Source organism: Bacillus sp. ISL-34, from assembly GCF_018613325.1.
GTDB lineage: Bacteria > Bacillota > Bacilli > Bacillales > DSM-1321 > Peribacillus.
On record NZ_JAGGQJ010000039.1, the window covers coordinates 1 to 48,514 of the forward strand.

General features: G+C 37.8%; 45 protein-coding genes and 5 pseudogenes. 12 read left to right on the plus strand and 38 right to left on the minus strand.

What is annotated here, in order from left to right:
• Window positions 1-108: 108 nt before the first annotated feature.
• From chbG to J7E52_RS24535, 5 genes are read right to left on the minus strand one after another with little or no spacing between them, the layout of a single operon-like run.
• Window positions 109-840, minus strand: a complete 732-nt coding sequence (gene chbG, locus J7E52_RS24515) for a chitin disaccharide deacetylase (RefSeq protein ID WP_214750948.1) — start codon at window positions 838-840, stop codon at window positions 109-111.
• Window positions 837-2,180 carry a 6-phospho-beta-glucosidase gene (locus J7E52_RS24520; protein WP_214750950.1) on the minus strand — a complete coding sequence of 448 codons (1,344 nt, stop codon included), beginning with the start codon at window positions 2,178-2,180 and terminating at the stop codon, window positions 837-839. The genes chbG and J7E52_RS24520 overlap by 4 nt, the downstream gene beginning before the upstream one ends.
• Window positions 2,177-2,524 (minus strand): PTS sugar transporter subunit IIA, encoded by a 348-nt coding sequence (locus tag J7E52_RS24525; protein ID WP_214750952.1) that lies wholly within the window; start codon window positions 2,522-2,524, stop codon window positions 2,177-2,179. Before J7E52_RS24525 ends, J7E52_RS24520 begins: the two co-directional genes overlap by 4 nt.
• 16 nt (window positions 2,525-2,540) lie before the next feature.
• Window positions 2,541-3,890, minus strand: a complete 1,350-nt coding sequence (locus J7E52_RS24530; RefSeq protein ID WP_214750954.1) for a PTS sugar transporter subunit IIC — start codon at window positions 3,888-3,890, stop codon at window positions 2,541-2,543.
• A 4-nt stretch (window positions 3,891-3,894) separates the two neighbouring features.
• Complete coding sequence (locus tag J7E52_RS24535) at window positions 3,895-4,203, minus strand: PTS sugar transporter subunit IIB (protein WP_048684685.1); 309 nt, start codon at window positions 4,201-4,203, stop codon at window positions 3,895-3,897.
• Between the two features lie 291 nt (window positions 4,204-4,494).
• On the opposite strand from J7E52_RS24535, the gene J7E52_RS24540 reads away from it, so the two are divergent.
• A complete protein-coding gene (locus J7E52_RS24540; RefSeq protein WP_098371373.1) occupies window positions 4,495-5,211 on the plus strand; it encodes a GntR family transcriptional regulator in 717 nt (238 codons plus the stop codon).
• Window positions 5,212-5,601: 390 nt separating this feature from the next.
• On the plus strand, window positions 5,602-7,491 hold the full coding sequence (asnB, locus tag J7E52_RS24545; protein WP_214750956.1) for an asparagine synthase (glutamine-hydrolyzing): 1,890 nt from the start codon (window positions 5,602-5,604) through the stop codon (window positions 7,489-7,491).
• 102 nt (window positions 7,492-7,593) lie between these two features.
• On the opposite strand, the gene J7E52_RS24550 is transcribed toward asnB, so the two are convergent.
• From J7E52_RS24550 to J7E52_RS24565, 5 genes and pseudogenes are all read right to left on the minus strand, one after another.
• Window positions 7,594-8,202 (minus strand): methyltransferase domain-containing protein, encoded by a 609-nt coding sequence (locus J7E52_RS24550; protein ID WP_214750958.1) that lies wholly within the window; start codon window positions 8,200-8,202, stop codon window positions 7,594-7,596.
• A 107-nt stretch (window positions 8,203-8,309) separates the two neighbouring features.
• Entirely contained in the window at window positions 8,310-8,471 is a 162-nt protein-coding gene (locus tag J7E52_RS27165) for an SDR family oxidoreductase (protein ID WP_286198065.1), read from the minus strand.
• Window positions 8,455-9,120 (minus strand): annotated as a pseudogene (locus tag J7E52_RS24555) (SDR family NAD(P)-dependent oxidoreductase). The gene J7E52_RS27165 and the pseudogene J7E52_RS24555 overlap by 17 nt, the downstream one beginning before the upstream one ends.
• A 177-nt stretch (window positions 9,121-9,297) precedes the next feature.
• The gene (locus J7E52_RS24560; RefSeq protein WP_214750960.1) at window positions 9,298-9,663 is read right to left on the minus strand and encodes a PqqD family protein; all 366 of its coding nucleotides are present in this window, start codon (window positions 9,661-9,663) and stop codon (window positions 9,298-9,300) included.
• A complete protein-coding gene (locus tag J7E52_RS24565) occupies window positions 9,653-11,545 on the minus strand; it encodes an OPT family oligopeptide transporter (RefSeq protein WP_214750962.1) in 1,893 nt (630 codons plus the stop codon). The genes J7E52_RS24560 and J7E52_RS24565 overlap by 11 nt, the downstream gene beginning before the upstream one ends.
• A 315-nt stretch (window positions 11,546-11,860) precedes the next feature.
• Here J7E52_RS24565 and J7E52_RS24570 point away from each other — a divergent pair, with 315 nt between their 5' ends.
• Window positions 11,861-12,511: a cupin domain-containing protein gene (locus tag J7E52_RS24570; RefSeq protein WP_214750964.1), complete on the plus strand. Its 651-nt coding sequence runs from the start codon at window positions 11,861-11,863 to the stop codon at window positions 12,509-12,511.
• 580 nt (window positions 12,512-13,091) lie between these two features.
• On the opposite strand, the gene J7E52_RS24575 is transcribed toward J7E52_RS24570, so the two are convergent.
• From J7E52_RS24575 to J7E52_RS24585, 3 genes are all read right to left on the minus strand, one after another.
• Window positions 13,092-13,238, minus strand: coding sequence for a hypothetical protein (locus tag J7E52_RS24575; RefSeq protein ID WP_214750966.1), 147 nt, complete (start codon window positions 13,236-13,238; stop codon window positions 13,092-13,094).
• A 15-nt stretch (window positions 13,239-13,253) separates the two neighbouring features.
• Complete coding sequence (locus tag J7E52_RS24580; RefSeq protein WP_214750968.1) at window positions 13,254-14,426, minus strand: MFS transporter; 1,173 nt, start codon at window positions 14,424-14,426, stop codon at window positions 13,254-13,256.
• 77 nt (window positions 14,427-14,503) lie between these two features.
• Window positions 14,504-15,355 (minus strand): aldo/keto reductase, encoded by an 852-nt coding sequence (locus J7E52_RS24585; protein ID WP_214750969.1) that lies wholly within the window; start codon window positions 15,353-15,355, stop codon window positions 14,504-14,506.
• A gap of 115 nt (window positions 15,356-15,470) precedes the next feature.
• Between J7E52_RS24585 and J7E52_RS24590 the strand changes: the two genes are divergently transcribed.
• Window positions 15,471-16,364 carry a LysR family transcriptional regulator gene (locus J7E52_RS24590; protein WP_214750971.1) on the plus strand — a complete coding sequence of 298 codons (894 nt, stop codon included), beginning with the start codon at window positions 15,471-15,473 and terminating at the stop codon, window positions 16,362-16,364.
• A 1,799-nt stretch (window positions 16,365-18,163) separates the two neighbouring features.
• Here J7E52_RS24590 and J7E52_RS24595 read toward each other — a convergent pair.
• A complete protein-coding gene (locus J7E52_RS24595) occupies window positions 18,164-19,144 on the minus strand; it encodes an aldo/keto reductase (protein ID WP_214750973.1) in 981 nt (326 codons plus the stop codon).
• A 191-nt stretch (window positions 19,145-19,335) separates the two neighbouring features.
• Between J7E52_RS24595 and J7E52_RS24600 the strand changes: the two genes are divergently transcribed.
• Window positions 19,336-20,238 (plus strand): AraC family transcriptional regulator, encoded by a 903-nt coding sequence (locus J7E52_RS24600; protein WP_214750975.1) that lies wholly within the window; start codon window positions 19,336-19,338, stop codon window positions 20,236-20,238.
• A gap of 189 nt (window positions 20,239-20,427) precedes the next feature.
• Here the strand turns inward: J7E52_RS24600 and J7E52_RS24605 are convergent.
• The 11 genes and pseudogenes from J7E52_RS24605 to J7E52_RS24655 all read right to left on the minus strand — a co-directional run.
• Window positions 20,428-21,158 (minus strand): annotated as a pseudogene (locus tag J7E52_RS24605) (Tn3 family transposase); the annotation flags it as partial.
• A gap of 783 nt (window positions 21,159-21,941) precedes the next feature.
• The gene (locus J7E52_RS24610; protein ID WP_214750977.1) at window positions 21,942-22,955 is read right to left on the minus strand and encodes an LLM class flavin-dependent oxidoreductase; all 1,014 of its coding nucleotides are present in this window, start codon (window positions 22,953-22,955) and stop codon (window positions 21,942-21,944) included.
• Window positions 22,956-23,540: 585 nt separating this feature from the next.
• Window positions 23,541-23,894 carry a cyclophilin-like fold protein gene (locus J7E52_RS24615; RefSeq protein ID WP_214750979.1) on the minus strand — a complete coding sequence of 118 codons (354 nt, stop codon included), beginning with the start codon at window positions 23,892-23,894 and terminating at the stop codon, window positions 23,541-23,543.
• A 765-nt stretch (window positions 23,895-24,659) separates the two neighbouring features.
• Complete coding sequence (locus J7E52_RS24620) at window positions 24,660-24,827, minus strand: hypothetical protein (protein ID WP_214750981.1); 168 nt, start codon at window positions 24,825-24,827, stop codon at window positions 24,660-24,662.
• 11 nt (window positions 24,828-24,838) lie between these two features.
• The gene (locus J7E52_RS24625) at window positions 24,839-26,020 is read right to left on the minus strand and encodes a MalY/PatB family protein (RefSeq protein WP_214750983.1); all 1,182 of its coding nucleotides are present in this window, start codon (window positions 26,018-26,020) and stop codon (window positions 24,839-24,841) included.
• Entirely contained in the window at window positions 26,010-26,870 is an 861-nt protein-coding gene (locus J7E52_RS24630; RefSeq protein ID WP_214750986.1) for a DUF3737 family protein, read from the minus strand. The genes J7E52_RS24625 and J7E52_RS24630 overlap by 11 nt, the downstream gene beginning before the upstream one ends.
• An 840-nt stretch (window positions 26,871-27,710) precedes the next feature.
• Complete coding sequence (locus tag J7E52_RS27320; RefSeq protein WP_214750988.1) at window positions 27,711-28,889, minus strand: (R)-mandelonitrile lyase; 1,179 nt, start codon at window positions 28,887-28,889, stop codon at window positions 27,711-27,713.
• A gap of 773 nt (window positions 28,890-29,662) precedes the next feature.
• Window positions 29,663-30,067 (minus strand): MerR family transcriptional regulator, encoded by a 405-nt coding sequence (locus J7E52_RS24640; protein ID WP_214750990.1) that lies wholly within the window; start codon window positions 30,065-30,067, stop codon window positions 29,663-29,665.
• Between the two features lie 176 nt (window positions 30,068-30,243).
• The gene (locus J7E52_RS24645; RefSeq protein WP_214750992.1) at window positions 30,244-30,987 is read right to left on the minus strand and encodes an SDR family oxidoreductase; all 744 of its coding nucleotides are present in this window, start codon (window positions 30,985-30,987) and stop codon (window positions 30,244-30,246) included.
• A gap of 83 nt (window positions 30,988-31,070) precedes the next feature.
• Window positions 31,071-32,288 (minus strand): MFS transporter, encoded by a 1,218-nt coding sequence (locus J7E52_RS24650; protein ID WP_214750994.1) that lies wholly within the window; start codon window positions 32,286-32,288, stop codon window positions 31,071-31,073.
• A 16-nt stretch (window positions 32,289-32,304) separates the two neighbouring features.
• A pseudogene (locus J7E52_RS24655) lies at window positions 32,305-32,729 on the minus strand (MerR family transcriptional regulator).
• A 178-nt stretch (window positions 32,730-32,907) separates the two neighbouring features.
• Between J7E52_RS24655 and J7E52_RS24660 the strand changes: the two are divergent.
• Together J7E52_RS24660 and J7E52_RS24665 are read left to right on the plus strand one after the other, a co-directional pair.
• A complete protein-coding gene (locus J7E52_RS24660) occupies window positions 32,908-33,228 on the plus strand; it encodes a carboxymuconolactone decarboxylase family protein (RefSeq protein ID WP_214750998.1) in 321 nt (106 codons plus the stop codon).
• A 19-nt stretch (window positions 33,229-33,247) separates the two neighbouring features.
• Entirely contained in the window at window positions 33,248-33,643 is a 396-nt protein-coding gene (locus tag J7E52_RS24665; protein WP_214751000.1) for a cupin domain-containing protein, read from the plus strand.
• Between the two features lie 343 nt (window positions 33,644-33,986).
• On the opposite strand, the gene J7E52_RS24670 is transcribed toward J7E52_RS24665, so the two are convergent.
• Both J7E52_RS24670 and J7E52_RS24675 read right to left on the minus strand, forming a co-directional pair.
• Window positions 33,987-34,532 carry an SDR family oxidoreductase gene (locus tag J7E52_RS24670; protein ID WP_309476938.1) on the minus strand — a complete coding sequence of 182 codons (546 nt, stop codon included), beginning with the start codon at window positions 34,530-34,532 and terminating at the stop codon, window positions 33,987-33,989.
• Window positions 34,533-34,713: 181 nt separating this feature from the next.
• Window positions 34,714-35,382: pseudogene (locus J7E52_RS24675) on the minus strand (SDR family oxidoreductase).
• 535 nt (window positions 35,383-35,917) lie between these two features.
• On the opposite strand from J7E52_RS24675, the gene J7E52_RS24680 reads away from it, so the two are divergent.
• Complete coding sequence (locus J7E52_RS24680; RefSeq protein WP_214751002.1) at window positions 35,918-36,673, plus strand: SDR family NAD(P)-dependent oxidoreductase; 756 nt, start codon at window positions 35,918-35,920, stop codon at window positions 36,671-36,673.
• Window positions 36,674-37,189: 516 nt separating this feature from the next.
• Here J7E52_RS24680 and J7E52_RS24685 read toward each other — a convergent pair.
• The 10 genes from J7E52_RS24685 to J7E52_RS24725 all read right to left on the minus strand — a co-directional run bounded on the left by J7E52_RS24685 (window position 37,190) and on the right by J7E52_RS24725 (window position 44,952).
• Window positions 37,190-37,588, minus strand: a complete 399-nt coding sequence (locus J7E52_RS24685) for a MerR family transcriptional regulator (RefSeq protein WP_214751020.1) — start codon at window positions 37,586-37,588, stop codon at window positions 37,190-37,192.
• A gap of 276 nt (window positions 37,589-37,864) precedes the next feature.
• Window positions 37,865-38,023, minus strand: a complete 159-nt coding sequence (locus J7E52_RS24690; RefSeq protein ID WP_286198066.1) for an HPr family phosphocarrier protein — start codon at window positions 38,021-38,023, stop codon at window positions 37,865-37,867.
• 18 nt (window positions 38,024-38,041) lie between these two features.
• Window positions 38,042-40,063, minus strand: coding sequence for a transketolase (gene tkt, locus J7E52_RS24695; RefSeq protein WP_214751003.1), 2,022 nt, complete (start codon window positions 40,061-40,063; stop codon window positions 38,042-38,044).
• 79 nt (window positions 40,064-40,142) lie between these two features.
• Window positions 40,143-41,081 carry a sugar-binding transcriptional regulator gene (locus tag J7E52_RS24700; protein WP_214751005.1) on the minus strand — a complete coding sequence of 313 codons (939 nt, stop codon included), beginning with the start codon at window positions 41,079-41,081 and terminating at the stop codon, window positions 40,143-40,145.
• A 57-nt stretch (window positions 41,082-41,138) separates the two neighbouring features.
• Window positions 41,139-41,498, minus strand: a complete 360-nt coding sequence (locus J7E52_RS24705) for a PTS glucitol/sorbitol transporter subunit IIA (RefSeq protein ID WP_214751006.1) — start codon at window positions 41,496-41,498, stop codon at window positions 41,139-41,141.
• 32 nt (window positions 41,499-41,530) lie between these two features.
• Complete coding sequence (locus J7E52_RS27530; RefSeq protein ID WP_396020315.1) at window positions 41,531-41,974, minus strand: PTS glucitol/sorbitol transporter subunit IIB; 444 nt, start codon at window positions 41,972-41,974, stop codon at window positions 41,531-41,533.
• Entirely contained in the window at window positions 41,935-42,558 is a 624-nt protein-coding gene (locus J7E52_RS27535) for a hypothetical protein (protein WP_396020316.1), read from the minus strand. The genes J7E52_RS27530 and J7E52_RS27535 overlap by 40 nt, the downstream gene beginning before the upstream one ends.
• Window positions 42,559-42,596: 38 nt before the next feature.
• Window positions 42,597-43,124 carry a PTS glucitol/sorbitol transporter subunit IIC gene (gene srlA / locus J7E52_RS24715; protein ID WP_214751008.1) on the minus strand — a complete coding sequence of 176 codons (528 nt, stop codon included), beginning with the start codon at window positions 43,122-43,124 and terminating at the stop codon, window positions 42,597-42,599.
• A gap of 21 nt (window positions 43,125-43,145) precedes the next feature.
• Window positions 43,146-43,574, minus strand: a complete 429-nt coding sequence (locus tag J7E52_RS24720; protein WP_214751010.1) for a transcriptional regulator GutM — start codon at window positions 43,572-43,574, stop codon at window positions 43,146-43,148.
• A 94-nt stretch (window positions 43,575-43,668) separates the two neighbouring features.
• Complete coding sequence (locus tag J7E52_RS24725) at window positions 43,669-44,952, minus strand: NAD(P)H-dependent oxidoreductase (RefSeq protein WP_214751011.1); 1,284 nt, start codon at window positions 44,950-44,952, stop codon at window positions 43,669-43,671.
• 290 nt (window positions 44,953-45,242) lie between these two features.
• Between J7E52_RS24725 and J7E52_RS24730 the strand changes: the two genes are divergently transcribed.
• The 4 genes and pseudogenes from J7E52_RS24730 (at window position 45,243) to J7E52_RS24740 (ending at window position 47,347) form a co-directional block, all read left to right on the plus strand.
• Window positions 45,243-45,713 (plus strand): NUDIX domain-containing protein, encoded by a 471-nt coding sequence (locus J7E52_RS24730; RefSeq protein WP_214751013.1) that lies wholly within the window; start codon window positions 45,243-45,245, stop codon window positions 45,711-45,713.
• Between the two features lie 144 nt (window positions 45,714-45,857).
• The gene (locus tag J7E52_RS24735) at window positions 45,858-46,277 is read left to right on the plus strand and encodes a cupin domain-containing protein (RefSeq protein WP_214751014.1); all 420 of its coding nucleotides are present in this window, start codon (window positions 45,858-45,860) and stop codon (window positions 46,275-46,277) included.
• Between the two features lie 15 nt (window positions 46,278-46,292).
• Window positions 46,293-46,427 (plus strand): annotated as a pseudogene (locus tag J7E52_RS27540) (Tn3 family transposase); the annotation flags it as partial.
• A gap of 185 nt (window positions 46,428-46,612) precedes the next feature.
• Window positions 46,613-47,347 carry an aminotransferase-like domain-containing protein gene (locus tag J7E52_RS24740; protein WP_214751016.1) on the plus strand — a complete coding sequence of 245 codons (735 nt, stop codon included), beginning with the start codon at window positions 46,613-46,615 and terminating at the stop codon, window positions 47,345-47,347.
• Between the two features lie 389 nt (window positions 47,348-47,736).
• On the opposite strand, the gene J7E52_RS24745 is transcribed toward J7E52_RS24740, so the two are convergent.
• The gene (locus J7E52_RS24745) at window positions 47,737-48,294 is read right to left on the minus strand and encodes a hypothetical protein (RefSeq protein WP_214751018.1); all 558 of its coding nucleotides are present in this window, start codon (window positions 48,292-48,294) and stop codon (window positions 47,737-47,739) included.
• Window positions 48,295-48,514 lie beyond the last annotated feature (220 nt).

The following is a 48,514-nucleotide window of genomic DNA, read 5'->3' on the forward strand; positions in this document are numbered from 1 at the left end:
ATTCAGCCTGGCTTATTAATTTGAGATAAAGCACTCATTGAATTTAAAAGGACCAATCATCAATTTGATGATTGGTCCTCTTTTATAATTAAATGGCTATATAGGAAATCAAATGTTAACTTGGTTGATGCTGAATCTAAGGAAAAATCCTTCAGGTAATTTTGCATTTGTCAAAATACGGGTTTCTTTTAAGCGTTTATCATTATAAGAGGAGACTTCCATCAATTCTTCATCCATATAAGCAGGATGAGTCATTATCTCCACGCTCGCCCCATCCATTACCTTCCCCTTCAAGTTTTGAAAGTAATCTTCAACCACCATTTCTCCATAAAAATCATCCAGGAATACATCTGTAACGGTTTGAATCCCAGCAAGGTGCCTTCCGGCATTACGCACTGGCAATCCATATTTATCTGACAGCTTTTTAATGACAGGTAGAAATGCTGTGATCCCGTGTACATGATGATGGCTGTCGAAATGAGTCGGGAATAGACCAAATTCCAAGAATCTTTCGATTTGAGCTGACCACTCCCTCTCCAATTCGTATAAGGAAATACTGTCAGGATCCCCATATACCATCCCCTGCTTCTTAAAGAAACCAGATTCGTCAACCAAACTCGGAACATCACTCAATAAAGGTTTCCCCCATGTCAGCACTAAGTGTATACCTACCTTCAACGACGGTGTCTTCTTTGCGATTTCAATCGCATGCTCCGTTGCTTTCGCATTCATCATGATCGTTGCCGAATTGACAATTCCATATTTGTGGCTATCCAAAATCCCATAATTCACCGCTTTAGTTAACCCGAAATCATCTGCATTTACAAGAACTTCAATCATGATAAATTATCCTGCAACTCCTTTTTTTCAAAAAACTGCGGCAGATAATCTTTATGTGCCTCCAGCATTTCGTCTAAGATAAGTTTTGCAACCCGGTCACTTGGAACGAGTGGATTTATCGTCATGGCTAGCAACGCAGTATCATAGTCCCCCGAAATTGCAGCTTCGATGGCTACCCTTTCAAAGGATTTGATTTGCTGAATTAATCCGCGGACAGCGACAGGAAGCTCTCCTACATTGATTGGCTTAGGACCATCCTTAGTTATCACACAACTGGTTTCAATCGCCGAGCCGTAAGGGATGCCTTCAATCGTACCATGGTTGACCGTATTTACCGCTTGAATATCTCGCTTATCCGTATGCATCGAGCAAATCAACCGAACAGCCGCATCACTGTAGTACGCACCTCCGCGCTCTTCAAGCTGCGGCGGCTTGATAGCCAGTTCCTGGTCTTTGTATAGCTCGAATAAACCTGCTTCAAGTCTTTGAACGACCTCTGCACGTGTTTCCCCTTTTTCTGCATCCTTCAATTCTTGGGCAAGCACATCTCCCGTTTTATAATAGTAGTTGTGGTATGGACACGGAAACAGGTTTAACGCTCTAAGGAATTCCGGCTCCCAGCCCATTGCATGGATATTCTTCATCGTGACAGCTTTAGCTGGATCCGTAATCAAATTGATGATTTGGTCTTTGACACTCTCGCCATCAACGAATACATCCAAGCCGTAAACCATATGGTTCAAGCCAGCAAAGTCAATCCGGACTCTTGATGGCTCTACACCCATCAAATCCGCAACACCTCGTTCCATACCAATCGGCACATTGCAAAGGCCGATGATTTTGGAAATATTACTGTGACGCAGAACTGCTTCCGTTACCATTCCTGCAGGATTCGTGAAGTTAATCAGCCATGCTTCCGGACATAATTCCTCCATTTCATGAGCAATATCCAGAATGACGGGAATCGTTCTAAAAGCCTTGAAAAGCCCTCCAGGTCCATTCGTCTCCTGTCCGATCACTCCGTGTTTCAATGGAATCTTTTCATCAAGTGCCCTTGCCGCGAGCTGGCCAACCCGCAGCTGGGTTGTTACATAATCAGCGCCTTTAAGCGCTTTCTTCCTATCTAGCGTGAGATGGACATCAATATTCACACCAGCCTTTTCAATCATCCTTCTTGCCAAATTCCCGACAATTTCAAGCTTTTCCTTTCCCGCTTCGATGTCCACAAGCCAAATTTCACTCACGGGAAGTTCTTCATGATATTTGATGAAACCTTCGATCAGTTCAGGCGTATAGCTCGAACCTCCGCCAATCGTGACAATCTTCAGCCCCTTGCTCATTCAGCAGTCCTCTCCTTCACAGCATCCGCATGCAGGAATTCTTCACGTAGGTCAATCATTTCTATTGCAAGATCTTTTAAAGTCATCGCTGTCATTAAATGATCTTGGGCATGCACCAGGATAATGGGAAGATCAAAATGGTCCCCGCCCGCTTCAGCATGGATTAATTGGGTTTGGTATTTATGCGCTTGCAGTAATTCCGTTTCGGCCTCGGCTATTTTCACGCGGGCAGAATCAAAATTCCTTTTCTTTGCTTCCTGCATCGCTTCCATTGCAAAGCTTCTCGCATTCCCGCTATATAAAATCAATTGAAAGGATAATTGGTATAATTCTTCTTTTTCCATTTTCATCACTACTTTCTTAAACGCTTAGCGTTTCTGAATCTTTTGTAAGCTCTGTTTTATTTTTGGAGTCTATCTTCACTTGAGCATAAACGAATGGTAAATAAATCGCTGTTGAAATGACTAAGTTGATCGCAGCCAAGACCGCACCAGACACATGCCCGCCTGTGGCCAGGAATCCACCGACAATCGGAGGGGTAACCCATGGAATCTTAGCAACGATCGGGAAAACCATTCCGCTGCTTACCGCGATATAAGAGATCACCGTTGTAATTACCGGGCCGAGAACAAATGGGATGAACCACATTGGATTCAGAACGATAGGCAATCCGAAAAGAATGGGTTCGTTAATCTGGAACACTCCTGGTGCCCCTCCGAGTGCAATCATTTGTTTATACCGTTTCCGGCCGGCAATGATCATTGCAATGATCAGGCCCAATGTTGCACCAGATCCGCCTAAATAAACAAATGCATCCAGGAAAGAACCCGCCAATACCCCGTATTGGTCCATGTCTTTGACGCCTTTTGCATATAAATCGATATTTTTCACTCCCGAACTTTCAAAAAGCGGTGTCGTTATCCCACCAAGGATATTGGGTCCATGCAAACCGATCATCCATAATAAATGAACTAGAAATACTAGTAAAATAGCGAATGGCAATGAATCTACTGCACTTTGTAATGGAGACACAATCACTTTACTCAACCAGTCATTCAATACCTGCCCATCCGTAGCTTTACGGAACAGCAGTCCGAATATACCAGCGATAAAGATCGTTGCCATACCCGGCACTAACTTTGCAAATGAACGGGCCACCGCAGGAGGTACCCCGTCAGGAAGCTTGATGACTAAATACTTCACTCGGGAAAGTCTCACAAATATTTCAGTGGCAATCAAGGCAACGACAATTCCTGTAAATAGGGCTGTAGCATTAAAATAGTTCACGCTTACAAAACCCCATGCCCCGCCTGTAACATCCTTATCATCGATGGTTAAAGTGACATTTCCGATTTGAGGCAATAATAAGAAGAAACAGGCTGCGGATACCAGCATCGCTTCAAAACCATCGTCACCGTATGAACGCGCCAATTTATAAGAGATTCCGAATACAGCGAATACCGTCATGAATGCAAAGGTTCCAAACCAAATATCACCGCCAAGCGTATTCCATGCTGGACCGAAAATGGCCTCCATCATTCTTCCATAAGGTTTGATGACTTGCCCAAGATTATTAAACAGGACGGCGAATGACCCGATCATTGTAATCGCTATCATTCCAATCAATGCGTCACGAATTGCAAGCAAATGCCGGTTATTTCCTACCTTTACCGCCCCAGGCATAATATACTTATCAATAAAAGTCATCATATCCTTATTCTCCTTTTATTAAAGTGGTGGCTTGTTTTAGTACTTCCTCACCATTACATAGTCCATAGAACATTGGATTGATGGTTGCGACTGGAATTCCCTTTTCTTTCCCCGCTTCCTGTAACTTGGAAAGAAGATATCTAACCTGCGGACCTAATAAAATCACATCAGCCTTATCTATTTCATTATTCACTTCAGTAGAACCCACAGCCCATATATGACATTCCACCCCTTGTTTTTTAGCGCTTTCCTCCATCTTGGTAACTAATAAACTAGTAGACATTCCTGCAGAACAACATAATAAGATATTCATTGACAATACCCCCCTTTTTTTAATGATTGATTATTCAGTATTTTAAAGTGAGACTAAACCGCATTTTTTTAATAAGCGATGTTACTTTGTTTTATCACTTCCCTTGAAAGGCTATATGAAATGGGTATTATTACCTCCATACATATATTGTAGTTACAAATCTAAAAAATATCAACACAATTTTTAATTTGTTACTACAAATTTTCGATTTAAAGTTGATTATTGAACTTATCCGAGATAATCTATATGTATATATTGGGAATGAACATAGGAGGAATCACTGTGGAGACCATGAATAAAGAAGCGGCATTGCATTCCATAGTTAAGGAATCGATTATCGATCTCATAAAAAATGGCGAATATCAACCGAATACAAAATTACCGACCGAGGCTGAATTTTGTAAAATATACGGAGTAAGCAGGACAACAGTTCGCACGGCCTTACAGCAATTGAACGTCGAAGGCTACATCTACCGTGTTCAAGGCAAAGGTACTTTCGTTTCGGAGAATAAAGTGAAGCAATTTCTTACAAGCACGGTTGAAAAGTTCTCTGAGCAAGTCACGATGCAAGGAAAAAACCCTTCTACAAAGGTCATTAGCTTAAAGGTGATTGAAGCAAACGCTACCCTTGCGAAGCTTTTCAAACAAAATATTGGAGACCCCGTAAATAAACTGGAACGGATACGTTACGTAAACGACATCCCCCTTCAATATGAAATTGCCTTTCTCCCTTGGTATAAAACACCTGGGCTTAATATCGAAGCCTGCGAAAAATCACTCTTTAAAGTACTTGAAACACAATTCAATTTAAAAGTAAAAAAAACGGTCGAACACTTGGAGTTTTCCCTTGCCGATGATTCCATTTCTGACAAATTGGATGTACCGAACGGTTCACCTTGTTTTTCCTTGGAAACCTACACATATGAGAATGATGGATCGGTCATTGAATTCTCTAAAACTCTCTTTAGAGGCGATCGTGCACACTTTGTCATCGAGCGGAACTATTGATTATTGCGAAACTCCAGCCGAATAACTGGCTAGCAGAGGCCCCACTGCCACTTGCTTTGATGAGGCTTGGCAGACAGTCTGCGGAAAAGGAGCGGATTTCTGAAATCAACTGGTACTTTTTCAAAAGTAAAAACTGTAGGCAAACTGGCTTTTCTTCTAGAGGCAATCATGACGATTGCCTCTTTTCGTTGTGTGTCTGGGTAGGTATTTACATACTTACAAAAACATTCATTAAATGAGTAAAATTGACAAATATAGCGTAATAACCTAACCTAGTAGACTAGGGATATACTATTACTTAGATTGATACTCAACTTTATACCTATTTTATTTCTCGATAAAAGTTACTAGGAAATCCCTTACTATTAAATAATTAGGCAGGTGGATTTTATGTGCGGTTTTGTTGGATGTATTCAAGAATATCCGAAAGCCATAAATTCAAATATGAAAGAAACGATCAAGAAGATGAACACGATCATTACCCATAGGGGCCCGGATGATGAAGGATATTTTTTTGATGATTTCGTGAATTTTGGATTCAGGAGATTAAGCATAATCGATATAGATAATGGTAACCAACCGCTTTCATATGAAAATGAAAGATATTGGATCATTTTTAATGGCGAAATTTATAATTACATCGAACTAAGGAAAGAACTCATTGAAGAAGGATATGAGTTTACGACAGATTCTGATACGGAAGTAATATTGGCTCTCTATAGTAGCCAAAAAGAGCAAACCGTCCAGAAATTGCGCGGCATGTTCGCTTTTGTCATTTGGGATAAAATCGAGCTAAAGCTCTTTGGTGCAAGAGACCACTTTGGAATCAAGCCTTTTTTCTATTGTGAACAAGATGATGTTACTTACTTTGCATCAGAAAAAAAGAGTATTTTGACAGCCATGAATGAAGAGCTGGACGTGAATTCATTACAGCATTTTCTTAGTTTTCAATATGTTCCCGAACCATCCACACTATCCAAAAATATTGAAAAGTTATTACCTGGGCATTACTTCACTAAAGAGCCTGGAAAGAAGATGGATATAAAAAGGTTCTGGAAACCTAGTTTTCACCCTTCCAATATAGAAGATTCAAAGGTCATAAAAGAAATACAGGAAACTCTGCTGGATTCCGTGAACGTCCATATGAGAAGTGATGTTCCGGTCGGATCTTTTCTATCAGGCGGGATTGATTCATCATTTATCTGCTCCATTGCAAAAGAGATTAACCCTAAGATCAAAACTTTTTCCGTAGGATTCGAAAGAGATGGATATAGTGAAATAAACGTTGCACAGGAAACAGCAGCCGCTCTACATGTAGAAAATATCAGTTATATCATAAGTCCTGAAGAATTCTTGGCAGAACTTCCGAAGATCATTTGGCATATGGATGACCCTTTAGCTGACCCCGCTGCCGTTCCACTATATTTTGTCGCCCGTGAAGCTAAAAAGCACGTCACGGTCGCCTTGTCCGGTGAGGGGGCAGATGAGTTATTCGGCGGATATAATATTTACCGGGAGCCCCATTCCCTGCGTATGTTTTCCTATTTACCAGCACCGTTGAACAAAGTGTTGAAGGCGCTTTCCTCTGCTTTGCCAGAAGGTGTTAGAGGAAAGAGTTTTATAGAGCGCGGAGTGACACCTTTAGAAAACCGATATATCGGAAACGCAAACATATTCGACGAGAAAGGGAAAAAACTTTTACTGGTGAATTATCTCAACGGTCTAGAAAATAAGAAAGTGACAAATCCCATCTATTCAAGTTCTTTAGGGTATGATCCTATTACCCAAATGCAAAACATTGATATTCAAACTTGGCTAAAAGGTGATATTTTATTGAAGGCAGATAAAATGTCCATGGCGAATTCTTTAGAGGTGAGGGTTCCCTTTTTGGATAAATGCGTTTTCAATACAGCTTCAAAACTTAGTATGGATCAAAAGGTAAGAAATGGAACGACCAAATACCTGCTCAGAAAAGCGGCCCGAGGGATAGTGCCGGAACATGTATGGAGCAGAAAGAAGCTAGGCTTTCCTGTTCCGATACGCCATTGGTTAAAGGATGAATTATACGATTGGGCAGTAAGGTTAATTCAGGAAAGTCCGACTGACTATCTTTTTAACAAAGCGCAAATTATGAAATTACTTGAAAACCATGTGAATAATAAAGCGGACAACAGCCGGAAGCTCTGGACCATTTTAACATTTATGATTTGGCATCAAATTTATATAGAAAAACAATATGAGCCACACCCTGAAAAGATTTTACAATATGCTGCAAATTAAGCACCCTTAATGGCTTGTTCACTCATCGCACCCAAGCATCAATGAAATATCGCTTGGGTGCTTTTAATATTTGCTGATTATCACTGACGAACGAGTATCCATTCAAATTAACAATTGGTATATGACGAATTTCTCATAAGGATTAGATTCAGTCAAGCCAGGAAACATCACTTCGTCTTTCAGCTCGAAGGCGGTTTGATTTTCGAGGAAAAAAATATAATCTTGTGAAGCATAAAATAATATAAGTTCGATTTGGCGCGGTTCTTTTTCAAAGGAAAGCAATATGTTATTGATGATTTTCATGAAAATCTGTACCGAAAACGGGTTAAAGAAATAAAAACGATTGTCTTTCTTATCAATATCATATTCTTCCGCCAAGCAGCAGTGGAATTCTATATTGCCATTGTTGTTTTTCCTTTTCTTCATATAGCCATTCAGATTCTCGATCGCTTCTTTATGGAAATCTTCATTCATCTCCACGCCAACCGCAGATGATTGATATAAATGATGGATAAAAAAATTCAAGCGTCCTTTGCCGCATCCAAAATCCACAACGCGATCATTTCTTTTTAGTGCATATTTTTTGAATAAATGTTCTAATGCGCTATATGGTGTAGGCTCGTATCGGTGATAATGCAAAGAATCATTGAATTTATTTTGTTCCCCTTCCGTTTTGATGTTCAGCATTTCATCATAATTCGTTTCTTCCATTGTTATATGCACCTGCTTCATGTTTTTTCAATAAAGGGATTCCTGAAAAACCCGGATAAGGTTGATCTAATCCAGGGTAAGGTTTTGTTATAGGAATGTCTAGACAATTAATTTGTTTTTGCTTTAGTTACATAATCATTAAAATCAGAGATGCTTGGGTTGGCCATATAATGACCGCCTTCCACTTGGATCGTCTGACCTGTAATGAATTTGGACTCATCAGATGCAAGGAATAGAACGGTATATCCGATATCATCCGCTTCCACCATGATATGGCAATGCATTAAATTTGGCAAAAATATCGAGTACGGCCGGAGGCATATTATTTTTCGCTGCAGGAGTTAAAATAAGGCCTGGTGCCACTCCATTACAACGAATATGATCTTTACCATACTGGGCAGCGATATAACGGGTCAAATTCACTACCCCCGCTTTGGACGCACCATATGCAGATCGTACGGAGTCACCTGTAAATCCAGCCATGGAGGCCGTATTGATTATCGAACCTCCTCCCGCTTCAATCATGTGAGGAATCGCAAACCTGCTTCCCAATAGCACACTTTTTAAATTCACATCCATAAGTCGGTCCCATTCTTCCAAATCTAAATTCAAGACATCCAGATCTTTATGCAGGTTAGTTAAACCACATTATTAACAAGTACCGTAAACGTTCCATATTGTTCAATGGTAAAGTCGACTGCTGCCTGGATGGAATCTTGCTTGTCCAGCATCCAAGAATACTCCAGCCGCTTCCCCACCTTGTTTTTTAATGTTTTCGGCCGCTTCTTTTGCTCCTGCTTCGTTAAAATCAGCAATCACGACTTTTGCGCCTTCTTTAGCCATTAGTGTGGATATGGATAACCCTATACCTGAAGCTCCACCTGTCACTAATGCTACTTTACCTTGTACTCTTCCCATAATAACCCACCTGCTCTACTTAAGATGAATATTTCTGCTTTATTCATCATGACTAACAGTACAAGAATATAATATATATAATGTTATTATTAGAATGTCGTAAACCTATGAAAGTTTTTGTTTTACCAAATTCAAAACAGAAAAAAGCTGAAGCATCAAAAAGTGCTTCAGCTTTTTTCATTTTTCTTCTTCGTCATCCCATATGATCCAATCATGAGCTTCTAGAATTTCCAGAAATTTCATCAAACGCGGTAAGGCTGGTTCTGCTTCCTCACCAAAATGTTCACTCATCGCTTCAGAAATCTGATTTACATTCCTTTGGAGCTCCATCTGTTTAATGGCATATGCCCCAAACTTATCAAGCTTGATTTTACGGACTGATGGTTGTTTAAAGAAACGAATTGTAATCCGTTCCACAAAATTGGTCCTTTGAATGACTAAAAAAGTTGCTTCCGAAGATTCTTGTATCATAGTTACGCGTTTTTCCAAAAGGGGAACCATGGTTAACAGGTTCCTCTTTTTTGATTGGCGTTTACGAAGCATCTTCTTTTTTCCCTTTACTGGATATGAACCATAGCAATCCAGCTAGAGCAAGGAATAGTAGGAAAGGTAGCAAATTGCTGGCTAATTTAGCCGCAGCCGGAACTTGGACACCTGCTGCAATCAATATGGCAATAAGTACACCAATCAATGATTCACCCGCTATTAAACCAGAGGCAAATAATACACCTCTATCAACCCGTGCTTTAAGCGCTTCTTTTGTTTTCGAGAAGAACTCAACGAAGAAACGAATAAATCCACCGATCATGATTGGGGCACTAGTATGAACCGGCAAGTAAATGCCGACTGCAACAACAAGCGAATTCAGACCGAAAAATTCTAATGTGATCGAAATAGCCGCACCGATAAAGATGAGTGTCCAAGGTAAATCCCCTCCAAGAACACCTTCAGCAAGTATTTTCATTAGTGCCGCTTTAGGTGCAGGCAGTTCTGCAGATCCCATCGTATATGCGTTATCCATCAGAACCAGGATAAAACCAATGACAGAAGCTGACGCAACAACACCGATCATCATGGCAACTTGTTGTTTCCATGGTGTTCCGCCGACGATATATCCTGTTTTTAGATCTTGAGAAACATCACCTGAAACCGCAAGTGCTGTACAAATGATCGCAGCAACGGTTAAAGCGGCTACCATTCCCGTCGTACCAGTAAAACCGGTAGCTTTATAGACAATCGCTACAATCAATAGTGTGGCTATCGTCATTCCAGAAACAGGGGAAGATGAACTTCCGACGATTCCAACAACCCTTGAAGCCACTGTCACGAATAAAAATCCAAAAATCGCAATTGCAATCGCACCGATGATTCCTACATCTGTTATAGGCGTGAACGCAATGATTAAAATAACGATGATCGTTCCCAACCAAACATATTTAGCCGGTATGTCTTGTTCTGTACGGATCGAACCTGATTTTAGTTGTCCTTTATTGGCTTTTACACCTTTAAGAGTATCAAAAATTGAACTGAAAAGTATTGGTAATGTTTTGATCAATGTGATCAATCCGCCAGTTGCAACGGCACCAGCACCAATATAGCGTATATAATTATCCCAAATTCCCCATGCATCCAATTCACCGATCGGTACATCAGAAGGGAAAATGGCTGTTCCATTGCTGCCGCCAAAAAAGCTGATGGCCGGTATTAGAACGACCCAGGCTAATAAACCCCCGCCTAGCATTTGTCCTGCAACACGCGGTCCAATAATATAACCTACACCTAAAAGGGAAGGAAAGGCATCAAGACCAACCACTGCATTTTTAAAGTTCGTGATTCCTGTTTCAACCTCTGTCTTGAAAAGCTTAAACCCATCACCAAGCCCTTTAACAACACCGCCGATAACCAAACCGGCTCCGATTAGCTTGGCGCTTGTACCCCCCTTTTCTCCTGACTTCAGGACCTCGGCACATGCCGTGCCTTCAGGATAAGGTAATGTTTCATGTTCCCTTACAATCAAAAGCTGGCGAAGGGGAACCATCATGAAGACCCCTAAAAATCCCCCAGTTAATACAACGAAAATGATGAATGCTTGACTCACGTCCATGTCCCACATGAATAATGCTGGAATGGTAAATACAGCACCGGCACCAATAGCCTCACCTGCCGTGGTCATCGTTTGCACAATATTGTTTTCTAATATTGAATCCCTGCGAAAAACCCCTCTTAAGATAGCCATTGAAATTACCGCTGCGGGTATTGAAGCAGAGACAGTTAAACCAATAAGTAGGCCTAAGTATGCATTTGCCGCCCCGAATACGATTGCAAGAATGATCCCTAGAATGATTGCAGTTGCAGTCATTTCCGGTAGAGATTTAGATGCAGAGACGTACGGGACGAATTTACTCTCTTTTGAATTGTTCGACAATTTAGCCACTTCCTATGTTAAACTTTAAAATCACAGAGAAAATTATATCACTGTAATTTAAATTCATGCAATGGGAAAATTACGCTTATCAAAAGTTTGATTAAATTAATAATTCAGTTTAGTAGTTTCAGTTTTAAAATATATAAAATAATATTGATATAATAACCATAGCTAATCCGTTACACGGAGTCACTGCCTATCATTCATTCATGACAGTATCATCCTCTATAGGCATAACGCACTGGGTTATTGCACATTAAAATGAGATCTAACATATCCTGAAAAATCAAGTCTTAAAAAAGGAATGATAAATTCATGGTCTCCTATATGGACTATACTTCACCAGCCACACAATACTTTTTCGATGTTAATAAAAGTAATTTCATGAAAAAAGACAATCAAAACTATATTAATGTATTAGGTGTCAAACAATTAAATACCCTCGAAAATGTTTCTTTATTAGATATTTACCTTAGTACAGGCAATGTCATAGAACCGCATTATCACCAAAATGCAGCAGAGCTAGTGTATTGCATTTCTGGTGCGGCAACCGTTTCATTACTGAATCCTTTTACAAAGCAAATACAAAATTATCCTATTAAACCCGGTCAAGTAGCCAACGTCCCACAAGGTTGGTGGCATTATGAAGTGGCTAATACGGATAATACTCATTTGCTCGCCATTTTTAATGCACCAACACCTGAGGTGATCCTCGGTTCGGATATCTTGAAACTGACGCCTGCAAATATTATGGCACATACTTATTGCATGGATGAAAACCAATGGAAAAAAGCAATTGCACCGGTTCAGCCCTCAGCATTCATCGGTCCGCCAGCCAACTGCCATCGAACCGATGAAGAGATGCAGCAATATCCTCAATACATTAATCACTATGATAACCAAATGTATAATGCCCCCGCATACAACTATCAATACCAGGCCAATCCCCCATATTATTATTATTGAGATAAGGGTTGGAAAAATGATTAACGCTGTTCAAGTCCTATAACCCCTTCGTGGATGACATCCAATAAATCGGAATCGAAAAAAGCAATGGAGAACCCTATTAAATAAGAGTTCTCCATTGCTTTTAATTACATGATCCGTTTAAAAAGCCGATTTCATGTATTTTCGCTACACTCCACTTTGTTACTTTTACTTATTTGCATAAAAATATATCATTCCTATGTATTCATGACATATCATAACCAAATAGAAAATTTGTGGTCATTCATATTATGTTGGTCACACAATGTGGTTTATGGGTATTATAAAATCCAGTACACAATTGCATACAATTATCCAGTAATAGAATTATCTTACAATTTCTATATTCCACCGTGTTTCTTCTATAATATTATAGAATCTCAAATCGCTCCCAATATAACAATAGATCATTCACTTCATTATGCGGTTCGCTCAAATATCAATTCCTGATGAAGTTCTAATACATGGACATATATTGTTCGCGTTCCCATGGGTGAACTTGTGTACGGAACATACTTCTTAGCATTACCAGACATCATAAAACATCACTAATGCCTGTTTAATAGCACTCTAATTGTTGTTTTGCAGGATCCAGTGAAAGTTCCTGATATTGTTGACTCGCTTCTTCAAATTCTCGTAAATCCATAATATCCAGATTGCCGTCGATAGACGTATGTGTGTGTATAATAACATAAGGTCTATTCATTCTTGATCCTCCTTGTTAGCTATCAATTTGTTTGGTTTTAGGATTAAACATATAGTTTCTTAGTACAATAGATACTAAACTCAATATCAAAAATAGCAATCCTCCTAATGCGATATATTGTGTGCCCATCCCCGATATGAAAAATCCCGCTACTGCAGTGCCAATTGTTATTCCTAAGTTACCACCTGATAAAAATATTCCATTAGCGAAATCTGGAGCATCTGGAGCAGCAGAAGTAATCCAATATTGACTAACATTATTTCCCATTGCAAATAATATCCCCCACAACACAATCGTGATCATCATAGGGCCAGTGGACTTACCTGTAACGAATGACAAAACATGAACTATTCCTAATGCGATTGGAAAAAATGTAGCTGTTTTAATAGCATCTTTAGTAAGTAACTTTCCTCCTGCTAAATTTCCAACTAGACTAGCTAAGCCTAATACTAGTAATGCCAAAGTTAAGGTTTTGCCTGATATATTCGTAACAGTTTCAAGATATTCTGCAATGAAACTATTAACACTTGCGGTTGCCGAACCTATAAATACTACTGTTGCTATAGCTAACCAAAAAATTGGCTTTTTCAACACACTTACTTGAGCTCCATATGAAAGCCTTTCTTTAACAGGTAAGGAGGGAACAAATATCAATGTAGCGATGAAGGCAATCGCATTTACGATGGCAAAGAAAACAAAAGCCATTTCTAATGAAGTGGAACTAGCAATGTAATTAGTAATTGGCACACCAAGTACCATCCCTGCGGTTACACCCAAAATTACTTTAGAAACAGCTTTTGGTGCTTCTTCCTTGCTAACAGACGTAGCAGCTACTGTCAAAGCCAACGAACAGTATATTGGATGAAAAAAAGCTGGGATTACACGAGCAAGTAACAATAGGGGAAAGTTATATACGAATATTGAGACAATGTTACCTGCAATGAAAATGCCAAGAACAAGAAGCATTACCTTCTTGCGGTTGATACCTGAAAACAATAACGGCATAATGGGACCAGATATGGCTACAGCAAGTGCAAAGAGACTCACTAGCAGCCCTGCTGTGGATACAGTGATATCAAAATGCTCAGCAAGTAAAGGTAATATCCCCACAACTCCCATTTCAGTAGTTAGGATACCGAAAACTCCTACAGTCAAGATTAGGATAAGTAGGTTATTCTGTTTAGTCATACGTTTAGTCTCCTTTGGTCTTTAAATTGAAAAACCGAATCCTGATTGGAAATCGGTTTTTTGTGTGATAAATAATATTAAATATCATATTTTATCGTACCAAACCATTTGACTAAATCAGGGTCACGGTGGTTAACGATTAAATTCTCACCTGTATCTAACGTACTAATGTGATTCATATCAGATTTATCAAGTTCAAAATCAAAAATATTGATATTTTCAATGATTCTTTCCTTATGAATTGATTTCGGAATTACTACAATATCTCTTTGGACAAGCCAACGCAAAATAATTTGCGCTACGCTTTTTCCATATTTATTTGCCAACTGGAGTAACTTTTCATTTTCAAATATGTTATTTTTCCCTTCAGCTAGAGGTGCCCATGATTCAATTTGTACGTTAAACTCTTTCATAATCTTTTGGCTTTCAATTTGTTGCGTAAAGGGATGTGTTTCTACTTGATTAACGGCTGGAACAATCTCATTGTGTTGGATGAGGTCGATCAAACGGTCAGGATAAAAATTACTCACACCAATCGCTCGAATTTTCCCTTCTTTGTATAGTTCCTCTAACGCTCTCCATGAGCCATAGTAATCTCCTAATGGCTGGTGAACAAGATATAAGTCTAAATAATCTAATTGAAGTTTTTTTAAAGATTTTTCAAATGCTTCTTTTGCTTCTTTATAGCCTTGTTCTTGAATGATAAGTTTAGTTGTGATAAATAATTCTTCTCTTGGCACACCACTCCGTTTGATGGCTCTGCCGACTGCCTCTTCATTCAAATAAGCAGAAGCTGTATCAATTAAACGATATCCTGCGTCAATTGCATCACAGACTGCTTGTTCGCAAATTTGTGCATCCTCTATCTGAAAAACTCCAAAGCCAATTTTAGGCATCTCAACACCATTATTTAAAATTACTTTTTGCATTCCAAATTCCTCCTCGTCAATTCATTCTGTATTTCATTATAAGCCTTCAATATTTGACAATGAATCTCAGAAAAGTTAATGTGGTTTAAACTATAGGTTTATACGGAGGCTTTTTATGTATAGTCGTCAGATTGAAATTTTTGTTGCGGTAGTTGAAAGCGGAAGTTTTAATAAAGCTGCAGATAAATTATTTCTTTCCACAACTGCTATTATGAAGCAAATCAATTTGTTAGAAGATCAATTAGGAATTTCTGTTGTAGAGCGATCCAATCAAGGTATTTCATTAACCCCCGCTGGACAATCTTATTATGAAGATGCCAAACGAATCATGAGCCTATCTCGTGATGCTGTTCAAAAAGCTCGTCAAATAGCTGCTGATTCACCTTATATCATTCGAATTGGTAGTTCCTATTTAAACCCAGTTAAATCATTTATTCCTACATGGAATAAAGTCAGTGAGCTTTATCCGCAATTCAAATTACAAATCATCCCATTTGATGATGATAAAAATACAATTATGGATACGATAAAGTCTCTGGGAACACAGTTCGATTGTATTATTGGTGCTTTTGGTTCGAATCAGTGGTTAGAGTATTGTAATCTTTACCCATTAAGCGAATATAAGATAAGTTGTGCTGTATCATCAAATCATATACTAGCTGATAAGAAGATCATCAAATTAGAGGATTTACATGGGGAACATTTAATGATGGTTCGAGCAGGAGACAGCAATCCCAATGATCAATTCCGGGCATATATTGAAGCAAACCATCCTACTATTCAAATTATTGATACCGATTATTATTATGATTTAGAAGTTTTTAACCGTTGTGCACAAACAGGGAGTGTTCTATTAACGTTAGATGGATGGGCGAATATACATCCTTCACTTGTCACAATTCCTCTTAATTGGAATGGGGCGGGTGTGCCTTTTGGTTTACTGTATTCCAAAGAAGCAAATGAAACAGTCAAAAAATTTGTCAATGCAATCGCTCAGGTCATGCAATAAGCTGATCTAACAACAAAGCATTATTTAAAAAGATTGATTTAATAAAAATGAAAACGTTGTAACCAGTCAACTTTAGCTTGAAACAGGTTTGCTTGTGGAAATTCCCTGCTATAATAATTTAGCTTTTTGCAAGACCAAAACTTAAAACTGCTGGAAAAGAATCCATATTGATCAATCTTTCTAAATGGATTCTTTTCATCTAGCGTAAAGCATTGGTTTGTGAGTTGTTTTTAATCGAACTTATTTAAACCAACATCAAAAAATGCTAAAATCCTACTAAAATATCCAATTTCTCAATCAAGTGTTATTCAGGAAAATGGCCCGATTGCTAAATAAGGAAAAAATCCTACATTATCAAAAAACAGCATATAAACGACCTACTCAGGGTTCTCTTTAATTATTACTGATTTCCCCATTAACTAGATCACCTTTTAATTAAAAACAGTTAAGTCCCATTTTCCTTAATAAAATCACGTTCTGATCTTATTTGTTCTTCTAAAAGATAATCCACTAGCTTCCCATATCTTGAAGCTTGATTATTTTTCCCCTTTGACAAGTAGAACGAAAAACACGCATAGGCAATCGCCCTTAATCAAAAGTTTTTTGCCCCTTGATCGATTGACCGGCCGTCTTAGCTTCCTGCCGAAAAGATTCGGGTGCCCTACTGGGTGGAAGGTTAGTCGGCCTGCGCTGTTTTACGATTCGGAAGGTAAAGGGAAAATTAATAAATAAAGGAGCCGGCCGGCTGCTGACACGAATCTTTGGAAATGTGGGGAATATCGAGTATTCTTTTTTCCTTCAAGATTTTTATGAATACATAATCGGTCATAACATCGCCTACTTTTAGGATTATTTTTCTTAAATGATGAAGGGAAATTTGCCTCTACTCAAAAATGTGGACGTAAAAATATGTCCTGCTTCTCCTTGAATTCAATATTCGCAGCCGTCTTAGCGTGATCAATTTCGCTGACTTCGTGCCGTAAATAATCAACATTGAGTCGATTCAATACATAATTGGCAAACACATCTTTGTGGTTATTCCCATCTGGGTTATTCAGTTTTCTTGAAACAGCCCCGGTTACCAAGTCAGCAATTTGAACATCTATAATAGTCTTCGATGGTATTCCGTTGAGGTTTTTTTACTCTTTTTAAGAAGTTTCACCTATTGTGTCTCCTCGAGTAGTTAGCCGTAGTTAATTACAAACTGTCCTTCCAAAGCTCTGCTCTAGTGCTGTTATAATTTGAAAATTGACTTCCCTTTAAAAAATTAATCTAATTAACTTTACCATTATTTTACAAGAAATAGTAAATACCAAAATGAAAGAATGCTATAGTTCCTAATCCTAATGTATAAAGTGGCTCAACGAGAGCAAAGGCTAATCTTTTGACGAGTTTCTTCTATAATTCAAACCCACATTCCAATAGCAAAACTTTTGTTCTTTTTGCGCCAGAAACCAAATTTGTATGTCTCATGAAATTTCCCTAGCTTATATGAATGTTCATAGTAATAGATGAATTAATTCGTTTGCTGCTTTATCATTAGTGAAAATTGTATATTTTCCTATTTGTTTTTGTGACCAACCGGCTTCGGTGATTAGTAACTGACCCGCGGCGATATTTTGAACAGCACCTTTAAATAAAATTAGATATTTATGTTAATGTTTAGAAAAGATTGTGAAGGTTTGTACTTAGTTTAACTGGCAGTTTAGTTTACCAATAAGGGTTCTAAAAGATTTAGAAGAAGAACCCAACCTTACCATTATGGAAGACTGGGTTTTCTTCTATTTATCAGTAAACACTTAGTTGTAACCAACTATTGGATGTGGTACATATGGCTCTTCAAGAAACGCAATTTCTTCAGGTGTTAGCTTAACCGATAAAGCACCTACAGCATCTTCAAGATGTGGTATTTTCGTAGCGCCAATTAAGGGAGCTGTTACTGGTTCTTTCTGTAGTAACCAGGCAAGTGCGATGTGTGTACGAGGGATACTATGTTTTTCTGCGATGGATGTTACTCGCTCCACAACCAATCGATCGGCGTCCGCAGTCGCATCGTATTTAGATTTTTGAATTTGATCTGTCTCGGAACGATGCGTTGTTATTGACCAGTCACGCGTTAATCTCCCTGATGCAAGAGGGCTATATGGCGTGACACCAATTTTCTCTTCCTTACAAAGAGGCAACATTTCTCGTTCCTCTTCACGGTATATTAGGTTTAAATGGTTCTGCATGGACACGAACTTAGTCCAACCATTTTTTTCTGCCACATGTAATGCCTTTTGGAACTGCCAAGCGTACATGGCAGAAGCACCTATGTATCTTGCTTTTCCAGCCTTCACCACGTCATGCAATGCTTCCATCGTTTCTTCAATAGGGGTATTGTAATCCCAGCGATGGATGATATAAAGATCTACATAATCAGTTTCCAACCTCTTAAGACTTTTATCGATTTCGCTCATAATTGCTTTTCGGGAAAGACCAGATCCGTTTGGACCTTCATGCATTTGTCCGTGTACTTTAGTTGCTATTACAACTTCATCACGATTCGCATAATCCTTAAGAGCTCGTCCAAGATATTCCTCGCTTGTACCAAGTGAGTATACATTTGCTGTATCAAAAAAATTAATCCCTAACTCGAGGGCTTTTTTTATAACGGGGCGAGAGTCATCTTCGCTAAGTACCCATTGGTGAAGCCATTTGTTAGCGTCCCCAAAGCCCATACATCCAAGACAAAGTCGAGATACGTCTAATCCTGTATTACCAAGTTTTACATACTCCATTTGATTGTTCCCTCTCTTTTGTTTATTTGCCACGTTTATCGTGACCTATTTACAATTAATTATGTCATAAATAATAATGAAATCCTTATCACATTACTATCAATTTTTTGCCTAATCCTCTCAAACTCTCTTACTCAATCAATGAATATCAGGTATAATGAACCGAAGATGAAGAAAAAGGAGAATAAGTAATGTCTGAGAAAACTTACAAACAGCAATATGAACTTGCTAAACTAATTGAGCGCTTTTCAAAGCAGGACGGTGTTCACCTGACCCCTATTCGATCTTTATTTCTCATCCGCGAATCCATTATTACTGAACCCATTTCTAGGGTTAACGAGCCATCTTTTTGCATTATCCTCCAAGGAGAGAAGGAGATTTTATTGGGAGAGGACCGCTTTTTGTACGGTCCTGGTAATTATATTGTGGCATCCGTTGATTTGCCAGTTACAGGGCAAGTTATCAAAGCCTCAATAGAATCTCCATATTTAGCCCTAAAACTTGAATTTACATCGAGCCAAGTTTTAGAGGTTTTAAATGACACAGATATTCAATCTGGACAGGGAAAGAACTCGAAACGAGCTATGTTTGTTAGCGAAGTAGAACCATCTTTGTTGGACGCAGTACTCAGGTTAGTTTGTTTATTAGAGAATCCGAAACATATCCCCGTTCTTGCTCCATTATTAAAAAAAGAAATTCTCTATTGGATTTTACAAGGACCACATGGCGTAGTGCTTGAACAAATGGCATTAGAAGGTAGCAATGCCTCTAGAATAAGAGAGGTTATAGACCATATCATCAATAATTATGAAGAGTCTTTTCGAATTGAAGAGCTTGCCGAAATAGCGAATATGAGTGTTTCATCGCTACACCGACATTTCAAAGAGGTAACGGCTATGAGTCCCATTCAGTTTCAAAAACAATTAAGATTGCAGGAAGCTAGGCGCTTGTTATTAGCTAAGTCAACAGATGTAGCTGATGTCGCATTCAGGGTGGGTTACGAAAGTCAATCGCAATTCAGTCGAGAATATTCCCGAATGTTTGGCTTTCCACCTAGAGTAGATATAAACCGAATGAGAGAGAGCTACGTTTAAATGAAGAAGGTCTACAGATTATGAAAGGTTGTACTTAAAGGGTGCTTTTCTTTATAAGGATCGGGCGCTTAAATGGAAGATAATGGCTAACGACTTTAAATCGTTAGACATTTTTAAATCATTCCTTAAATACATGTTTACACTGAAAGATCACATGTTAATTCTGATTTTTTTTTAAAAAAGGTATTGATAACCAGACGTGTCTGTATAATGTTCTTCTACGTTTAGATCAGTCTCATGGTGTAATAAACCATCCAAAACATGAATTGCATCCCTTGAATTAGTATGAATAATCTTTGTGTAGTAAGAAGAGAATTGATCACTCGTAAACCGATAGGAGGTGGCTCCTTTTCCAGTTCCGTAAGTGGGTTTGCATTTGCATGTAGTGATGAAACACCTAGCTGCATTCTCATACCATCTGACGAGGATGTTGTACCGTCGCCCCAATAGGAAGACAGTTGTAACTTGTGATGAAAATTTACTAATACGGCTTGGGCTTTATTCATTGCGTCTTCATACATGCTCCATTGAGACACATTGGCTAGTTGCTTATATGTAAGTCCGGGTGTTGCTTCAGCCATCTTGCTCAATCCAATATTCATTCCCATTCCTAAAAGGGCAGCCATGATAATAATCGTTTCTTCTTTATCAGGTTTTCGATTATTGTCAGCATGAGTGAATTGCTTATGAAATCCTGTTATATGGGCAACATCCATAAGTAGATCGGTTAATTTTATTCTTGGCAAGCGTAAAAATGACAGTTTTCCTTTTTCAAGAGAAACCCCATCTAATTTGTTGAAATTGGCAGACAACCACTTTAGTCTTTCGTTAAGGCTGCTGGTTCTCTCCATGGAAACATCACCAGCCCGAACATGTTCCCTTAATTCCGTCAAGACTGCCATTTCATAATAATGACGATTGAAATTTTGTTCTCCCCCGACTAATTCGATTATATTTTTTGCAAAATTGCGATTGGGGCAGCATTGTTGAGCAAGTCTTTATCGGGTACTAGATGTTCCAGAAGAAGCAAAGAAAATTAGTCAAAACTGTTATCAGTTTACACGCCTTAAGCAACTCCTATTTTATTGTCCGATTAGGCACAGTGTTTTCTCCACGATACTTTTCATGTACAGACATCGTGCCGAGTATAAAGTTCAATTCATGTTTTTCCTACTGTGCGATAATTAAACAAAAAACTCTTTCTTTTAATTAAATTTTCAATTGTAACTGTAAAGTCCCCTTAAAGAGTTATTTCAGAATATGATCCTATGGGGAAGATCAACGATAAGTCCTTATGGTGTGGCCACCAAATAATTCGCTCATACTATATTGTTACCAATCATTCGTTTTTCATCTCTAAAAAATCCCCCGTTAGGTCCTTTTCCAAGCGTGCTAACAAAAGGATAGACTCAGCAGCTTGCTTAGGAGTTCTTGGAGAAAATACTTTATGTAATTACTCCCATTTAAAGAATTTTAGTTCTATTTTCTATTTAGATTTATTATTTCTTCTATCCTAACACGTAACCTCAATAAAAATGGAAAGTATATATCATCACCTTATCAAACTCTTGCGCCCGTTGTTTATTATCTATTTATCACTTATATCTTTATTCTGGTTTAGAAATACAATAATTTCTCTGTTTTGTTTACTTGTTCAGGATAGAAGCCCTAGACAGAATCAACGAGGCAAAATATTCTCCATGCTAATTCTTCCTTTCTTGAAGTTTAAATTCTTTTGCGAGCAAATGAATGACTTTCTTTCGATTTTCGACTCCTGACACATTAGGTATAATCATTATTTCGTCGGTTTCGAAAGCTTCTGCTATCTTTTCAATTTCCTCTTTTACTTGCTTAGGTGTTCCAACAATCATTCGCTTGCGGTTTTGTCTTACTTTTTGTTCTTCAACTGAACTGAAACCGCGATTTTTTGCTGTCTGAATGGATGGATAATATGGCGGTTGGTTATTCGACTCTACAAAGAGTAACCATAGGTCAAATGCTTTTGCTAAATCCTCAGCTTTCTCTTCCGTTTCTTCGACAATTGCAAATAATGTAATAATTGTTTTAGGAAGTTGTAGAAAAGCAGAAGGCTCAAATTTATTTCGATAACCTTTTACGGTACGTATCCCTTTTGTTCCTGGCTTTGCAAAATGTGCAAATACGTATCCTGTCCCTTGAGTTGCAGCAACTTCGGCCCCTTTTTCACCAGTTCCAAGCATCCACATTTCTGGTTTAGTAGGTATTCGTGGAGTAGCAATCAGCGACTGAAAACGATGTTCATCTACTGTATTGTCTGTAAAATATTTTTTTAGGTCAACTACCTGTTGATCATATGATTGTCGCTTGCTTTTCCCCTCATTTAATGCTTGATTTACAATTCGATAACTTGGTGTTCTCCCAATTCCTATATCAATTCGATTTGGATGGAGAGCTTCCATCATTCGAAAGTTTTCAGCTACTTTATAACTACTGTAATGTGGAAGCATAATGCCACCAGATCCGATTCGTATTTCTTTTGTTGAAGATGCTAAATGCATCGTAAGCAATTCAGGACTGCTGTTAGCCACTGAATCAACAAAGTGATGTTCGGATACCCAAAATCGTTTGTACCCGAGGGATTCTGCGTACTTCGCCAATTCCGTTGTTTGCCATAGTGCCTCAGGTGCATTCGATCCCTCATCTATAGGAGAATAATCTAGTATGCTTAAAGAAATCATTTTTGAACTCCTTATAAGATATTGTTTATTATTATATCTTTCATTAATGTGGAAAGCAGGGTTAACCCTGCTACATACTCCCAAACACTTTCTTCCTTCAACGGCATTTCACTCGTTTAGCACAATTTTAAGAGGAGTTGTCACAACAATTCCACTTATTAGACTCTTGCTCCGTTAGCTTAAGTTGAAACGGATAGTATGATTTTAAAAAATTGATACAGCTCGATAGCAAGGGTTCTAGAATTAATATTCATATATAAATACGACTTTTTGTACATATGTTAGTGAACCTAAAAGCGGTATTTACGGAAGAGATTATAGGTGTTATTTACATTTAATTCTTTTAGTATAAATAATATTTAAGACTCTGTATTACTTGTTGTTCCTTCAACAGATGGATTTAACTGGTTTTTTTAAATAAAACTCATAAGTTGATCTGTCTACAATACCTACAGTCTTTTCGCTATTTGATTTGTGATTTAACAAAAGTTTATGACCATCAGTTCAAAGGCTACAAAGTAAAAAAAGAACATTTGTGTTAGACATGGGGATGCTCCTTTTTTACTTTGTCTTCTTAATGACCTCCTACTTTTCGATATCTAGCTGTGCATCTATAGGTTTTTTATATGAAGCAAGCTTCTTACCACCACTATCAATACTACCTAACTTGATAAGACCCGAAGCATGACCAAAATCCCGATAAAAAATGGCCAAATTTCCCCAAGGAGCGTAGTACGTAATATCTCCAATAGAAGCTGTGGCACCATTCGGCGAACCAGCCGTAGACAGTCGTTTTGGAAGGTCGCTTACCTTTTCCGTCCCCGCATAGTCTTTAAGTGTCAACTTCATTGGAAGCAGGGCAATAAAATCTTTCGCCGCTTTACTATCATTCATAGTGGCAATATATTCGTCCTGCCCAATAGTCAATTTTATTTTCATTTCTTTAAACATCCTCTTCTGGTTTTTTTTGATTCGTTTTTTCTGAGACAGTTGAGTTGTTCCCGTACTTGATGTTTCATTCGAATGTACTTCCGATTCTTTTATTGCTGGATTCCTTTGTGTATTTGTAAATTAAGTTAACAGAAAAGCTACCAAAAGACTCAGAAACATTTTGATTGCCTTTTTCAACACTCTCACCAACAACTCTAGTTGGATTCTTTAAACATTTCCAAAATCCAAGTTACACACATCTCAACCCATTTATCGACATTTGATTTTTCACACTTGTTTTTTAAGTGATTTCCAGATAGGCGATTCTCAACAGACATCCCATGTCAGTGGTGGGGTATGCGACCCAATATAATCTACTACATCCTGTTGAGGAGCCATTTCCCTCGCAATCTTTCCAAGCTCCGTTGGAACATAAACATCTTCTCCCTCCACAATCAGTGAGTTTTTTGCTGCACCATATCCTAGAACCGCCGCATTTGGCTTGATATCTTCAGGTGAAACTCCTAATTTTTCTGCTACATCTGGATTGTTCTATTGCGTTGCTGACAGCGATACAATCCCCAAACCTGCCGAAAAACCCATCAAGCAAAATGCATTTGGATCAATCCCCCATTTTTCAGCATTCTTTCGCGCTTTTAAAATCGCCATTGATACATCTAGAAGTGGGTTTTGGATATATCGAGTCATCCCCAACAGAGTCATAAAGCAAAAATGTATTAAACCCTTCCTTCATAAAAGTCAAAGCGACTGGTTCTACCCATCGTTTTGAGAGAAAATAGTAGGCACCCCCGGCAACACTATAATAGCTGGGCGTTTGGGTGTTGCTCCCATTTCTTTCTCTCTTTTAAATGAATGATCATGAATATATGTTATTAATTTCACTATTCCATCATTGCTTAAGTTAATTTCTTCATGAATCATTGCATAGCCCCTTATCTTGATTGGTCACTCAAACTTAGGAATGGCTCCAATCCCTTTTTTAAACGCTGTAATCCATCTTCAAGTCTCTCTTTCGGGCAGGCAAAGTTCACTCTAATGAAATTGCGACCATTCCCACCAAAAATGGCGCCCTCTGAAACATACAATCCTGTTTCTTTCCTTATGAATTCACATAATTTTATCGTATCATTAGTCAAAGATCCGCAATCAATCCATGCCAAATAGGTTGCTTCTGAATGAATTACTTGAAGCTCTGGAAGTTGACTTGCGACAAAATCTTCAAGAAATTGCTTATTCACCATAAGATATTTTAATAGTGCCGTAAGCCAAGGTCCACCTTTTGTAAACGCCGAGATAGCTGCTTCAATCGCAAAAACATTTGGTTCAGCTACCTCATCGGTATTGATTCCACGATTCACGAGTTTTCGTAACGTTGGGTTTGGCACAATAATACTTGATGTTTGAATCCCAGCAAGATTAAATGTTTTCGTTGGTGATACACAGGTGATGCAATTTTGGGCAATTTCTTCTGAAACTGAAGCAAATGGTGTATAGCGATATCCTGGATGTGCTAAATCACAATGAATCTCATCAGAAAGGACAAGTACATCATGTTTAATACACAGGTTACCAATTTTCTCGAGAATTTCTTTACTCCATACCTTTCCTATTGGATTATGGGGGTTACAGAAAATCATGAGCTTCGTGTCAGAATTGGCTAGTTTTTCTTCTAAGTCATCAAAATCAATTGAATACTTATTGTCTTTATAAACCAACTCACTTGAGAGAACTTTTCGCTGATTGTTCACGATTGAGTTGTAGAAGATATTATAGACAGGCGCCAGCACCAACACTTTGTCATCGACCTTAGTCATTTTGCGCACAATGGAAGAAATCGCTGGCACCACACCAGTACAGAACATAACCCATTCTTTTTTAACATGAAATTGATGTCTCGTTTCCCACCACTGGGCAACTGCTTCATAATAGGTATCTGGTACGATTGTATAACCAAAAGTGTGGTGATCTAATCTTTTTTGCATTGCCTCAATAATAGTTGGGGATGTCTCAAAGTCCATATCTGCCACCCACATCGGAAGCTCTTTGCATCCAACATTCCATTTATAAGAGTTGGTGTCAAAACGGTTCGTCATTTTATCAAAATCAAAGGTCATAAGGTTCACCAACTTTATCCAGTTCATATTGGGTATTAATGGCGATTATTTCTTCGTCGTCTACGATTAGTTCACCAATTTTCTTCGCTTTGATTTTTCCGGAAATTGGGTTTTTTACACTGTCAATCACTGTTGTTGCTTCTACATCAAGGGTTGAATATTCAAATGCTAAATCCGTATTGAGGATTTTCCCATTTTTGATTACTAAATGATCCATGTAGCACATCCCTTGATTGCTTTCTATGGTGCAGTTGATAAACGTGATATTTTTCGAATTCCACCCTAGATATTCGCCGGTGATTAGCGAATCATAAACGGTGACATTTTCACAATTCCAAAAAGCGTCTTTTGAAAGTATCCTTGCATTTCGGATTTCAATATTCTTCGCTCCATCAAAGGCATAGTTCCCTACTAAGGTTAAATTATCAATTGTTAGATTTTCACTATTCATGCCAAAGTAATCACCTTTTGCGGTCACATGTGTCAAGTAAACACCTTCACAATTCCAAAATGACTCTTGTGCATTTGGCATATCAACATTGGTCAGGTGTATATCGCTCGCACGTCGAAATGTCTTAGGTGCCCCTATGACACTGTCACTGATTGAAATATGATGAGCATACCAAATTCCCGAGCGTGCCGTTTCGAGTAACGTACTGTTTTTTACACTGATGTTTTCGCAATACCATAAAGGATACTTCCACTTGAAAATACTATCACTGATAGAAATATCGCTACTTTCCTTCAGTGGTGATTCACCATCCGCAAAAATAGAATTCGTAATGATAAGATCTCGCCTCTTAAATAGAGCGCGTTCTCCAGTTAGCATTTGTTGATCAATTGTTTCCATAATTAATTCCTCCAATCTCTTGAAACAACCTTACAACTTAAAGTCGACTTTAAGTCAAACACAAGAGGACGATAAATCATTAGAAAACTTTTCCATGACCCTCAAGTGCTTGTTTATGAATTTGCTTCTTCTTATGGATAAAGAACGAATTCTTATTTATTCCCCTTTAGTTGATCGTAATAGAATTTAATTTTACGATTCGGTATATGAAGGTTTTGTTGCAAAGCTTGCATCTCAAGTACCACGAGATGCAAGCTTTGCAAGTATATCCGGCCTTTGGGAATTTACACAAAAATTTGCTGAACTTAACGAGGGTGTCTTTTCGGTGAAGTTTAGTCAAGAGAGAAAGAACTATCTTCACGTAATCGCAGTATGATTACAGTTTCTGCGTTATCTATGGAAACTTTGAACAATTGACTCAACATCTTCAAAAGCGAAGGCAAACGGATTAACTAAGGATGAAATGAAACAGATTGGTTAGAAATTGTCGATGATAATGGTTTAAATTATAAAAATAACGCATCGAATCAATTGATTCGATGCGTTATTTCTTTTATATAATAGTGGGAATACCGAAATTCAATACAACAGTGCGTTTTTATGATTCTATTTAACGGTATTGCCAACAAGTATTTTATTGGTTTGTTTTCTTCCACATCTTATACCCGAATTAGTAGTGAAGAAATTTGGTAATGGTCTGGAGTTAGCACTTCGACTAACAGAGCCTTAATGCTGAAAAAAATATCAGATACAAACAAGAACGAATGGCTGGCGTTCCTGTCTCTCTTTACCGGGACTAATTAAGCAACCGTTAATTATGCCTACTTTCAGCATAGAGCCTTATTCTGCTCTGTTGCTTAACATCTTATTTAATGTTTCCTCGGCATTTTTGGCTTCTTTCTTGCCAACCTCGACTTCAAGCACCGAGATTAAGCCCCTCATGTCAGCCTCAGTCAGCCCGGTATTAAATCCGATATTAAAATGAGCCGCCAGCTGGGAATTGACACCCTCCATATTGGCTAGGGCTGCAATGGTGGCCAGTTCTCTGCTTTGGAAATCTAAGTTGTCGCGTCCGAAAATGTCCCCGAAAAGGTGTCCTTTAAGAAACTGGTCAATGACTGGGACAAATGTATATGTCGGCCCAGTCACCGGTGCTCCAACTAGGCTTGTCTGGATTTCCGTTCCAAGTTCTATGCTGGATTTGTTGGCAGGCAGTGGACTTGCTTCCTTTCCAACCTCATCCGTGATTCCTTTCGCTTCCCGCTCTTCTACGACTTCCATAAAAGTGTTGATTCCGTTCAGGCTGCGAGGGAATCCCGCATAGGCATACATCTGTACGAGAATTTCCTTGATCTCATTGATGGTCAAACCGGCATCCAAACCTTCGTTGAGTGCATTTTCTAATTGTGGTAAATCACCGCTCGCAGTAAATGCAGCAATGGTAACCATTTCTTCTTGTCTAGCGTTTAAGACTTTGTTTTCATTTTTTACTTGTCTAGCGTTTGTAGCTTTGTTTTCACCTTTCATACCGTATTGCTCGTTGGTAACCTTCTCCATCCATTCAACGTTTTTGCCATCGCTTACTCCCGTGAGGGCAATATGCGTCATTGCTTTAGTCGGGGAAGCTCCATGCCAATGCTTGACTCCAGGTGGACACCAGACCACATCGCCTGCCCGGATCTCCTCAATCGGCCCCCCCCACTCCTGGGTCCAACCAACCCCTTTCGTAACAATCAGTCTCTGCCCTGTCGGATGGGTATGCCAGGCGGATCGGGCTCCTGGCTGAAACGTGACATAACCAACAGAATAGGGAGCCGAATCGTTTTCAGAGAAGAGGGGGTCAATACGTACATTGCCGGTAAAATATTCGGACGATCCCTTGGTGGAAGCCTGCGAGCCGCTTCGAGTGATTGTTTGTGAATTTTCGTTTGCTTCGGCAGCCATTGGCTGGCCTGTATAAACGCTCGCTGAAGCGAGCAGGGAAAGTGACAAAGTCATTACTGTAAGTATTTTTTTCATTTTTTTCTCCTTTCGAATATCAGTTTTAAAGTGGGAAAGGTTATGCGAGTAGAATGCTGTCCAAGATGGAACAAAGACGTACAAACAGCATAGCGATAACTCGATTTCGACTTATTGCGTTGATTTTTGTTGAAAGCATAAGAAACCTAACATCCCATAATTGTGGACCACATAACAATTTCGTTAATAAAGGTCCACCTCGGTATAGTTCAACTGTCGTGATACACTGAACATCTACTTTTCTATCTAAGTTGCATCTTGATTTTTCATGAGTGTACAACTCGAGTTAACTCTAAGTTAAGAGATTGGCTGCAAGAGCACCAATAACCGTACCCCTGGAGGCTTGGTCTATTTGCTTTGCAAGAGCAGGTTTCGCACCTTTAGATGGAAGTTATTTAGCAGTCGCCTCTCCAATTCCACTAGAAACACCTGTAATCACAACAATTTCACTTTATAGATATACTTACCACATCCTTTCCTAATAATAAGTAACAACACATCAACTTATTATTTTTTAAATTATTTAAAAGTTACAAGAATAGCTTAATCCTTAAAGTCGACTTTAAAGCAAGGAGTTTTTTAAAAAAATTATTTTTTCAGAAATCTCTTTCTACAATATTATACAAAGCTAACTTCTGATTGATTTGCACTAGAGACGGTGCCAACTTAATTAATACTAGGGTTGCTTTAAAGTTGACGTTAAGTTAAACAAAAAGAGGACAATAAAAAATTTCTTGTGTAGAAAAGTTTTTCATCATTCTCAAGTGCTTGTTTTATGAATTCGCTTCTTCATTTGGATAAAGGACGAATTCGTATTTATTCCCCTTTACTTGATCGTTATAGAATTCAATTTTACGATTCAAAATATCCAGGTTTTGTTGCAAAGCTTGCATCTCTAATTCCACGAGGTGCTTACGCTTTTCAAGTAAATCAAGTCTTTTGGGAATTGTTTCCTCACCCATTGTGCGCCATTTAGTATACTGGTTTAGCTCTGTCATCGACATTCCTGAACCTTTCAAATGGAGTAAGAATTGAGCCCAGCCGATATCCTCATCAGTAAATTCGCGTAAATTGTTTTCATTTCGATGAGGATTAAGTAATCCTTCCTTTTCATAGTATCTGAGCGTACTCGTTGTTACACCGATGATTTTTGCAAATTCTCCAATTGAATAAGTCATGGTACCCACCTCGTTTAATGTCGTGCTTCTACTAATTAAGATACATTTAAAGTGGCCTTTAATCCGTGTTTTTAATTTCACTAATAAAAAAAAATAGAGTTCTCTCATCACTGTCACATGCTGATGAAACTCTATTTGGCCTTTTTCTTGATAATTAATAGTAGAACAAAGAATGATTAGACAACTTGTTTCGTTGGACGAATCAAGATTTCGCTTACCGCAACAGTATCAGGAGTACTAATTGCATAAGCTACTGCATCTGCAATATCGCTTGACTTTAATCCGAAACCTTCTGTACGTTGATTATTCTTCACCCATTCACTATTTTCAGGGTCATTAATCGTTGTATATAGTTCGGTGTCTACAGCACCTGGTGAAATAATGGTTGACCGAATATTACTTTCCCTTTCTTCCTGGCGCAATCCCTCCATGATTGCCCGAACGGCAAACTTAGTGCCACAATATACAGCAGACCCTGGATAAACAACATGTCCAGCTACGGAATCAGTCGCAATAATGTGACCGGATTGTTGTTGTTTCATAACAGGTAATACAGCAGCAATTCCATTTAAAACCCCCATGATATTGATGTCTAACATTTGGCGCCATTCATCAAAACGTGTTTCTGAAAGTGGTGCAGTTGGCATGACTCCAGCGTTGTTGTAGAGTACGTCTACTCGACCATATTTTTCTACTGCCAAACCTACAACTGCTTGAACTTCCTCTTTATTCGATACATCTGCAACAGCGTATGAAATTTCAGCATTTGGTAATGATTCAACAAGAGCCTTCAAGCGTTCTTCTCGACGAGCAGCAATCACTAATTTTGCTCCTTCTTGTGAAAGTTTCTTGGTAGTTGCTTCTCCAATCCCACTTGATGCACCCATAATAACAACAACTTTTCCTTCAATATTTTTCATAATAATGTCCTCCTTAATTCTTGTTACAAATACACTTTACACATTAAGGTTGACTTTAAGTCAAGCGATATAAAAATCACTTTTTAATTTTTTTCTGCCTCAAAACTTTGACCATTGCTCCTTTTCCCCTTCACAAAAACAACGCCCAAACCAAAGATAGCAATCAATAAAATGAAAATCGAATTTGCAAAAATTAATGATTGAACAGAATTAACATGTAATAACTGTGAAAAAACCGCACCTTCATAAGGGGAAAGTGTGGCTCCTATGTTATAGGCAACCAGCACGAATGTAGTTCCTAATTTTGCTATTTTGGCAGTTTGCTGTGTAAATGTATTTAGTAGATAGGGCATGATACTCCGGAATGAAAAGCCAATGACCATTGAACACAATGTCGTTAGAAAGATACTTTCTGAAATGGTAGTCACGTACATAAAAACTCCCAGTAATAGAAGTGATGCAGGAATTGTATAATCCTTTAGTAATTGAAAAACCTTTCCAAATACAAATCCAGCGATAAATGCTCCTAAACCAATAAAAGCAATCATATTGCTACCATTCGTTGCATTGCCGATATTTTTTTCTAAAATCAAAGGGGTAATCTGGATATTATAATTGATAAAAATCGTTACAATTACAAATAGCAAAATTCCTAAACCAATTACCAGGCGATAGGACCTTTTATCGTTTGAACTGTCTGATATCGTTATTTTTTGTTCAGCATTGCTCTTTTCAAGTTGCTTCTTGTCATAAGGGATAAAGAAAAAGAGTGCTAAAAAAATCGGGAGTGCTATAGCATAAACAAAAAAGGAAGTATGCCAGCTGATTTTCAACAACTGTCCTACTAAAAGCGTTAAACAGATTCCACCTAACCCTTCAAATGAACTTTCCATTCCTATTACTTTGGCTCGTTTGCCTGGATCGTTTTGATACAAATCACTAATCATTTGGATGATTAAACGGTTGAATAAACCAATTCCTAAACCAAAGAAACAGCGTGATAAAAACAATAAAGAGAAGATATCATGTTTCAGTGCAGGAAATATCCCTGAAAAGAAAACAAGCACTAAACCAATCAATATTGTTTTTTTCTTTCCAATCCATAGTTCTAAGCGATTCCCACTTAAAACACCAAGAATGACAAACAAGGAAGGAATTGTTGTTAATAGCCCTACATGTGTAGGGTTTATAGCCGGAAATTCCTTGGTAATCGCTGGAATGTTTGCGGCAATAGCTGGACCAGATGAAATTAACAACGCAACTGACAGCAAAGAATATAATTTTAATTTTTCCAGGCGCATGAAAAATATTCACCTCCTATAGTTGGGTAGTAATACTTTGTTTATGAATATTATCCGTTGTAGTTCTTCTTTTGAGCTCAGCCTCTTTTTCAAGCAATTCCCCATCATAGTCCGCAATTTTTTTATCTAATCTTTTTATTGTCTCGTCAATCTCTATATGTTTTTCTATCAATCGACTTCTTTCTTCAACTAGGATATTTTTGCGAGCTTCTATAGTGTTATCTCCTTCGATAAATAAAGTTGTATATTCAAGTAACACCTCTATCGTCAAACCAACATTTCGCATACATTTTATAAATTCAATCCATTTGATATCATCTTCATCGTAATTGCGGATGCCACTTTCTTTTCGGTTTACCGGTGGAATAAAACCTACGCTTTCGTAATATCTGAGTGTTGCTGCTGTTAGATTAAACTGGCTTGCCACTGTGCAATATTCATTTTCTTCACCTCTCTATCTTTTATGTATTGAATCTACCACTTAAAGTTAACTTGAAGTCAAGGGAAAACATACTTAAGTTTTAGAACTTTTTCAAATTATTATTTCTTGACTTAAAGTTTGCTTTAAGCCCTATACTACATCATGTAACAAATAAGAATGGATGAAGGAACGATTAAAATGGGGGAAAAACAAACAGCAGGACGAGACTTGTTAGGAGAATTCGCGCCAAAATTTGCTGAACTTAACGATGATGTCTTATTCGGTGAAGTTTGGTCAAGAGAGAAAGAATTGTCTCCACGCGATCGCAGCATGATTACAGTTTCTGCGTTAATTGCTGGTGGAAACTTTGAACAATTGACTCCACACCTTCAAAAAGCGAAAGCAAACGGAGTAACGAAAGAAGAAATTGCAGAAGTCATCACTCATCTTTCGTTCTATGCAGGTTGGCCTAAAGCTTGGTCAGCATTTAACATTGCAAAAGAAATTTATAAAGATTAAAAGGAAGTAGGGATTAAATATGGCAAATGAAGAATTAAGCAATAGCACAATCTTTCCATTAGGAGAAAAAGTTGAAGCAAACTTTATCGGGGACGCATACTTAAAAATGGTGTTTACCGATAAGACGCCACTTAATGCACCAATTGGGAATGTAACCTTTACTCCAGGAGCTCGTAATAACTGGCACTCTCATAAAATTGGGCAAGTGTTGTTAGTGACAGGCGGTGAGGGTTGGTATCAAGAAGAGGACAAACCAGCTCAATTACTCAAAAAAGGCGATGTAGTAAACATTCCGCCGCATGTAAAACACTGGCACGGTGCTACAAAAGACAGCTGGTTTGTACACTTAGCCATTACACCGGGAGAAACAGAATGGTTAGAACCGGTCGATGATGAATGGTTTAATAAATTATAAAAATAAAGCATCGAGTCTATTGGCTCGATGCTTTATTCATTTCATATGATAGTGGCAATACTGAAGTTTCATACTTCAGTGTGTTATTATGATTTCTAATTAACGGTAGTGCCAACAAGCATTCTTTTCAAATCATTTTTTTTTCCTCCACATCTGATGGCTTAATTAGTGGTGAAGAAATTTGATAATGGTCTGGAGTTGGCACTTCGACTAAAAGTGTCCTGATTATGAAAAAGTAAAATATCAATAATACGAACAGAACACGTAATCCCGGTCGTCGCTTTCAGGTATTATTACAAGGAAACGCATCCAATTTCCTTGGATGGAGTAGCATTTATATCGTTTATAGTGCATCTTCGACTGGCGTTTCTCCACCAATCATATCAAAGGCTTTGCCAATTGTATGATCATTCTCAAGTGCAGCATAAATGGCTGATGCAACATCTTCACGAGGAATTTGCCCATGTTCCAAGTCAACCGCCACTTTTACCTTCCCAGTTCCAGGGTCATTGGTCAGTCCCCCTGGGCGGATAATTGTATAATCAAGACCACTCTTCTCTAACCAAACATCCGCGTAATACTTAGCCGCACTATAGTATGGTGCACTACTCAGCCATTTGTCACGATCCTTAACGCCAATTGCACTAACAATGACGAAACGTTTCACCCTAGCTTGTTTGGCTGCTTCCATTGACTTGATGGCTCCATCGAAATCAATCATCATTGTTTTATCTGCACCCGTACGGCCGCCTGAACCAGCTGTAAATACAACTGCATCCGCACCATTTACCGCACCCACGATATCTTCAATGCTCCCTTCCAGATCAACGAGCACTGTTTTGACCCCTTGTTCTTCAAATTGCACCATTTGTTCTATCTTTCGAACCATAGCGATAGCGTTATGCTCATTTGTATCTTGTATCTTGTATCTTTTTTATAAGGTTTTGGCCTATTTGGCCGTTTGCCCCTATGATAAGGACGTTCATAATTCCTCTTCCTTTCTGCTCAATAATACTCCCGTTATGGAAAAATACGATAGATTCTATTTTACATTAATCTCTAAATAATGTTTAAGCCTCTGTACTTCTTGTTGTTCCTTCAACAAATGGATAAATTGGGTCTAAATGAAGCTCATAAGTAGATTCGTCGACAATACCTACAGTCTTGTCGCTATCATAAAGATCTAACGCAAGAGCAACCATTTCTTTTGATTTGTGAAACTTAGGAAACTGTCCTTCGTATTGAAACTCATCCATATCAAAAGCACACTGTACAAATTCCGTAGCAGAAGGGGCTAGAACTTTGGCCAGCATTTTTGAACTTTTTCTTTTTAACTCTAGGGCAAGGCCCTCTGTGAATGCACTTTCTTAGAATTTTGTGGCGCAATATGTCACTGCATCAGTAAAAATCGTATAGCCGCCTATTAAGATAATGATAATCTGTGTACCTTCTACATAATCTCTCACAAACAGAGAAGAAAGAACTATTTATGCTTCAATATTTAAATGTAAAATTGATTTGTTCCAATTTTATTTAAAATTTTGTTCCCCCAACAGAAGCATAATTTCCAAAACCAGCTTTGTTAATCCATGTTTCTAAATCATATTTTTTTTAGTGATTTATAAAATTTATAAGCATTTTCTGCGGGTAGCCAATATATGGTTTTTTTCACGTTTTACAAAAGCTAAAGCTGCCTCATATCCGATTCCTGAACTTGGCCCAGTAATTACTGTATATATTTCATTTTTATTCCTCCATCTAAGATATTTTCAAGTTGATTATAGATATTAAAGTTAACTTTAAGTCAAATATTTATTCTTTCATCTAGACACATTTGCTAGTAACCTAGATACCCTATGCCCTTTAAGGCAATTTCAGAAAATATTATACTAACGACAATTTGTTCGTTGGCCATCGGATTTTCTTTTCGTTGTATTAGCCATATTTGCTTCATACTTTTACGCAGCAAAACGAAAAATCAGCAAAACTTGGAACAACCATGGTGTTTGTTGCTTATAACATAGGTGCTACCCTTTCCCCTTAGAAGGTACAATGTTCTCAAAGCTTTTATACGTTCAGACTGTTCAATCCTTATTCCTTGTAAGTTCAATCATCATTTTACTGATTGCTATTATTAGTTTGGGTATTGCTTTTGTAAAGGTAAAAATGAATGGAGCACAGGAAAGTATTTTTATAAATTTTTCCTTATCACTTGACTTAAAGTCAACTTTAATTTGTAAGGTGTATTTGTAACTATAATAAGGAGGAATTATCATGACAACCATGAAAGATAAAGTAGTAATTGTAACGGGGGCACGAACAGGCATTGGACTTGCTACTGCGCAACTATTTGCTAAAGAAGGTGCACGTGTAGCTTTAGTTGGAAGAAATGAACCAAAGCAAGAAGCTCAGGACTTAGTAGATGCCGGTTATAATGCAATCTCTATTGGTTGCGATGTTTCAAATGAGAAAGATGTTGAAGCTATGGTCGAGAAAACTGTTGAAGCATTTGGAAAACTGGATTACGCGTACAATAATGCTGGTATTCAAAGTCCTATTATTGATACTGCTGACCTAACTGAAGAAGAGTACGATAATGTAATGGATATTAATCTTCGAGGTATCTGGTTATGTATGAAATATGAGTTACGTCAATTAAGAAAACAAGGCACTGAAGGAGCTATTGTTAATTGCTCTTCATTAGGAGGTTTAGTGGGTATTGCGGGGCGTTCTGCTTACCATGCCTCAAAGCATGGAGTTTTAGGCTTAACCAAAAGCAGTGCTTTAGAATACGCTGCAAAAGGGATTCGTATCAATGCGATTTGTCCAGGAATCATTGAAACGCCGATGGTTGGAAGAATGCTAACTACTGAAAGTGATGAAATGCAAGAATTAATGAAGGAAGTACCAATTGGTCGTCTAGCAAAACCTGAGGAAGTTGGTTCGGTAGTTCTTTGGTTGTGTAGTCCTTCTGCAAGCTATGTAATCGGTCAAGGGATAGCAGTTGATGGTGGCTATACAGTCCACTAATTTAATTCAGTTACCAAGAGCAACTTGAAAGAGAGAAGGATCTGAATACTATCGCACTTAATAGGCCAATATCCAAATTCACTGATTAAGTTTCTTTTTATAAGTATTGATAGAATTGTATCTTATTTCATCATTTGATTATATAGAAATGGTTTCACCCCCTCCCCTACTGTATAAAAATGATTAAACTTCTTTCAAGTTGGATTTCTTTAGGTACTAGATATAGGGTTAGTGAATTATTTTGGTTAAAGCTATAACAATCTATATAAACTCCAGAGAAAAGCCGTTTTCCAAGATTTTTAGGAAAACGGCTTTTTTTGCAACATATTATAGAGTTTGCAAAAAAAACTACACTGGAAACGCTATTAACCTTAATATTTTCATCAATACTTTTTTGTGATTTATACATATTACATAATCATTCCATCCTACGCTTTGGAGATGACTTTAAAGTACGCTATAAAATTCAATGAAAATTTTATATTGGCTAAAAAACTTAGTAGGTTAAGTTCTTCCTCAAGCTTTAGATGACATGGTTTCTTTTTCTTCCTCGTATTTCTTTTCTAATTCATCGTAGTACTCTATTTTCGTTTCAATTTTTATAAAAGCTTTATCCAAGTCTCTTTGTTTCTCCAACATTTTCTCTTTATGTTTTTCAAAAATCTGTTTCCGTTTCGCGGCTGTAAAGTCTCCTTCTTTTGTTAATTCGACAATCCCACGTAATTCGGAAAGAGCAATATCCGTTTTTCGTAAACATACAATAAGCTCTAACCATGATAAATCTGTTTCATCAAAAATCCGATTTCCATTGTTATCTCTTTTTACAAAAGGTAGAAGTCCCTTTTGTTCATAATATCGAAGTGTATGTGTAGGTAAACCTACCTTTTCAGCTGCTTCTTTTATATAGAATTCCATTGTATCCTCCGTCATTAGTTTTACTATTTTTTTCTCCATTCATCACAACTTAATTTTTCAAGGTTGGTATAAATTTAGTCATTTCAATAGCAAAAGCACAGTATCCCTTCCTTTCCCTATTATAATCTAAATCTTTCGTTTAATTATTATAGTCCTTAAAGTGCACTTTAAAGCAACTCATAATATTTTTTAAAGGAATATTAGTAAACATACTTTTCTTTTTATGCTCAAATCTCATTTTCATTCATTACAGGAATGCTGCCCCTTTAGGAATTCCTAAAGACATGACACCATAATCGATTTTAAGTTTACTTGCTTTCCGTTATAGTCAATTAGTACTTCTGATTGAAATCCGGAGACGGCACTGACTAATTTTGTTGAAGGACGCGCATGTAGTCCTGCTTTATCTACTATAATGTAATTTTTTTCAGCCATTTATAATCCTTCTCCTATTTATCCATGTACAGTAGTAACTTCTATTAACTCTTTTACTCTTGCTACAACGTTTTCAACTGTAAAACCGAATTCTTTCATGATTGTTTCACCAGGAGCAGATGCACCGAAGTGATTAATGCCAAGAACTTGTCCTTCGTCTCCAACATAGCGTTCCCATCCAAGTGTAGAAGCCATTTCAATACCTAAACGTTTTTTCACTGATTTAGGGATAACACTTTCTTTGTATTCAGCTGATTGCTCTTCGAAACGATCCCATGCAGGCATACTTACAACAGATACGTCAATGCCTTCTGCAGCTAATACGTTTTGTGCTTCTACTGCTAGGCTTACTTCAGAGCCCGTTGCAAGTAATAAGGCATCAGCTTGGTCATTGCCAGCTTTCGATACAACGTATGCACCTTTAGATACGCCTTCGTATGCCTTCTCTTTTGTCCCTTCAAGCGTTGGTAAGTTTTGACGAGTCAACACAAGCACTGTTGGACGGTCAGTTGATTCTACAGCTAAGCGCCATGCAGCAGCTGTTTCATTTGCATCTGCAGGACGGATGACTGAAAGGCCTGGCATTGCACGAAGTGATGGCAATTGTTCAATTGGCTCATGTGTTGGGCCGTCTTCTCCAACTGCGATGCTGTCATGTGTAAATACATAGGTTACAGGAAGCTTCATTAAAGCTGCTAAGCGAATCGCCGGGCGAAGATAATCAGAGAACACGAAGAATGTACCGCCGAATACTTTTACACCACCGTGTAGAGCCATACCATTTAATGCAGCTCCCATTGCGAATTCGCGTACACCAAACCAGATGTTACGTCCACTATAATCAGCTGGAGTAAAATCTTCTGCACCTTTAATCATTGTTTTGTTTGAGCCAGCTAAGTCTGCTGATCCACCGAAGAATTGCGGTACAACTTGCGCTACTGCGTTTAATACTTCTCCTGAAGAAGCACGAGTTGCTAAGTTCGAACCTGTTTTATAAACGGGTAGTTGCTGCTCCCAGCCTTCAGGTAATTTCCCTTCTACTGCTAGTTCAAATTGATGAGCCAGCTCAGGGTATTTTTCTTTATATTGAGCAAATACATTGTTCCATTCATTCTCTTTCTTTTGGCCAATTTCAGCAATTGTAGCGTTGAAGTGAGCATACACTTCTTCTGACACATAGAAATCTTCTTCAAATGTCCATGCATACGCTTCTTTTGTTAATTTTGTTTCCTCAGAACCTAATGGAGCACCGTGCACGCCAGATGTACCCGCGTGGTTTGGAGAACCAAATCCGATTGTTGTTTTTACTTCAATCAGCGTTGGACGTGTTAAATCAGCTTTTGCTTCTTCGATTGCGTTTGCAATTTCAGTCAAGTCATTACCATCTTCAACACGGATTACTTGCCAGCCATAGGCTTCGAAACGTTTTTCTGAATTATCAGAAAACGAACGATCTAAATCGCCATCTAATGAAATATCATTTGAATCATATAGGACAACAAGTCGGCCTAATTTTAAGTGCCCTGCTAACGAAGCTGCTTCAGCAGATACACCTTCCATTAAGTCTCCGTCGCCACACATGGCATATGTAAAGTGGTCTACAATTTCTAAGCCTTCTTTATTGTATGTTTCAGCTAGATGACGCTCTGCCATTGCTTTACCGACAGCCATTGCAATACCTTGTCCTAGTGGACCAGTTGTTGCATCAACACCTGCTGTATGACCGAATTCTGGATGACCCGGTGTTTTACTTCCCCATTGACGGAAGTTTTTAAGGTCCTCAATTGATAAGTCATATCCAGCTAAATGAAGCAAGCTGTATAAAAGTGCTGATCCGTGTCCTGCTGATAAGACAAAACGGTCACGGTTAAACCAGTTTGGATTCTTTGGATTGATGTTCATATACCTTGTCCATAATGTATAGGCCATCGGAGCAGCTCCCATTGGCATACCTGGGTGACCTGAATTTGCTTTTTCAATAGAATCTATAGATAGTGTTCGAATGGTTGAAATAGATAATTGTTCAATAGATGAGTTCATTTTTCTTCTCCTTTTTCTTTCCTTTTTTAAAAAATAAGGGGACGATGATATACCTCTCTCGTCCCACATTATCCTTAACTTAATCCAACAAAGCCTGTGCTGTTTCTTCGTCAGTGATTAATACTTGTATTAATTTTCCTTCTAGAGATGCCTTTATTGCCTGCACTTTTTCTAACCCACAAGCAACACCCACAACAAGAGGGATTTCTTTTAACCTCTCTAAATCAAGCGTAATAATCTTTTCATTCCAAGAACTATCTGCTGCCTGTCCATTCTTATTAATGAAGTTATAACAAATGTCTCCAACTACATCACCTTGATCAAAATAGCCCTTGTGATCTTGACCGAGATAAGAGTTTACCATCGTTGAATGTTCAGGAGTCCCACCAATTCCGACAATTGCTATGTCAGACCGAGTGGCAAGTTCAAAAACATTTAGAATAGAATTTTGTCTCATAAATATTTCTTTTGCTTCTTTAGAATCAACCATTACAGGGGCGTGAAGAAGCTTATATTGGGCCTGTATCCTTTCTGCAAGTTGAGCTACAATATGGTTTGCATGTATATCCATTCGTTCATTTCCCATCCCTCCAACTAGAGGAACAAATGTAACGGATGGATAAGATTGGGGAGACGTCAAAGACTTCGCTACCTCATGCAATGTTGTTCCTGCAGATACACCAACCGTTTGGCCGTTTTTGAGTACTCGCAGTAAATATTTACTCGCCGCAGCTCCTAGTCTACTCTTGGAAGATTCACCACCAAGGTTTGGGATACATACTACCTCACGTAAACTGTACAAGCGTTCAATTTTACCTTCTAATTGTCTATAAGGATGAATTTTATCATCATGTATAACAATTTCCACAATTCCAAGTTCTCTAGCTTTTGAAAGATATTTAGAGATAAGAGATCGGCTTACGCCTACCTCATCTGCAATTTGAGATTGAGTAGCTCCTTCTTCATAATACATATGAGCTACTTTCACAAGTAATCTACTATCTTCAGGAAAGTTCAAACTAGTACCTCCTTTTTTTCTTTATATTCTACTTGGACTTTAGGAGGCCTTATTTTATTATGCTATAAATTCAATTACACTCCCATTTTTAAATTGTGGAAGTACATGCGGCTTCGCAAACACTGCACCTGGAAGAACTTCTTCTGTAGGTTCTGAAAAGTATATTGATATATGACCAAGTTCCTTCAGATTATTATTTGCTAAAGAGCCGACAGCCGTGATTGTAAATTGCTGATCATTAATTTGAAGAATTCCCCCTTCTTTAATGGGCTGTTCTGAAACGTCCCCTTCCACTTCATGAATCACTGCTACTTCTTTTAAACCGTCTGGTGCTTGAGGACCGAATAAAATCATAATTTTCTCTTCTTCAAATGATAAAGCTAGTTCCCCAATTTCTTTTACAATAGATTTGTACATAGTAATTCCTCCATCTGTTTATAAAGTTATGATTAATACATTCCAATACTTGCAATATAGGCAATTACAACAGCAAGAACACCTGTAATTAAACGACTATATAACACTGCAGGTACACCATATTGTACCGTTTCTGGTTTTGCTTCGCCAAGTGATAATCCTACTGGAATAAAGTCTGCACCAACTTGCGCATTAATAGCGAATAAAGCAGGCAATGCGAACTGAGGTGGAATATTCCCTTTTGCTATCTCAGTACCAATCAAAACACCGATAACCTGAGCAATAACTGCACCCGGTCCAAGTACAGGCGATAGAAATGGCATGGTACAAACAAGTACGAGAATAATTAAACCCCATAAAGAACCAGCAAGAGGCGATAAGAATGTTGCAATTGCATCGCCGATACCCGTATAGTTAATAATTCCAATTAACATACTTACGAAAGCCATAAACGGAAGAATATTTTTAATAAGCATATCAATGGAATCTCGGCCTGCTTGATAGAATGTTCCTGTAACTTTTCCAATTCCTCTTGAAATCTAATTAAGAAGTTATCGCCTTTATCTTGGTTTTCCTTCTTTAACTGTTCATAATCTTTTTTAAAACTTTCTTTGTCCGTTGTATTAAACTTTTTAGTCACAGTTTCTTCTTTAATCTCTGATTGACCAATCTCTGATTCTGATTGATCATCTGCTACAGTGATTTGTTTTTCTGTTACACCTGAAACAAAGATGTCTTCTTTAATATGCTTTGCAAGTGGCCCAGACGGTGAAGATGGAAGAATATCGACTGTAGGAATACGTTTCATTGGATAAAGACCGATCCTCGCTGTTCCTCCACAATCGATAACCACGCACATCATTTCATCTTCTGGTACCGACGTTTTAAATCCGTCTACTGCTTCCGTACCTGAGACTTCAGCTATCTTTCTAGCTACAGGGTGGATTCCCCCTCCTGTAATTGAAACAACTTTCACTTTCTTTCCTTTTGGTTCAATTCTCAGGCCTGTCCCCCATCCACCTGAACCTTTATCAACAAAAATTGCACGTTGCTGAGTCATGACGCTTCCTCCTTGTGCCATGGTAATTCCTCCCCCTTTTACGCATTCGCTTCCATTCGTTTAGCTAGATACTTTGTGATAAGTTCAGTAATAACACCACGCAAGAGCATAATGACAATACCTACTAAGAAGTATCGTACTGCAAGATCAGACATTGAATAACCAGCCTCTTTTATACCGTTCGCAATTCCTAAGTAAACAAAAAGTTCTCCGGCATTTGCATAAGGAAATAAAGCTGTTACAGGGTGAAAGAAACTAACTAAAGAATCAAAAAACGCTGGTTTTTGTTTTTCTGGTAAAAATCGTCCGAATGTATAAGCCATTGGGTTAGTTAGCATTAAAATTGATAGCATTGGCATCAATGTATATCTTAGTAAGGTATACTTTGCAGCAAATTGAATGACTTTATTAACCCTCTCTTCTCCTATAAACTTAATCATTGCGTACGTAAAAGTCAGTAGGACAACTAGAGTTGGTACAATACCAGTCATTAGACTCATGAACTGTTTTCCACCAGCATCAAACATTCCGATAAAGTGTTCTCCGAACCATTGAATCCATTCCATTGTAATTAGCACTCCTTTCTATTAAACCAATGAGATTTTTTTTTTCGAAATCGATAACAATGCATTTTCAGCAGCCTTTGAAAGAGCTATATTAATTGCAGGTAATCGTTTAGACTTCCCTTTACTTTTCACTTGGGAAACATCTAAAATGTCCAGTACAGCCCCTGAGTGTTGACCTTTATATTTGCCTAACTCTTTAAATTTTGATAAAATCGAAAAGCCATTTACTACATAACATTCCTGAATAATATAATCATTATCTACGACAAGCATAGCAATTGCCCCAGGTCTGAATTTTCTTCTTTCCATACCCGAAAAGAAATAATACCCTTCTTTTCCTTTGTAAGCACTTACAATATTATCCATATTTTTTCTGTAGTATCGCATTTGTATAAAAGTAAGTGCGTATTGAACAATTAACAAAAAGCAAAGAACCATAACAAAATTCATAAAGAGTAATTCCCTCCTCTTAAGTCCTTTTATTTAGAAAAAAAGGTGCAGCAAAATCTATTCTTTAATAGGTGTTTGCTGCACGCTTCGGAACTTAGATAGTGGTTAAAATTTCACCTTTGGGTGCTGCTGTAGGGAATAAATGATCTTGAAGCGATCTTAATTTCCATACAGTTGTTGTAGGATCTAATTCTATATCATCCGTTGTCAGGAATTGACCCTGGCGAATATCTTTTTTCGCTACAACTTTGCCACTAATTAAACCGATTGGAATATGACCATTTTGTTTCATATCCTGATGTGTTTCAAGTACACCGCGTACAGAATAGCCTCCAATACCATCTAATGTTTCACCAGCTTTAATATCACGTTTTGCAACGGTAACCGTTTCAGAAACTGGTGCACCAATAGGATGAATTGAAGAGTCATGTTGTAAAACAGCTTTTGCAATAGTAATTGGTGTTTCTAGACTAGCAAGATGAAATGGGCGATATAAGATGTGGTGATCTCTTTCACCTTTTTTCAGCAAATAATTTAGCTCGTGCGCTACAGCTTCATTTTGACCTTTTACAATAACAAATACTCCTGGTGCAAGACCATCTACATATTCAACTACACCAAATTTATTTAACACTCCACCATTTTCTTTAACATCTAAATCTTTAATAACTGAATCAAGATCTCCAGAAATTCCGTGCATTCCAACTACATCCGGTATAAATCCAATAGCGTTAGACAATAAATTCATTTCAGCCATCGTCTTCGTACCATCTTGGAAAGCAGCAAGCATGTGGGAAGACATTTTTTTCTTGTTTGCTTCTTCTTGTGCAGTGGACGGGTTTGCTGTGACATTTAATTTGTTATTTTTCCCTTTACCAGCAACTAGTACTTCCATACCCATTGTTTTTGCAAATTCAAATAACTCAAGAGTTGCTGCCGGCTCATCACCTGCTGAACCTGTGTAAACTAATCCCGCATTTTTAAACATTTGATGCATTACTGGACCAATTGTGATGTCTACTTCAACGTTTAATAAAACAAGATGTTTTTTAGACCTGAATGTTTCAAGCGAAATATTTGCTCCTACTTCCGGAACACCTGTAGCATCAACAATTACCTCAACATTTGAAGATTGAATCACTTCGCGAAAATCATTTGTTATGATAATTGATTCTTTTCTATCCGCCTGTGAGTTATAGTAATCCGCGGCTCTTTGTGCTGCATCAACATTTATATCACTAACACCTGTTACACTCATTCCAGGAATACGAGAGATTTGACCAATCATTCCAAATCCCATCTGTCCAGCACCAATAACCCCTACTTTAATTGGTTCATTTGCTCGTTCTCTTTCTAAAAGTTGTTGATAGATTGACATCCATTCCATCTCCCTTATATAGTCTCTTTTTGATTAATAAAACAAATTTTCTGAAAACAAAATCTATTAATCGCTTACAAATACATTTTTTAATATAAAATTATTGTTAAAGTGATTAACATGTTAAAACAAAACGTAACATTTGATACATGTAATAACAAATGATTTTATTTAGTAGCATTTGTTACAGGTACTAACATTTGTTAATCTCTATGTGTTTATATTAAAATGAAATGGAAACGTTGTCAACAAAAAAAGGAAATTAGATTTAAGAAAAGGATGGTAAAAGAATGAATCGAAAAGATTATTATTATGATGAACATGCACCAAAACCGCAAGTTATTGTTCCGGCAGTTTCAGCTGTCATATTCCATGGGGAAAAGGAAATTCTTCTTCAAGAACGAGTGGACAACTTGAAATGGTCTATACCTGGGGGCACAATGGAACCAGGTGAAACAGTGGAAATAGCGATAAAACGAGAGGTAAAAGAAGAAACCGGTTTTGATATAGAGGTAAAACAATTGTTAGGAGTATATAGTGATCCTAATCATGTCATAGCCTATACAGATGGAGAGGTTCGACAACAATTCTCTATTTGTTTTTTATGTGTCATTAAAGGGGGTTCTTTGGTAATTAGTAATGAATCGAAAAGAGTAGCATTTGTTCCTATAAGGGAATTAAACACGATAGATATGCATATAACCCAAAAGATAAGAATTCAGGATGCCTTAGCTGGAAATAATGCGGCGTTTATAAGATAAATTAATCAAGGATTAAATTCAATAAATTAACAAATTATTATCCTGATGATTGGTTAAAATCTACTTAACAAGTGGGTTTAGCTAGCTAGGATAGTTTATAGACAAAAGATATATATCAATATTTTTTTACAAAGGAGGAATTGGGTGAATAAACAAATATGTATTATTAAGAATGAACAAATTAAACATTCATTAGAAAATAATGCGAGGCAGTACTTGGTAGGGAAATTATCACTTCCTCAAACACTTAATCATATAGAGGATGATAAGTTAGAAATTGGTATTACTTCTTATACTGATTTTCATAGTGAATCACCTCACTATCATACTCAAGCTTATGAGTACCAATATATAGTTAAAGGTACGACAGAATATATGGATGTAGAAACAGGACAAGAATACACCTTCCATCAGGGAGACTTTTATGTGACTCCCCCTGGTATTAAGTATGCTCAACGCTCGCAACCAGGTACAGAAATTTTTTTTATAAAAACACCCCCAGGCAATGACAAGAAGATAATTGAGAATACAGATAAAGTTAAAGAATGGTTAAAAGGCAAATAGCACAATTGATTTTCAAATAAAGGAGAAGCCATGATAGGACAGGCAAGAGCTATTTTCTTTTGAAAACAAGGAGAGCTTCGGGAACGAACCCTACAACATCAACTGCAAAGAGCCAGTGCTTTAAACATAATCATCAATGCTATTAGTATTACTGACCATTAAAACTTTCTTAACGTTGTTAAAATCGGGGTAATCGTCTTGAAAATGGGCTTAACGTTGTAAATCCGCATTTTCCTGACGCTACCCCTTAATGAACTCCCTCAGTTTAATTGATAATGCTCACGAATACTCGCTTATTCGCAGGATTTCAAACCACATGGTATAGGTTGCTTTAGATGAACGAAAGAGATCGGACCATGCTATGTAAAATGATTGGTAGAGAATTAGTTTATGGTATAGAAGAACCCGGTTATGACCGAGTACGCCTTATATTTAAGGACTATGGAAGATCAGTTAAGCACATTCACCTTGATAAAAATGGAATTAATGTTGCTGAATTAACAGAGAGTGAAGCGAAAGTTGCTTACGTCACTCCTTCCCATCAATTCCCTTTAGGAATCGTAATGCCAATATCAAGGCGCTTAGAATTGATAGAATGGGCGAAGGAGAAGGGGGGATATGTCATCGAAGATGATTACGATAGTGAATTTCGCTACGAAGGAAAGCCCATTCCATCGCTTCAAAGCCTTGATCTGTATGGAAATGTTGTATACATGGGGACTTTTTCCAAGTCACTAATTCCATCTTTGCGTTTGAGCTATATGGTTCTTCCAACAAATTTGTTAGTAAAGTACAATGAAAACTTTATTGGTTATAAGCAAACTGTTTCAAGATTACATCAACATACTCTAAGGCTCTTTATGGAAAGTGGCCAATGGTCAAGGCATTTGAACAAAGTAAGAAATATTTATAAGAAAAAGCATAACGCTTTACTTACATCTATTAAAGCTAACATGAATGATCGGGTCCGAATAATTGGTTCTGGTTCTGGTTTACACGTGCGCTTAGAACCCCAGAATAACATGACAGAGAAAGAGCTTATCGCTACTGCTAAAGAGAAGGGAGTTTAGTGTATCCCGTGTCCTCATTTTATGAGCGACCACCTTCCCAAGAATATTCTCAAGTGCTTCTTGGTTTTGCCGGTTTAGATGAGAATGGGATTCATGAAGGAGTTCACTTACTTTCCAAAGCTTGGTTCTAACTAATGCCACTACCTATAAACATAAGCATACAAAAAGACGAAGAACCAATAATGTCATTGGCTCTTCGATTTTTTTAGAACATTATAGTCGTACCTAACTTCACCTGACTGTTAAGGCATTTATTATAGTCTCTTATTAAGCAACTGCCTGTTAGTTCAAGAAGACTTACTCCATTATATGGCCCGATTGTTGAATATTGTCCCGGAACACCAACACTGAAAGGATATTCAAGATAAGCACTCGAAGTAGATTATTGCCTAAAATACCCTTTTTTCAGGAGACTGTTTGTTTTTAATCCGATGCTGGAACGACAGAGTCGCAATAAATACAGTTACTCCCCACAAGAACAATCCTCCATACGTTACCACATACACCCATATGGCTAACCCTTCGGCGTAACCTTTTGGAAGCACTCCTAAAAATTGAAGAGCTGTCAAGAAGCTAATTAGAACTGTCAACACCCCAACTGACCATCCTGATATGATTAATAACCATTTTGGTAATTTCTCCCCCCAGGAAGTCACGAGAGCTAAAGCAAATAAAGATGCCAGTATCGCCAAGATAGCAGTGAAGTCTATTCCGATGGTATATAACGTATATAGAAAAGCAGATCCTTCCTTTAATGGATCACCAAACCCTGCTACATCTTGTACAGCTTGTTTTGTTGTAAGTCCTACCGTCGATCCCCATGCCCAAAGCGATTTTAAAATTGCATACGGCAACAGTGCAAGAGCTGCAACATAGCCCCATCCTTTAGTCAAATAAGTTTTATCAGCTATTTCTGACCTCATATGTTTCTCATGTTTTAAGCTCAAAAGACATTCTCCCTTCTCGTTTAAGAAATGAAGCCTATTAGTTTTAAAAATTACCTAAAAGTACAAAGTTTCAAAAATCTTCAAATAAGTTCCGCCCTTTATATTCTTATTCAATCTTAGAGCCTTTTTATTCTTTATAAATCGCACGTTCAAAAGGCCGCCAATTGGCAGCCTGCTTATTGAGCTAAGCACCCGTTAGTTCTATAAGGAAAAGTGAACC

Coding starts and splice junctions, on each gene's coding strand:
- chbG (WP_214750948.1), bottom strand. CDS start 840: ATGATTGAAGTTCTTGTAAATGCAGATGATTTCGGGTTAACTAAAGCG.
- J7E52_RS24520 (WP_214750950.1), bottom strand. CDS start 2,180: ATGAGCAAGGGGCTGAAGATTGTCACGATTGGCGGAGGTTCGAGCTAT.
- J7E52_RS24525 (WP_214750952.1), bottom strand. CDS start 2,524: ATGGAAAAAGAAGAATTATACCAATTATCCTTTCAATTGATTTTATAT.
- J7E52_RS24530 (WP_214750954.1), bottom strand. CDS start 3,890: ATGATGACTTTTATTGATAAGTATATTATGCCTGGGGCGGTAAAGGTA.
- J7E52_RS24535 (WP_048684685.1), bottom strand. CDS start 4,203: ATGAATATCTTATTATGTTGTTCTGCAGGAATGTCTACTAGTTTATTA.
- J7E52_RS24540 (WP_098371373.1), top strand. CDS start 4,495: ATGAATAAAGAAGCGGCATTGCATTCCATAGTTAAGGAATCGATTATC.
- asnB (WP_214750956.1), top strand. CDS start 5,602: ATGTGCGGTTTTGTTGGATGTATTCAAGAATATCCGAAAGCCATAAAT.
- J7E52_RS24550 (WP_214750958.1), bottom strand. CDS start 8,202: ATGGAAGAAACGAATTATGATGAAATGCTGAACATCAAAACGGAAGGG.
- J7E52_RS27165 (WP_286198065.1), bottom strand. CDS start 8,471: ATGGTGGAAGCGGATGATATCGGATATACCGTTCTATTCCTTGCATCT.
- J7E52_RS24560 (WP_214750960.1), bottom strand. CDS start 9,663: ATGCTTCGTAAACGCCAATCAAAAAAGAGGAACCTGTTAACCATGGTT.
- J7E52_RS24570 (WP_214750964.1), top strand. CDS start 11,861: ATGGTCTCCTATATGGACTATACTTCACCAGCCACACAATACTTTTTC.
- J7E52_RS24575 (WP_214750966.1), bottom strand. CDS start 13,238: ATGAATAGACCTTATGTTATTATACACACACATACGTCTATCGACGGC.
- J7E52_RS24580 (WP_214750968.1), bottom strand. CDS start 14,426: ATGACTAAACAGAATAACCTACTTATCCTAATCTTGACTGTAGGAGTT.
- J7E52_RS24585 (WP_214750969.1), bottom strand. CDS start 15,355: ATGCAAAAAGTAATTTTAAATAATGGTGTTGAGATGCCTAAAATTGGC.
- J7E52_RS24590 (WP_214750971.1), top strand. CDS start 15,471: ATGTATAGTCGTCAGATTGAAATTTTTGTTGCGGTAGTTGAAAGCGGA.
- J7E52_RS24595 (WP_214750973.1), bottom strand. CDS start 19,144: ATGGAGTATGTAAAACTTGGTAATACAGGATTAGACGTATCTCGACTT.
- J7E52_RS24600 (WP_214750975.1), top strand. CDS start 19,336: ATGTCTGAGAAAACTTACAAACAGCAATATGAACTTGCTAAACTAATT.
- J7E52_RS24610 (WP_214750977.1), bottom strand. CDS start 22,955: ATGATTTCTTTAAGCATACTAGATTATTCTCCTATAGATGAGGGATCG.
- J7E52_RS24615 (WP_214750979.1), bottom strand. CDS start 23,894: ATGAAAATAAAATTGACTATTGGGCAGGACGAATATATTGCCACTATG.
- J7E52_RS24620 (WP_214750981.1), bottom strand. CDS start 24,827: ATGATTCATGAAGAAATTAACTTAAGCAATGATGGAATAGTGAAATTA.
- J7E52_RS24625 (WP_214750983.1), bottom strand. CDS start 26,020: ATGACCTTTGATTTTGATAAAATGACGAACCGTTTTGACACCAACTCT.
- J7E52_RS24630 (WP_214750986.1), bottom strand. CDS start 26,870: ATGGAAACAATTGATCAACAAATGCTAACTGGAGAACGCGCTCTATTT.
- J7E52_RS27320 (WP_214750988.1), bottom strand. CDS start 28,889: ATGAAAAAAATACTTACAGTAATGACTTTGTCACTTTCCCTGCTCGCT.
- J7E52_RS24640 (WP_214750990.1), bottom strand. CDS start 30,067: ATGACTTATTCAATTGGAGAATTTGCAAAAATCATCGGTGTAACAACG.
- J7E52_RS24645 (WP_214750992.1), bottom strand. CDS start 30,987: ATGAAAAATATTGAAGGAAAAGTTGTTGTTATTATGGGTGCATCAAGT.
- J7E52_RS24650 (WP_214750994.1), bottom strand. CDS start 32,288: ATGCGCCTGGAAAAATTAAAATTATATTCTTTGCTGTCAGTTGCGTTG.
- J7E52_RS24660 (WP_214750998.1), top strand. CDS start 32,908: ATGGGGGAAAAACAAACAGCAGGACGAGACTTGTTAGGAGAATTCGCG.
- J7E52_RS24665 (WP_214751000.1), top strand. CDS start 33,248: ATGGCAAATGAAGAATTAAGCAATAGCACAATCTTTCCATTAGGAGAA.
- J7E52_RS24670 (WP_309476938.1), bottom strand. CDS start 34,532: ATGGTTCGAAAGATAGAACAAATGGTGCAATTTGAAGAACAAGGGGTC.
- J7E52_RS24680 (WP_214751002.1), top strand. CDS start 35,918: ATGACAACCATGAAAGATAAAGTAGTAATTGTAACGGGGGCACGAACA.
- J7E52_RS24685 (WP_214751020.1), bottom strand. CDS start 37,588: ATGGAATTCTATATAAAAGAAGCAGCTGAAAAGGTAGGTTTACCTACA.
- J7E52_RS24690 (WP_286198066.1), bottom strand. CDS start 38,023: ATGGCTGAAAAAAATTACATTATAGTAGATAAAGCAGGACTACATGCG.
- tkt (WP_214751003.1), bottom strand. CDS start 40,063: ATGAACTCATCTATTGAACAATTATCTATTTCAACCATTCGAACACTA.
- J7E52_RS24705 (WP_214751006.1), bottom strand. CDS start 41,498: ATGTACAAATCTATTGTAAAAGAAATTGGGGAACTAGCTTTATCATTT.
- J7E52_RS27530 (WP_396020315.1), bottom strand. CDS start 41,974: ATGCTTATTAAAAATATTCTTCCGTTTATGGCTTTCGTAAGTATGTTA.
- J7E52_RS27535 (WP_396020316.1), bottom strand. CDS start 42,558: ATGACTCAGCAACGTGCAATTTTTGTTGATAAAGGTTCAGGTGGATGG.
- srlA (WP_214751008.1), bottom strand. CDS start 43,124: ATGGAATGGATTCAATGGTTCGGAGAACACTTTATCGGAATGTTTGAT.
- J7E52_RS24720 (WP_214751010.1), bottom strand. CDS start 43,574: ATGAATTTTGTTATGGTTCTTTGCTTTTTGTTAATTGTTCAATACGCA.
- J7E52_RS24725 (WP_214751011.1), bottom strand. CDS start 44,952: ATGTCAATCTATCAACAACTTTTAGAAAGAGAACGAGCAAATGAACCA.
- J7E52_RS24730 (WP_214751013.1), top strand. CDS start 45,243: ATGAATCGAAAAGATTATTATTATGATGAACATGCACCAAAACCGCAA.
- J7E52_RS24740 (WP_214751016.1), top strand. CDS start 46,613: ATGAACGAAAGAGATCGGACCATGCTATGTAAAATGATTGGTAGAGAA.